Source organism: Pseudomonas sp. GM80 (assembly GCF_000282515.1).
GTDB lineage: Bacteria > Pseudomonadota > Gammaproteobacteria > Pseudomonadales > Pseudomonadaceae > Aquipseudomonas.
The window spans coordinates 1-57454 of record NZ_AKJD01000108.1 but is presented as its reverse complement, the minus strand read 5'-3'; the positions used below and the strand labels follow the sequence as shown (position 1 = coordinate 57454).

Below are 57454 nucleotides of genomic sequence, written 5' to 3'. Positions count from 1 at the left end.
GACCATGATCAGCTGGCGTCCTTCCATCTTAGGATGCTGTTCGACCGAACCGTACTCGAGCAGGTCAGCTTCAACCCGCTTGAGGAGTTCCATCCCCAGCTCCTGGTGGGCCATCTCACGGCCGCGGAATCGCAAGGATACCTTGGCCCTGTCCCCATCACTCAGGAAACGTACCAGGTTGCGCAGTTTTACCTGGTAATCCCCTTCCTCCGTCCCTGGACGAAACTTGATTTCTTTAACCTGAATCTGCTTCTGGTTTTTCTTGGCCGCGGCAACCTGCTTCTTCTTCTCGAAGATCGATTTGCCGTAGTCCATCAGTTTGCAAACAGGGGGTACTGCATCGGCGGAAATTTCCACCAAATCCAGTTTGGCCTCTTCAGCCTTAAGAAGCGCGTCTTCAATTGACACAATCCCAAGCTGTTCACCTTCAGCCCCAATTAACCGAACCTCGCGTGCCGAGATATTCTCGTTGATCGGGGCTTTCGGTGCAGCTCGTTTATCTTGTCTCATTTCACGCTTAATAATAATTACTCCGAATCTGGGCGACCACGCCGGGAAACCGCTTGCGCGAGAAACTCAGCGAACTGGGCGACGGGCATCGAGCCCAGGTCAGCACCTTCACGAGTACGCACAGCGACAGTCTGCATCTCGACTTCCTTATCTCCGATTACCAAGAGATAGGGAACCTTGAGCAAAGTATGCTCGCGGATTTTAAAGCCGATCTTTTCATTTCTCAAGTCGGACTTGGCACGAAATCCGCTTTCGTTGAGAGTTTTTTCAACTTCTGCAACAAAATCTGCCTGTTTATCAGTGATATTCATGATCACCGCCTGGGTCGGCGCGAGCCACGCAGGGAATGCACCTTCATAGTGCTCGATCAAAATACCGACGAAACGCTCGAAGGAACCGAGGATCGCGCGGTGCAACATCACTGGGTGTTTGCGGCTGTTGTCTTCGGAGACGTATTCAGCGCCCAAACGGACAGGCAGGTTAAAATCGAGCTGCAAGGTACCACATTGCCAGACGCGACCGAGGCAATCTTTTAGCGAGAACTCGATCTTCGGACCGTAGAACGCACCCTCACCCGGCTGCAGATCGTACGGCAGGCCCGCAGAATCAAGGGCTGCAGCCAGTGCAGCTTCAGCGCGATCCCACAACTCGTCAGAACCGACGCGTTTTTCCGGACGAGTGGACAGTTTCATTTCGACGTCGGTGAAGCCGAAGTCGCGATAAACATCCATGGTCAGCTTGATGAATGCAGCGGATTCGGCCTGCATCTGCTCTTCGGTGCAGAAAATGTGGGCGTCGTCCTGAGTGAATGCTCGTACACGCATGATGCCGTGCAGCGCACCCGACGGCTCGTTACGGTGGCAGGCACCGAATTCGGCCAGACGCATCGGCAACTCGCGGTAGCTTTTCAGGCCCTGGTTGAACACCTGCACGTGGCATGGGCAGTTCATCGGCTTGATGGCGTAGTCGCGGTTTTCCGACTGCGTGGTGAACATGTTGTCGGCGTAGTTGGCCCAGTGCCCGGATTTCTCCCACAGGCTGCGGTCAACGACTTGAGGGGTCTTGATCTCAAGGTAGCCGTTGTCGCGCTGGATCTTGCGCATGTACTGCTCGAGCACCTGGTACAGCGTCCAGCCGTTCGGGTGCCAGAACACCATGCCCGGGGATTCTTCCTGGGTGTGGAACAGGCCCAGACGCTTGCCGATCTTGCGGTGATCGCGCTTTTCAGCTTCTTCGATGCGCTGGATGTAAGCCGCCAGTTGCTTCTTGTCTGCCCAAGCGGTGCCGTAAACGCGCTGCAATTGCTCGTTCTTGGCGTCGCCGCGCCAGTAGGCACCGGACAGCTTGGTCAGCTTGAAGGATTTCAGGAAACGCGTGTTCGGCACGTGCGGACCGCGGCACATGTCGACGTATTCTTCGTGATAGTACAGACCCATGGCCTGTTCGTTCGGCATGTCTTCGACCAGGCGCAGTTTGTAGTCTTCGCCACGGGCCTTGAACACTTCGATCACTTCGGCGCGCGGAGTGACTTTCTTGATCACGTCGTAATCTTTCTCGATCAGCTGCTGCATGCGCTGTTCGATCGCAGCCATGTCGTCCGGAGTGAAAGGACGTTCGAAGGCGATGTCGTAATAGAAGCCTTCGTCGATGACCGGACCGATGACCATTTTAGCGGTCGGGTACAGCTGCTTGACCGCATGACCCACCAGGTGAGCGCAAGAGTGGCGAATGATCTCCAGCCCCTCTTCATCCTTTGGCGTGATGATTTGCAGGGTCGCGTCGCTGCTGATGATGTCGCTGGCGTCGACCAGTTGACCATTGACCTTGCCGGCCAGAGTGGCTTTGGCCAAGCCAGCACCAATGGATGCGGCGACCTCGGCTACGGAAACCGGGTGATCGAATGAACGTTGACTGCCGTCGGGAAGAGTAATAGTTGGCATGGCGCCTCCTCTCCTAGTGGTGACCCCTACCAAAGGTCACGTGGGTTGGGATGAGCCAGTACAAGATCCGATCCAGGCCATTCAATGACGAACGCCTGCCTTACAGCGGCAGGAGCCTTGCGGCCAACCGGAAAACCGAACCAGAGTGACTGGGATTCAAATCGAAGTATTCGCACGCTGACCGCGTCCGGGGCTGAAGGCCATCCGGCGCCTGAGAACGCTTGAGCCCGGCATGCTAGCACAGATGAGCGGTCACTTATGCCTCTGTTTGATCAGAAGGCAAATCGTCCGTTTTTATGCCAGAGTGCTGAACTTGATCGGCCTTCAAGCCCTCAGATAACAAGACATTGACCCACAAGGAGCATCCTCGCATGCGTCTGAATACCCTGTTCGCCGTAGTCGCCCCAATTGTTCTGCTGCTGCCGCTGAGCGCCCACGCCGATTGGCCGAAGGGTGAACGCGAGAAGTACATGGCGCAGTGCACCCAGGCGGCGACCCCACAGATTGGCGCTGCGGCGGCCAAATCTCATTGCGCCTGTGGCGCTGACGCCATCAAATCCTATCCAGCGAGCGACATTCAGGCACTGATGGACAATAAGGCCACCCCTGAACTGCAGCAGAAAGCGCTGGGCCAAATCGCCAAATGCAAGGCCAACACCCCGGCGAAAAAGTGATCAAAAAAGCGTTCTGAACCGGCTCAGCGCCCCTGAAAAGGGCTGAATTTGCGTCTTTTCAGACGATTTATGCAGGTTTTACAGGTTTTTTTATCGTCTTTACGTTCCGCTGAAAGCCTTGTAAACCGGGGCTTTCAGCCGATAAAGGCAGTAAAGAAAACACGACTGATTGGCAAACAGCACGTCCGGGGGGCTACCAAAGCGAACATTTCGACTATGATACTCCGGTGTGCCCAGTTGGCCTGAGCAGCACAGTACTACTGAAAATATATGTTTCTTGGAGATACACCATGTCTAATCGCCAAACCGGCACCGTTAAATGGTTCAACGATGAAAAAGGCTTCGGCTTCATCACTCCTCAAGGTGGCGGTGACGACCTGTTCGTACACTTCAAAGCTATCGAATCCGACGGTTTCAAAAGCCTGAAAGAAGGCCAGACCGTCTCCTTCGTGGCTGAGAAAGGCCAAAAGGGTATGCAAGCTGCACAGGTTCGCCCAGAGTAATTTCTCGGCGCACTAAAAAAACCCCGTCCATGTGACGGGGTTTTTTATGCCTGCAACAAAAGCGCCCTGCAGTCAGCCGCAGTTGACGCGATTGATCACCAGGTTGTTATCGGTGTTCAGGTTCAGGCGATCAGAACGGTATTCCAGCGTGATCATATCGGTCGGCTTGAGGAACCGTGCATTCTGCGCACCCGCCTTGGCCCGCGCCTGCTCCAGCAGCTCTGGCGAAGCTTTCTTGCCGATGGCGAATTGCGCCGCCGATGCTTCACAACGGCTGTGACCGGCTTCGGTCGCCACCGGATCCTTTGCCGACTCGCTGGAGGTCGTACTGCAACCGGCCAACATGGCAACGGCCATAAGTGCACCCAGTGTCGCGAACTTCAAAGGCATGAAGCCTCCTTGTTTTCAAAAGTTAAGCTGAGATCGTGCGACCGCCATTCCGGCGTTTGGTTTCACGGCAAATGCCATCACCTTGCCCCACTATCGGAAAAACGCCGAGTGTGCCTGAGCGACAACCGGCTCTTCATCAATCAATCGTGACTGAATATTAACGGTGCTCAGTAGACGTCGATGTAGTCGTACGGCGGATTCGGCCAATTGTCCTTTAGCGCATTGAAAATCTGCATCACCCACACCTCATCGCTGGCCGCGACATTGCCCACATAACCGGAGCCCTTGGCCCAGGTTTCGAGTCGGAACAGCAGGCCGTCGATATCCTGACCACCGGTCACGCCTGAGGAAATGTAAGCAATACCGCCCTTCGTCACACGCAATTGAGTGTGTTCGTCGTCACTGGCCGAGGCGAGCAGTTGGCGCACGGCATCAAGCGTGAGGCCGTCAGGGGTATTCAAATCGATCTGCACAGCACGATCCTTGGAAAGCCGTAAAAGACCAAGTGTCGCATAGCACTCCGCTCATGCCTAAGTCGCAGTGCCAAATGCCCGACAAAATGGTTAACTCGACGCACAGACTTCGCGACTTCTCGAGCGTACCTCATGACCACCATCAGCATCGATGCCGACATTAAAGCCAAGTGGGCAGACGGACACAGCTCCTATAGTCCGGGGACTACGGAAGAACTGGCACTGATCGGGATCGATCTATTGGTCAAAGAGCTGGGCACGGAAGCGGCCCAGCAATTCATCAAGCAGATTTTCGAGCGTTACCCGACTGAAAAAGTCGAACACGTGGAAAAGGCATGAAGGTTTGCAGGATCGAACGTTCGGGGTGTCTGTGCGGGCCTCTTCGCGAGCAAGCTCGGCTCTTACAGGGTCGCGTTAATTTGTAGGAGCCGAGCTTGCTCGCGAAGGCGGCCTTCCTGGCGACGCACCTTCTGCGAGTGCGAATGCTTTATTTCAAACGCTTCAGACGCTCGGTGAGCAAGTCAAAGAAGCCCTGAGCATCGCCATTTTCCACCCAGAACGCATTCTTCGGCGCCTTCAGGCCGTCATACCAGTCAACAATGGTCTGACCGAAAGTCGGCCCTTCACGGCTATCAACCACGACATTCACCGAACGACCGGTGAACAGCTCAGGCTTGAGCAGGTAGGCGACAACGGTAGCGTCATGCACCGGACCACCCGGAATACCGTAGTGCTCCATATCGCCCTTGATGTACTCGTTGAGGATGTCGCCGACAATTTTGCTCGCATTGTTGTTCAGCGCGGCGATCTGCTTCAGGCGCGCGTCACTGGTGAGAATCTTGTGGGTCACGTCCAGCGGCAGATAAGTCAGCTTCACGCCACTCTTGAGCACCACTTCGGCCGCTTGCGGGTCAGCAAACAGGTTGAATTCGGCAACCGGGGTGATATTGCCACCATTGAAGTGCGCGCCACCCATGACCACCACTTCCTTGATGCCCTGAACAATTTCCGGCTCTTGGATCAGCGCCAGCGCCAGGTTGGTCTGCGGACCGAGCATGGCGATAGTGATGCTGTGCGGCTTGGCTGTTTTCAGGGTATCGATCAAGTAATTGACCGCATTGCCTTCAGCCAGGCCTTTTTTCGGCTCATGCACGGCGACACCCGACAGGCCTTCCTTGCCATGGATGTTTTCGGCGTAGATCGGCGTGCGCATCAACGGCTTCGGCGCTCCGGCGTAAACCGGTACGTCTTCGCGCCCTGCCCACTCGCGGGCCAGGCGGGCGTTACGCGACGTCTTGTCCAGACGGACGTTGCCGGCCACGGTAGTCAACGCGCGAATATTCAGCTCGTCCGGCGAGGCCAGGGCGAACAGCAAGGCGACGACATCGTCAGCGCCTGGATCGGTGTCGATGATCAGATCGATTTTTTCCGCCGCGTGAGCGCCGGTTGCAGAGATAACGGACAAGAGCAGCAGACTCCGGAGCAGTTGGTGCAGTTTCAGAGCATAGCGTTGCATGGCGCATTCCTTGTGCTGGTGAAATCAAAAATTAAAAGGTAACCCCGGCGACCAGCACGATGTTGCAGTACGGCTGGCATTCGCCCGTACGAACAATCGCCCGCGCCTGTCGGCTAAGCACCTTGAATTGCTCGTGACTGAGCAGATCGCGACGCCCCAAGGCGCCCTCTTCATTCAACGCGTCCAGCGTATTCAGCGCCGTCGGTTGCTTGTCGAAGATCTCTTTGGCCAGCGCATGACTTTCCACCTGCATCTCGCTGAGCACGACGTTCAAGGTGCTGACGAAATCCGGCACGCCGTGGGTCAGCGCCAGATCAATCAGCTCGACACCTGGCGGCACCGGCAGCCCGGCGTCACCGATGACCACCATGTCGCCATGGCCCAGGGAGGCAATCAGCCGCGACAACGCGACGTTGAGCAGAGGAGTTTTTTTCATGCGGGTTTAAAGGCCTGTACGTCAGATAGGGTTGGAATGGACGGCTGCGCGCCGGCGCGAGTGACCGACAGTGCCGCAGCGATCTGCCCGTAGCGAATCGCCTCGGCTTCGGATTTGCCAGCGGCCAATGCAGCGGCGAAACCACCGACGAAGGTGTCCCCCGCCGCTGTGGTGTCGACGGCCTGCACTTTCGGCGCCGGGAAATGCTCGAAACCCTGACCGTTGGCAAACAAAGAGCCTTGAGCACCGAGGGTAATGATGACCTTGCCCGCACCCATGGCGATCAGGTGACTGGCCGCTTTTTCAGCGGATTTCAGCGAGTCCACCGGCAACCCGCTCAACGCGCTCGCCTCGCTTTCGTTGGGGATCAGATAATCGATCGCTGTGAACCAGTCAGCGGGCAGAGGACGGCTGGCCGGCGCCGGGTTGAGGATCACGGTTTTGCCAAGCGCACGCGCCCGTTTCAGCGCATGACCCACGGTCGCGTCGGGAATTTCCAGCTGGCAGATGACGACGTCCGCCGCTTGCAACACGGCATCAAAACGGTCGATCACTGCCGGTGTCATCGCGCCATTGGCCCCAGCGACAATGACAATCGCGTTCTGGCTGTTGTCATCGACCACGATCAGCGCCACGCCACTGGAATCCTCGACAACGCTCACCGCCTGGCAATCAATCCGCTCGGCCAGCAAGGCGTCGCGCAATTGCACGCCGTAGTCGTCGTTGCCGACGCAACCGACCATCGCCACTTGCGCCCCCAGTCGCGCAGCGGCGACGGCCTGATTGGCACCCTTGCCGCCGGACACCGTGGCAAAGGAATGACCGATCAGCGTTTCACCGCCTACAGGGAGGCGTGGCGCCCGGGTCACCAGATCCATGTTCAGGCTGCCTATTACCACTACATTTGCTGGCATACATCATTACTCGTCAATTCGGTTTCAGCGGTATTCGGTGAACACGCCGGACAGCGGCGCGGTCGATTCGCGCAGGACAATACTCGGGGTCACGATGCGTTGATCGGTGCCCAGATTCGGGGTGGCAATCCTTCGCAACAATACTTCAGCCGCCATCTCACCCAGTTGCAGGATCGACTGGCCGACGGTGGTCAGCGCCGGGTATACGTAGCGGCTCATCTGGATATCGTCGAAGCCGATTACCGACAACTCGCTCGGCACACGCACGTTGCGCTCCGCCGCTGCGCGCAGCACGCCGATACCGATCATGTCGTTACCGGCAAAGATCGCGCTGGGCGGGTTGTTTTCGAGCAGGATCGCTGCCGCGTTGTAACCGCCGGTGCTGGTGAAATCACTTTCCAGCATCCGCGCCTGGCGCACTTCGATACCGGCCTCTTTCAGCGCCCGGCAATAACCGGCCTGACGCATCTGCGCCACGCTGGTACTCGCCGGGCCGCCGATGGTGGCGATGTCACGGTGACCCAATTCCAGCAGATGGCGAGTCGCCAGGTAGGCGCCGTACTCGTGGTCGATGCGCACCAGATCGGCGTCGACGCCGTCCAGACCTCGATCGACGATGACCATGGGCGTTTTCACACCCGCCAGCCCTTGCGCCAGACCACTGTCACCGCCGGCGGAGGCAACAATCAAACCGTCGATGCGTTTTTCCAGCAGCACACGCAAATAGCTACGCTGTTTTTCCGGGTTGTCGTCGGAGTTGCAGAGGATCACGCAGTAGCCGTTACGCTCACAGTAATCCTCGATACCCCGCGCCAACTCGGCGAAGTACGGGTTCAGACTGTTGGGCACCAGCAGGCCGATGGTCGCGGTGGTCTTGGCTTTGAGTGAGCGCGCCACCGCACTCGGCACATAGTCGAGACTCTTGATCGCCGCCTCGACTTTCAGCCGCACTTGCTGGCTGACCGGCCGGGTGTTGTTCACCACGTGGGACACGGTCGTGTAGGAAATCCCCGCGAGCGCCGCCACATCCTTGATCGTTGCCATATCGGTTTCCTAGCCCCGTCGACTGGCGCGTTGACTGCGATAAGTATCGAGCACCACGGCGATGACGATCACCGCACCGGTGATGATACGTTTGGTCGGTTCAGTCGCACCGATTTGCGCCAGACCGGCCGCCAGTACGGAAATGATCAACACGCCAAAGAAGGTGCTGATCACCGAACCGCGCCCGCCCATCAGGCTGGTGCCGCCGATGACCACGGCCGCGATCACTTGCAGTTCCAGACCTGAGCCGGCATTCGGATCAGCTGCTTCCAGACGGGAAATCTGAAACAGCGCCGCGATACCGGCCAGCAACCCCATCAGGCTGAACACCAAAATCTTGTACGGCTTCGGATTGATCCCGGCGAGTCGCACTGCTTCTTCGTTGGTGCCGATGCCGATCAGGTAGCGACCGAACACGGTGCGGGTCAGAACCGCCTGAGCAATGATGATGACCAAAAAGGCAATGATGAACGACGGCGAGATACCAAACGCGATGGGGTTCGACAGCCAGGCAAACGAGTCGCCGATGTAGGCAGTGCGCGACCCGGTCATCTGATAGGCCAGGCCCCGAGCCATTTCCAGCACGCCGAGAGAGACGATAAACGATGGAATCCGCCACGCGACAGTGATCGACCCAGTGACTGTGCCGGCCAGTGCCGCCACCGCCATGCCGAGCAACGCCGAGGGCAACACGCCCCAGCCCCAGCCGAGAATCGCCACACTGACCGTAGATGCCGCCAGCGCCAATACCGAACCGACCGAAAGGTCGATGCCGCCGATGATCAATACGAACGTCATGCCGACCGCCAGCACCATCAAATCGGGGATCTGGTTGGCCAAGGTGCTGAAGGTGTTATAGGACAGAAAGTGGCTGCTCAAGACCGAGAACAGCGCAATCATCGCCAGCAAGGCCCCGGCCAGGCCGAGATAAGTGCCCAGGCCGTAGAAATTGCCACTACGTTTGCCGGCAGGAGATGCAGTTTTCATGGGAGATCCCTAGGCGCCGCTTCGTTGAGCAACGCATCACGTTTTTGGTAGCCGGCGAACGCGGCGGCAAGCAAATCATCCTGGGTCCAGCTGTCACGCTCGAACGTGTCGATCAGACGCCCGGCCGACAACACGCCGATGCGGTCGCAGATCAGCATCAGTTCGCGCAGGTCACTGGACACCACCACCAGCGCTTTGCCCTGGCGCGTCAGTTCGCCGAGCAGGGCATAAATGTCGAACTTGGCGCCGACGTCGATGCCACGGGTCGGCTCGTCGAACAGCAGCACGGAGCAATCACGCTCCAGCCAACGGCCGATCACGACCTTCTGCTGGTTGCCACCGGACAACTCTGAAACAAGCTGTGTCGGGCTCGAACTGCGGATGCGCATGGCGTCGATCTGACGCTTGGCCAAGGCGATTTCATCGCCGTTATTGACGACACCACCGCTGGAAATTTCCGGCATGTTGCCCAGCGCAATGTTCGCGCTGATCGACTGACTGAGCAGCAAACCTTCGCCCTTGCGGTCTTCAGTGATCAGCGCGATGCCATTGCGCACCGCATCGACCGGCGAGCGCACACTGACCACTTTCGCTGGCGAACCGAGGGCGATGGTGCCGCTGTCGGCGGTGTCTGCACCGAAGATCAAGCGCAACAACTCTGTGCGCCCTGCCCCGATCAGTCCGGAAATCCCGAAAATCTCGCCGGCACGCACTTCGAAGGAAACATCGCGAACCTTGTCGGAGCGAGTCAGGCCTTTGACCGTCAACGCTGGGGCGCCAATATTGCGCGCGCCCATATCAATGTGCTCGCCCAGTTCGCGGCCCACCATCAAGGTGACCAATTGCTCACTGTTGTAGTTGGCCATCGGCTCGACGCAGACCAGATGACCGTCACGCAGCACGGCAATGCGCTGCGCCACGCGGGCCAGCTCTTCGAGACGGTGGGAAATGTAGATGATCGAAACGCCGCGCGCCTGCAAGCGGGTGATTTGCTCAAAGAGCATTTCGACTTCGCGCGCGGTGAGCATCGCGGTCGGCTCATCGAGAATCAGCACATGGCAATCGCCGATCAGGTTGCGGGCGATTTCAACCATCTGCTGATGGCCGATACCCAATTCACCGACCAGTGTGTCCGGATCGATTGCGTCGAGGCCGACTTGCGCCATGGCTTCGATGGCAGCTTTGCGCAATTGCTTGCGGCTGATCCAGCCACCGTTACTCGGCAGGTTATCGAGAAACAGGTTCTCCGCCACCGACAGGGTCGGCAACAGATTGAGTTCTTGCATGACCATGCGCACGCCGAGGTCTTCGGCCTGGGTACGGCTGCCCGGGCGATAATCCTTGCCCTGAAACTGCATCTGGCCGGTGGTCGGGGTGACCAGTCCGCCAATGATTTTCGACAAGGTGCTTTTACCGGCGCCATTCTCGCCGGTCAGCGCCAGTACTTCACCGCGCATCAGCGTCAACTCGATGCCGGTCAGCACCGGTTGCGCATAGGTCTTACCGATACCGCTGACCGAGAGGACAGCGTTCGGGGCGGAAACTGACATAAAAACTCTCCATGCGCTCGCCCGGACGGACGAGCGCCGTTGTGCCGCCAGAAGACTTACTGGGTGACCAGCTCGACCGGTGTTTCGATCACGCCGTTGGCGCCGCTGTCGACTTTCTCGCCCTTGATGATTTTCAGCGCGGTTTCGATGCCGAACACCGCTTGCTTGGCAGCGAACTGGTCAGCAGTGGCCAGCACACGGCCGTCCTTCAACATCGGCTTGATCGCATTGATGTTGTCGTAACCGACGACCTTCACCTGACCAGCCTTGCCGGCGGCTCGTACGGCGGAAACGGCACCGACGGCCATGCTGTCGTTACCGGCCAGCAGCGCTTTGACGTCCGGGTATTCGCTGAGGATCGACGCAGCAACCTTGTTGCCCTTGTCGATTTCCCAGTCACCGGACTGCAGAGAAACGATCTTGATCTGCGCGGCGTCCATCGCATCTTTGAAGCCCGCGGTACGCTGCTGCGCGTTGGTCGTCGTCGAAACGCCTTCAATGATGCCGACTTCGTCACCGGCCTTGAGCTGCTTGGCCAGGTATTCGCCGACCAGACGCGCGCCTTTGCGGTTGTCCGGGCCTACGAAAGGCACGCTGATGTTTTTGCTTTTGACGATGGCCGGATCGAGCTGGTTGTCGATGTTGATCACAGTAATGCCGGCGTCGACGGCTTTCTTGATCACCGGCACCATGGCCTTGGAATCAGAAGGCGCGATCACCAGAGCATTGACCTTGGCCAGAATCATCTGCTCGACGATACGGGTCTGGCCAGCGGTGTCGGTTTCATCCTTGATGCCGTTGGAGATCAGGTCGAAATCGGCGGAGTGTTCTTTCTGGTAGGCCTTGGCGCCATCTTCCATGGTCAGGAAGAATTCGTTGGCCAGGGATTTCATGACCAGCGCGACTTTAGGTTTTTCAGCAGATTCGGCGAACGCCGAGGAGACAGGTAGTGCGGCGGCTGTGGCAGCCAGCATAGCGACAGCAAGAAGGCGTCCAGCGAATGGCAGCTTCATGGGTTCACTCCGATCTTATGATTATTGTGAGCAACGCTTGCGCTGGCGTAAGCTACTTTGGCTTGTTCAACGGAATACTCCATCGAGAAAGCCGCGCAAACGTTTGCGTAGACCAGACTATGCGAATCCCGCCGACATTTGTCAACATTCAGAAATAGTAATTGTTGCAGGGCGAATCGCTCGATTCGCCCCACTGTCACGCCGTGGTGCTGATCAGGCCGCCGCTGCTGGAATCTTTTGCCAGCTCCTTGATCAGGTTGCCGGAAACTTCCGAGAGTGCACCGTTGGTATCAGCAATCTGCCCCTGAATCGACATGACTGCAGTCGCCTTGGCTTCTGGCGTCGGGTAACTTGCAGCTTGTGCCGCCGCCAGTTGTTGCTGCTGTTCCTGCAATTGTTTTTGCAGTTCCTGCATGCGTTTGAGCAGCATTTTTACCGCAATGCTTTGATCGCCGCCGCTCTGGGCCTTGCTGTCTTCCTGCGCGGCACCGCCGGTTCTGACCTGCTTGGAATCGCCCTCTTCCTTACCCAACAACTGCGTGGAAGTCTCGGCAGTCGCATCGCTGAGCGCATTAACGGTGGCCGTGGACTTGCCGCCAATGGTGATAGCGCTGGCATTTGGAAAACCAACCGACAGTGACATGTTAACTCCTCAATAAATCCAGATTCCTTGAACACGCATCGGCCTGCACGGCGGTTTCTTTAGCCAAGAGCGGGAAACAACCGCCCCGATCACCGCTTGTACTTTTCGGTCAGCCGAACAACTACCCCGCCGGTGTTCGGAAACCCGGATGAGCGCTTCGTACCAACGATTCGACCATCTACAAAATATTGATGTAAATCATAAGGTTAAACATTTTTCTCCAGCATAGTACGTCTGGTACAGATCCTGCTCCCTCCTCTGCACCCCGGACATCCAGATCGGTTCGGGGTGTATCTAGATGAACCTGCATCAGCACCGTCTCACTACTAGAGAGAAAAATAATGAAATCTGCTTTCAACACCTTGGTTCCGGGCGCTTTGGCCCTCCTCCTGCTCCTGCCTACCGCCCTTCAGGCAAAAGAAGTCGAAACCCAGACCAAACTCGCCAATGTCGTAGTACTTGCCACCGGCGGCACCATCGCCGGCGCAGGCGCCAGCGCGGCCAACAGTGCGACCTATCAAGCGGCCAAGGTCGGCGTCGAGCAACTGATCGCCGGCATTCCCGAGCTGAGCAAACTGGCAAATGTGCGTGGCGAACAAGTCATGCAGATCGCTTCCGAAAGCATCACCAACGACAATCTGCTGCAACTGGGGCGTCGCGTCGCCGAACTGGCTGACAGCAAAGACGTCGACGGCATCGTCATCACCCACGGCACCGACACCCTCGAAGAAACCGCGTACTTCCTCAACCTGGTGGAAAAAACCGACAAGCCGATCATCGTTGTCGGCTCGATGCGCCCGGGCACCGCCATGTCCGCCGACGGCATGCTCAACCTGTACAACGCCGTGGCCGTCGCCAGCAGCAAAGAAGCGCATGGCAAAGGCGTACTGGTGACCATGAACGACGAGATCCAGTCGGGTCGCGATGTCAGCAAAATGATCAACATCAAGACCGAAGCGTTCAAAAGCGCCTGGGGCCCACTGGGCATGGTGGTTGAAGGCAAATCCTACTGGTTCCGCTTGCCTGCCAAGCGCCACACCATGGATTCGGAATTCGACATCAAGAACATCAAGAGCCTGCCTGACGTAGAGATCGCCTATTCCTACGGCAACGTCAGCGACACTGCCTACAAAGCACTGGCGCAATCCGGCGCCAAGGCAATCATCCATGCCGGTACTGGCAACGGCTCGGTGTCCTCGCGCGTAGTGCCAACCCTGCAAGCCCTGCGCAAGGACGGCGTGCAAATCATTCGCTCGTCCCACGTCAATGCCGGCGGTTTCGTTCTACGTAACGCCGAACAGCCTGACGACAAGTATGACTGGGTTGTCGCGCACGACTTGAACCCACAGAAAGCCCGCATCCTGGCCATGGTCGCACTGACCAAAACCAATGACAGCAAAGAGCTGCAGCGGATGTTCTGGGAATACTGATTGACCTTCGCCCGATCTTTTCCTGATCGGGCACTCTTCACGCCACTCGTTTACCGGGCGAGTGGTGTGTCGCCCACATCCCTCCTGCATTTTTCCTACAAAAAACACGACGCGCCTTACACCAAATTCGGAAAACCGCTGTCAGAGGATTTTCTTGAATTTTAAGCAGTTGCGAAAATGCTTACAGTTAAATACTGTATGCACGTACAGCTTAATAAGGATAACCTCGTGGCCACCTCCCCTGATGCTCCTGACGCTTTCGAACGCATGGGTCTGCGCGTTCAAAAAATCATCAACTCCCCTACCGCACAAAAAGCCAAAGCGGCGCTGATCTTCCGTCTGCCGGACGAGCCGATGGATGAGTGGGAGCGCCTGCTCGAGGAAATCGACGAGAACGACAACGTTACCCTTGCCTACCGCGACGACGGTGGCGTGCAGATTTTTTGGGTTGTGCCGAAGGAAGATTGATTCAATGAGTGTCCGCTGTTTTGCTTTGCTGTTGTTATCGTTCATCGCTTTTGGCGCCCAAGCTGGGGCGCCACGCACTTTTTCTGAAGCCAAGAAGGTTGCGTGGAAGCTCTACGCACCGCAGTCCACCGAGTTTTATTGCGGGTGCAAATACACTGGCAACAAGGTCGATCTGAAGGCGTGTGGTTACGTCCCGCGCAAGAATGCCAAGCGCGCGTCGCGCATCGAGTGGGAACACATTGTACCGGCCTGGCAATTTGGCCATCAGCGCCAATGCTGGCAAGAAGGTGGGCGCAAGAACTGCACGCGTTACGACCCGACCTATCAAAAAGCCGAAGCCGATCTGCATAACCTGGTGCCAAGCATTGGCGAGGTCAATGGCGACCGCAGCAACTTCAGCTACGGCTGGCTGCCGGTGCAATCCGGGCAGTACGGTTCGTGCCTGACCCAGGTCGATTTCAAGGCGAAGAAGGTCATGCCTCGCCCGTCGATTCGCGGCATGATTGCCCGCACCTATTTCTACATGAGCAAGCAATATGGCTTGCGCCTGTCGAAACAGGATCGGCAATTGTATGAAGCCTGGGACAAGACTTACCCGGTGCAAGACTGGGAGCGCCAGCGCAATCAGAGCGTAGCGTGCGTGATGGGACGCGGTAACGAATTTGTCGGCCCGGTGAACCTGAAAACCTGCGGCTGAACAGACGCGTAAAAACAAAAGGCCCCGAGTGTGATGCTCGGGGCCTTTTCGTTTGTGACTAGCTGCCGACCTTGTTGTAACGCCAATAGCCCATCAGGTTGAGCGACTCGCGCGGGATGCCGCATTCCTTGATCAGGTACCGGCGCAAACTCATCACCGCTGCCGACTCACCAGCGATCCAGCCGTAAAATCCTTCAGGGGCGGTATCGGCAATTTCCCAGAGAATGTCTTTGTCGATATCGACATCGGCCAACTCGATTGCACGCCCCGCTGGCGATAAATGGACGGGCAAGGTCGCCTCACGCACGGCTTCCACCATCAGTGTTCCGGCGGCCGTTTCATTTGCCTGATCGCGAATCAACCATTGCACCGACAACCCCGGCCAGTCCGGCACGGCAAGCATGTCCTGGGCGCTGTCCACCTCGAAAAAGGCCTGCACCTGCGGCGGCTCGGCAAGCGCCGCCAACTCATCAAGAATGCCCATGGCCGCCGGCAGCGCCGTGGCGTCAGCAACCAACAGTGATTGTTTGAGGATTTGCGGGGGCTTCCATTCGAATCCGCCGGCTTCCTGCGCTGAAAAATGATTGTCAGGGGCAAGAATCTGCATCGAATCGCCTGGCTGCGCACGCAATGCCCAACGTGAGGCCGGACCGGTTTCACCGTGCAGGACAAAATCGATATCCACTTCGCCCTGTTCGGCGCGCAGATGGCGGATGGTGTAGGTGCGCATCGCGGGACGCCGATCGGCGAGCATGGACTTGAATCGAGCGTACCAGCCCTCTTCCTGGGCGAGACTTGATTGCGAACCGTCAGCGGCCGGAAAAAACAGCTTCACCCGCTGATCCGGCGCCCAAGTGGCCATTTCGTTGACGGGGGAACCGGCGAGCGTGATCCGCATCATGTGCGGGCTCAATTGGGTTTTACGGTGCAGAACAACGTCGAACAATTTGTACGGATTGGCGGAGGCCATGGGGAGCTCCTTGTGGAAATCATCAGCGACTCCAATAGGAACGAATCGCGTTTGATTGCCTTTAGGCAGCTCCGCCGAACGGACCGCTTACGGGGTGAGCGGATGCTCGACCAGCACCGATTCAACGTTCTGCTTTTTCGCCTTCACCAAGGCTGCGTCCACTTGCACCTTTCGTGCTTCAGCCTCGGCCTGGGAATTGAACGGGCCAATCAGAATGCGCGTCTTGCCGCTGCTGTCCTTGATGACTGTGGGCACGAAGGCATGCTCGATCAGCCAGCCGCTCAAGTCGCTGACCGCTTGAGGCGTTTCACCGCGCACCTCAAGATCCCACTGCGGAGCAGAGGCCACCGCAGGCGCTGCTGTCACTGCCGTTTTCGGCTTCGGCACGTCTACACTCTTGCCTTCACCACAACCGGCCAAAACCAGTGCCGCGACTACCCAGACCAATTTGCGCACAACGCTTTCCTCGAAATTCTCAAAGCGGCGATCTTAACATTCAAAAATACTTCGCGAGCCCCGCAAATGGGCACAAAACAACGAGATTGATGATTGCAGCCTCTGTATAGTTACGCCCTGGGAATTAATGCCGCATCTGCGCGTCAGAAAGAGGCACCCAAACCGTGAGACTTCGCACTAATCTATACGTACCACCGACCTCTGCACTGTCTGAATCAGGTGCCCTACAAAGCAATCAAGGAGAAGACCATGCTGATACTCACCCGCAAAGTCGGTGAAAGCATAAATATTGGTGATGACATTACGATCACCATCCTCGGCGTAAGCGGCCAACAAGTCCGCATCGGCATCAACGCTCCAAAAAACGTTGCCGTGCACCGTGAAGAAATTTATCAGCGCATTCAGGCTGGCCTGACCGCACCGGACAAGCCACAAACGCCCTGAGCCACATTGCAGTCAGTAGCCAGTTCTTTTACCTGCGCGTAATGACTGGCTAAAGATTCACGCGCCGTATTGCCACCCGCTTCCCAATCCCCTTGGGCACGGCGCCTGACACATGAGCCCCTTCACCCCCCCTCCTGTTGCCGGCGATACTACCCGCCATTATTGAGTCTGGCTGTCGGACATTTCCGATAGGACTCAGCGAATTTGCCCTCCTAGCCAAATGTCATGCCGCGCGCCATCCCAGTCGCTGCAATCACGATCAGCACCAACAACAGCGCTTCAACATGACTGATTCGCGCAAACAACTTTGCCCGAGAGGTATCGAACGCCGTGCCCCGCGCTGAGGCAATGCGCCATTTGATCAACGTGATCATCGGTGCGAGCTCGACCAATAGAACCAGCACGAACAGCGTCATCTTCAGGTGGAACAGCGGCTGGTGGAGGTAATAGTCAGTGCCCTTTTCATAACCGCCGAAGGCACGCATTCCACCGGTGATCAGCAAAATCACGGCAGAAATACCCCATAGGTTATCGGCGATCAGTACACGACCGGCATCCGCCGTCCCAGCCGCCAGGCGACTGAATGCGCTACCTCGAGTGAGCACCGCCCAGAACCCCAGGGCAAACGCCAGTAGATGAATAGCAGCAAGCGACCAGTGAACCAGCATCGACACACTCCTGCGCAAAGAGTTGAAAATCGGCCAGTCAGTAGTAGTTGAAAAAGAATGGTTTTGCCCGTGCGCAATTGTCAGGACGACGGTAGAAATGCCAAATCGCAGGCAAAAAAAATCCCAAGCAGCTGATGGAAGCTTGGGATTTAAAAATGCATAAACCGTGGTGGTGAACGCGGGGCGAATGTTACTGAATCAATCGACGTGTAACAACTTATTTTTGATAACCGGTCGGTTAATAATCATCGTAAGTCATTCAATATCCACACTTTTTAAAAGGACGCTGGCGACAGACGGTCAAAAAACAACCGATCTGACAGTGTAAGAGTTGTTGACCACCGCTTCCGCGCAGGAGGATTATTCCCGCGCAAATTTACACGGACGGTAAACATTGAAAACTTCTTCGCCTATGGACAGGACGCCCTCGCCCTTCATTCGTCGTGGAGGCCTGCACAATCCACGCAAGCCGCGCCAGAACCCCACAAGCATTGATGGTCGCGAAAAATGAAACACCAAACCCTGCTCATCAGCTTCTTGTGCTGCATCAGCCTCTTCGCCAACGCGACCGATGTGCCTATCAAAGAAGGCATGTCGTTTGTCAGCGCGAGAAAAGCACTGCTGCAAAGTGGCTGGAAACCTAACAAAACCTATTCTGGCGAATACGGTGTCGAAAACATCCTAATGAGAAAAGGCTTTGTTGAAGTTGAATCCTGCTCCATGGGCGTTCAGTACTGCATCTTCAACTACACCAAAAACAACACCTGCCTGGGGGTAGGCACCGTCGGGGAAGAGATCAAGGACATGAGAATTTATTCGTGGAACTTTGAATGCCCTGACGTAGAACAGGAAAACCTTGAAAAGTGAGATGCCTCCCCGGCGCTTGCATCCTGCTTTGTTTCTCCAGCGCGCTTACCTGCGCAACCGACATCCCGATTGAAACAGGCATGCCGTTTCTATCCGCGCGAAAAGCATTGATCAAACACGGCTGGCAGCCAAGCGCGTCAAAAGAGCTGCAACCCGTTGGCACTGCCGTAGAACTGGAAAGAATCGGCATTGTAGAAATCGAGCGATGCACCCAAGGCGTGCAATATTGCGAATTCCATTACCAAAAAAACAGCGAATGCCTGGGCATCTCGACGACGGGCGAAGAGGTTCAAGAACTGGTCGTTGAGGCCTGGGACTTCAAGTGTCCGTAGACCCGCCCTGCACACCCGCGCTCACGGGACACAGGCTGGTGGCGAGCATTTTCACAGTGTGGCCTGTCCATCCTTTGAGGCGAAATCGATCACCTGCTCCGGGGACAGCACCTGCGAATAACTGACATCGTCAAAGTATTCGTCTGGCCAGAAAATCAAATCCGATATCCGCTCATTCGGAATATTGATTTCCAGCATGCTCAGCCAGAACTCGACGTCATGATCGGCGCCATCGCCCTCCATGACCCTGCGAGCCAGTTCGATCAACTCTTGCCTGGTGATGTCCGCCACGCGCTGCTCGTAAGGCGTGGCCAGGATCTTGCGAACCCACGTATCGTGATCCTGACCACCATAAATGCCCTGGAAGTCGATGAACTCAAGTTCGGTCATGGCCTCACGATTGAATTGCGCCAATTGACTCAGCGTCTGCTCGGGGTGCCCGCAATCAATCTCTTGCGCCAGCTTGGTCAGCCGGGCAACCAGGGATTCATCCAGCACAGGCGGCATTAACTCGCTGCGAAGCTCCATTTCATCTCTCCATTTACTTGCTGTGCCTTGACGCTCTGCAGAGTTGAAAATGCTCTAACAGAAACATCAGGTGGGATGTTTTGCAAAAGTTTTGCAAATCGCAGACAACAAAAAAGGGCCCACCTTTCGGTGAGCCCTTCTAGACCGCCCAGCAGAGCGGATTTTGTTTGGTAGGCGCGATTGGACTCGAACCAACGACCCCCACCATGTCAAGGTGGTGCTCTAACCAACTGAGCTACGTGCCTGCTGTGAGGCGGCATTCTACGGAATTCCGGAGGGGTGTCAACACCTTTTTTTCACCTAACCCTATGAATATGCAAAATATTTAATTTCGGCCCGGCGGCATTGGATTTCCGGTGGCTGGCGGAGGTTTTTCAACTCGGGTAGGATCGCCGCACTCGTAAAATATATTAAACACAGAGGCTGCAGGATGGCGAACACTCCTTACCCCGAGTCTTATTATGCGGCGTCGGCCAATGCCGTACCGCCCCGCCCTGCCTTGCAGGGTGATGTGGAGACGGACGTCTGCGTGATCGGCGCCGGGTACACCGGGCTGTCCTCTGCCCTGTTCCTGCTGGAGAACGGTTTTCGCGTGACCGTGCTGGAAGCGGCCAAGGTCGGCTTCGGCGCCTCCGGGCGTAATGGCGGGCAGATCGTCAATAGCTATAGCCGTGACATCGACGTGATCGAACGCAGCGTCGGCCCCAAGCAGGCGCAATTGCTCGGGCAGATGGCGTTTGAAGGCGGCCGGATCATTCGCGAGCGCGTGGCGAAATACAACATACAGTGCGACTTGAAGGACGGCGGCGTGTTCGCTGCACTGACAGGCAAGCAGATGGGGCATCTGGAATCGCAGAAGCGTCTCTGGGAGCGCTTCGGCCAAACGCAACTGGAACTGCTCGATCAGCGCCGCATTCGCGAAGTGGTCGCGTGTGATCAATATATCGGCGGCATGCTCGACATGAGCGGTGGCCATATTCATCCGCTGAACTTGGCGCTCGGTGAAGCAGCTGCGGTTGAGTCGCTCGGCGGCACTATTTATGAACAATCGCCTGCCGTGCGCATCGAGCGCGGAGCCAACCCGGTGGTGCACACGCCCCAAGGCCGAGTGCGCGCGAAATTCATTATCGTCGCCGGCAACGCCTACCTCGGCAATCTGGTGCCGGAACTGGCGGCCAAATCGATGCCCTGTGGCACGCAGGTGATCACCACCGAGCCGCTGGGTGACGATCTCGCGAAAACGCTGCTGCCCCAGGACTATTGCGTTGAAGACTGTAATTACCTGCTCGATTACTACCGTTTGACCGGCGACAAACGCCTGATCTTCGGCGGCGGCGTGGTGTATGGCGCGCGCGATCCGGCGAATATCGAGGCGATCATCCGCCCGAAAATGCTCAAGGCGTTTCCGCAGCTCAAGGATGTGAAGATTGATTACGCCTGGACGGGCAATTTCCTGCTGACCCTGTCGCGTTTGCCGCAAGTGGGGCGTTTGGGCGACAACATTTATTACTCGCAGGGCTGCAGCGGCCATGGCGTGACGTATACGCATTTGGCGGGCAAGGTGCTGGCGGAGGCGTTGCGCGGGCAGGCTGAGCGTTTTGATGCTTTTGCGGATTTGCCGCATTACCCGTTCCCGGGTGGGCAGATGTTGCGCACGCCATTTGCGGCGTTGGGGGCTTGGTATTACGGGTTGCGGGATAAGTACGGCTTTTAAATTCGAGCTATGGAAACCCTGTGGTGAGGGGATTTATCCCCGATGGGTCGCGCAGCGGCCCCAAAAAATGGGACTGCTACGCAGTCCATCGGGGATAAATCCCCTCGCCACAAATGCGTCTATGACTTAATCAGAGCTGGTCGCGGGCGATGCCGCTACGAATCCGCAGAATGTCGGCGAGCACCGCCAAGGCAATCTCCGCCGGCGTCTTGCTGCCGAGGTTAAGACCAATCGGCGCGTGAATCCGCGCCAACTCAGCCTCCCCCAGCCCACCGATTCGACGCAACCGCTCAAAGCGCTTCTGTGACGTCTGCAGCGAACCCATCACGCCAATGTAGAACGCTTCGGTGCGCACCGCTTCCATCATCGCCAGATCATCGATGCGTGGATCATGGGTCAACGCGACAACTGCCGTATCACGGTGACAGCCGCCATCGGCGATAAACACCGAAGGCAATTGCCGGCGAATCTCCACACCATCCAGCACCACACCTTCGAGCACTTCGTCGCGCGGATCGCAAAGAATCACTTCAAACCCGAGGCCAACGGCGAACTCGGCACACGCCTGCGCCACGCTGGAATAGCCGGCGAGCAACAAGCGCTGCGCCGCGCCGACACGAATCCGCACCCGATCGATCTCGCGCTCGATCCGCGCACCCTGCTCGCGATCAGCGAACAGGCTACGCGCACCACCGGCCAGATCGACCTCGCGAATCAAGCGACGCTGCCCCAGCAACGCCGACTCCAGTTCACGCAGATGCGCCTGCACCTCGCAGTCGGCGTCAAATTTCTCAACCAGCACATCGAGAATGCCGCCACAGGGCAGGCTGACCCGCGAACGCGGATCGTCGCCCTCGCCGTAGCGCACGACGCTGACCGCATCGAGAAACGCACCTTCGGCGACACGCTCAAGGAAGTCTTCCTCGACGCAACCACCCGACAGCGACCCGATCCACTGCCCGCCATCGTTCACCGCCAGCAGCGAACCTGGCGCACGCGGTGCCGAGCCGTAAGTGGTCAGCACGGTGCAGAGCCAGATGCGCTGCCCCGCCACCGACCACTCCAGCGCCCGGCGCACCACTTGTAGATCGAGATGCTGCATGTCAGTGGGCCTTGTGCTCGATGGACGGTGCGTCGGCTTGCAGCTTCTGCACCTCGCTGACTGCCAGCTCGGCGGACTGCCCTCCCCACCCTTGACGCAGGTAGTTGAGCAGATCGGTCAGCTGTTCTGGACTGAGCTTGTCGGCAAAACCCGGCATCGGCTGCATGTGTTCGAACCCGGAGAACTTCTGCTCGCCGATACCGTCTTCGATCACGCGCAACAGGTTGCGTGGGTCTTCCAGGCGCAACGTGGTGTTGCCGCGCATGGCCACCGCGATGTGCGGTTTGCCTTCGCCACCGACCGCATGGCAACCGGCGCAGACGTTCAGGTATTCCTGCTGGCCGCGCTTGGCACTGGCGCTGAGTTTGTCCACGGGCACTTCAACCAGCGTTTTCGCTGCCAGCGGTTTGTCGCCGAGCAGGAACGTCGCCATCGCCGCCAGATCCGGATCGCTGAGGCCTTGCGTGCTGTTGTGGAACACCGGGAACATCTCGTTGAACATCGTCCCCTGCGCACTCATGCCGTGCTTGAGGAACGTGCCCAGATCCTGCTCGTTCCAGCCGCGAGCGGCCAGATCGGTGGCCAACAAGCTCGGCGCCAGGTAACCATTGAGGATGCCGCCGGTCAGGCGCTTGTCCAACTGCATCGCGCCCGGCAGGCCGCGTGGCGTATGGCATTCGCCGCAGTGGCCGAGGACTTCGACCATGTACTGGCCGCGTTTCCAGGCGTCACTTTTGCCTTCGGCCGGCTCCAGCTTCAACGCTTTACCGTACATCATGTTCCAGCCGATCAGGCCTGGGCGCACGTTGAACGGAAAGCTCAGGCTGGTGACCGGGGCTGCACGCTCGATCGGCTCGATGGTTTTCAGGTACGCATGGATCGCGTCCGAATCTGCACGCGGCATCAGGTGGTACGAGGTGTACGGCATCGCCGGATAGAGGTTCGCACCGTCACGACGCTTGCCTTCGGTCAGCGCAGCGAAGAACTCGTCATCGTTGTACAAACCGATGCCGTGCTCTTTGCTCGGCGTGATGTTAGTGCCGTAGATCGTGCCGAACGGCGAGACGATCGGCAGGCCGCCCGCAAACGGCGCGCCACCCGGAGCGGTGTGGCAAGCCATGCAGTCAGCGGCGCGGGCGAGGTACTCGCCGCGCTTGACCTGATCATCAGCGTGGGCAAACAACACCGGCGCAGCGAGGCCGACCGCCAGGGTCAGGCGGGTCAGAAAAAGCTTCATGCTTAACCCTCCTTGACCAGGCCGAGATCGGTGAGCACGTTGCGGGTGGCGTTGTAGTAACGCACGTACCCGGTGCAACGGCAGACGTGATGACCGAGGCTGTCCTCGATGACTTTTTCCAACTGGCTTTTGACGATCGGCTGACGCTGCAGCTTCTCGACCAGCACGGTCGCAGCATTGACGAAACCCGGGGCGCAGTAGCTGCACTGGAAAGCGAACTCGTCGACGAAGCGTTGCTGGATCGGGTTCAGCTCGGTGACCTGGCCGCTCTCGTCACGCTTGGCGTGAGATTCGATGGTGCGGACTTTCTTGCCTTCGAAATAATGCGCGCCGGTGATGCAGGTGCGCACTTCTTCGCTGGTGCCGTCCGCGTTGTCGACGATCACCACGCAAGCGTGGCAGATGCCCTGGCCGCAGCCCAGACGCGAACCGGTGAGGTTTTTGTATTCGTGCAGGTAGTCGATCATCGGCAGGTCATCAGGGATGTCCACCGGGCCGACGGATTGACCATTGAGGGTCAGTTGAAGCGGACGGTTAGCCATTGAGGGCCTCCTTGATGCGCGCTGGAGTGATAGGCAGATCGCGAACACGTTTGCCGATGGCATGCGCCACGGCGTTACCGATGGCACCGACAATCGGGATCATCACCACTTCGGCGATGCCTTTGGACGGATCGCTTGGCGACAGTGCCGGGAGAATCTCCGACGTCTGTTTCCACACGGCAACATGACGCGCCATCGGCAGACGGTAACGGTTGAAGTTCCAGTCACCCTCCCCTGGCCCGCCTTCGTACAGCGGCATCTCTTCCATCAAGGCGTGACCGATGCCCATGGCGATACCGCCTTCCATCTGGCCCTTGACCAGCTCCTCGACCAGCACACGGCCGCACTCGACCCACGAATGGTGGTTGAGCACTTCGACTTCGGCCGAGCCCTTGTTGACCTTCAGCTCGACCAGCGTGGCGACCGGGCTGTAGTAGGTCACGGCGGCGTTGTTCAGTTGAGTCGCCGGGTAACTGATGTTCTGGCGATCCAACAGGTGGAAACCGGCCGTGCTCATCAGCGCTTGCTTGGCTTTCGGCGCACCGTCGCCGTACTTCACCGCCAGACCGTCAAGCGGCAGACGCTCGCGCACGCCGTCGATGCTGTACTCAGCCTCGGCCCAACTCCAGCGGTTGAAACCGTGGACGGTGGCCGCGGTGACCAGACCACGCTCGTGAGCGCGTTTGGCCAGCTCTTCGAAGCTCAATGGCTGCATGCCGTTGGCCGTCAGTTTGCCGTCGACCCAATGCGCATCTTCGCGACGTACCACGTAAGGGTTGGCCTGGCCGCCGAACGGCCCCTGACGCCAGATCTCCAGCGCCGCTGGCCATAAACCGTGGTTGAACAGCACGCGCGCCGCTTCACGGGTGGCGTGGCTGAAGTAGTACGCCGAGTTGGTCGCCGACGAGGCCGAGGCCAATTTGCCAACCCAACGCGGGTTGCGCAGGAAGTTGTCCTGCTCGGCCTGAGTCATGATGTAAGGGTTGCCGCTGGTGATCAGCTGCATTTCCTTCCATTCGGTTTCGCCAGTCTTCACTTCGTGCGCCGGGCTGCCGAGGAAATCGGCCACCACCAAGGCTTGCGAGGTGGACATACCGGTGCCGATTTCGATACCGATGTGGCGCAGGCTGATGCGACCGTCGGCGGTGAATTCGATGCTGGCCATCGGCGCTTCGGAACCGGTGCCGAAGTCTTTCTGGCAAATGGCAAAACCGACGCCGTACCAGTTATCCGGGTCTGCGGCTTCGCGCTGTTTCTTGATTGCGTCGCGGTTTTTCCAGACTTCGTGCACCGAGGCTTTATCGAGAATCTCGTGCAGGCGCAAAGCACCGGCCGGGATCGCGCCCTGGGTGTTTTTCATGCCGGAACGCAGGGCGTTCTTGCGACGCAGATCGATCGCATCGACACCGAGGCGATTGGCGATTTCGTCGACCATCATTTCGGTCGACGCCATGCTTTGCAGGGTGCCGTAACCGCGCATCGAACCGGCTTCAACGCCACGCGAGTGATAGGCGGTGACTTGCAGGTCGTTCTGCGGCATGTAGTAGATCGATTGCGCAGCGGTGGCGCCAACCGCAGCCACCGACGGGCTGTAGTTGATCCGGCCACCGCCGTCGACGCTCATTTCCGCGCGGAAAATCTTGAAGCTGTAGTCGTTCTTGTCCACGGCCAATTGGTAGCGGATGTCGAACGGGTGACGCTTGATGCCGCTCTGGAACTGCTCGTAGCGGTCGTTGGCCAGGCGCACCGGCACACCGGCGCCGTACAGCGCAGCAAGGGCTGCGTAGTAGACGAAGATGTTGTGGTCTTTGGAACCGTAACCCACGGTGTAACCCGGGTGCATGCTGAGGTTGTCGAGGCCGAAGCGCGACGGCGCAATCATTTTCGCGGTCTCGGTCGCAGCTTCCAGTGGGCACTGGGTGGCCACCACAAAATGCAGGGTCTTGGTTTTCGGGTCGTACCAGCCGTTGCCGTTGTCCGGCTCCATGGCGGCCGGTTCGATCGACGGGGTCTTGTAGCGTTCGTCGAACACCAGCCAGTTGTCAGGCGGGGTGTCGATCTCTTTCTTCATGCGGTCGGCGTAGAACAGGCCGCGCTCGGTCAGGTTGCCGTGCAGGTTGGGCTGGGAATTCCACACCGGACGACGGTTTTTCAGCATCGGAAAGAGGATCGAGTCCTTCAGGCTGGCAAATTCGTCTTCGTCGGCCGAGGTCGGGCCGCCAACGCGCACATAGCGGAAGCTGCCGTAGGGGTCGCCTTCGTAGAACGGCACTTGTGCACCGTAACGAATCGCTTTGTCATTGAATTTGAGCTTGTTCTTGGCCTGACGGAAACGCTCGAAATCGTTCCAGATCAGAATGGCCACCGGGTGACCGATGAACATCGGCACTTTGCCTTCCGGCAGCAACGGATCCGGCGCGTGCTCTTCAGGGAAGACAATGCCGTCCTTGTCCAGATCCGCGGCGGTGACGATGCGGTCAGGCTGCAAATCGGCCCCCAGCCACGACAGGTCATAGCCGTCGTAGATGCGGTCAGCCTTGATGGTTTTCAGCAGCATGGCGTGGCCTTGCTGTTCCGGCCAGCCCGGCATGTCCTTGGAACGGATGTCGCGAGCAAAGACCTTGCTGCCGCAGACCTTGGACAGTGCGTCGTTACGCTGACGCGCCTTGCCGTTGTTGCCGAGCCATTTCTCGGACGGCACGGTAACGCTGTTTTCCATCAAGGCAGCCAGCGCCTGACTGCTGAGCGGCGTGAGCGTGACGCTCACACCCGCCACCAGCCCGCCCTGGAGGAACGAGCGCCGGGATATATCACGGTTGGACATGGATCATCCTCTGGGCGGTTATACGTCCGCCCTTCTGGTTATCTACTGGGGAATCTCGAGTCTTGCAGAAGCCCTTCTTGGCTAAACGAAGGGCGTGTTGACAGTGCAAAGCTGACCGAAAGGTTAACTTTAAAGGTTTCTGCGCTCGCAGCAAACAACCAGATACAAATTTCTGACTAAAGAATCAAAAAAGACAATGCGACGTGGCACCGCATGATGGTTACAGGCATTCCATGTAGGAGCTGTCGAGTAAAACGAGGCTGCGATCTTTTGATCTTGCTTCTGCGATCAAGATCAAAAGATCGCAGCGTGCCGCAGCTCCTACAGGGAGCCGGGTTGCGTGATGGGAGCGGAGGTCAAATTTCAGACACAAAAAACCCCGGTCTTTCGACCAGGGTCTTTGCTATCGATTCCGAATCAACCAGTGGTTGCTTTCGGTGCTTCAAGGCGTTCAGTGGTCCTTGAAGCAGATATGGCGCAGCGGACGGGACTCGAACCCGCGACCCCCGGCGTGACAGGCCGGTATTCTAACCGACTGAACTACCGCTGCGTATCGCTTTGAGCTTGCGCTCAAGTAACTCGTTTTGATTGAAAGCTTCGGTGCTTTTCAATCGCAAACCAGACAAGTCTGATTTGTACAATATGGCGCAGCGGACGGGACTCGAACCCGCGACCCCCGGCGTGACAGGCCGGTATTCTAACCGACTGAACTACCGCTGCGCGTCGGTGCAGGCACTTTCAGCCTACGTTCTTGCTTACGCAAGTATCTCGGGGAGTGGTGGGTGATGACGGGATCGAACCGCCGACATTCTGCTTGTAAGGCAGACGCTCTCCCAGCTGAGCTAATCACCCGTTTGCATCTCCGAGGCCGCGAAATTTACGCAGGTAGCGAACCTAAGTCAATAGCAGGATTGAAGTTTTTCTAAAAAAGACGAAATTGCTTCATTCCTCAAGATGCCATCAACTGTCAGACCGCTATCGCGAGCAGGCTCCCTCCTATAGGGGATCGCCGCTTCGGTCGCTATTCGCTGTAAATCATCTTCTTGGTCATGCCGCCATCGACGACGAATTCCTGCCCGGTGACAAACCCGGCATTCCTCGACAGCAACCAGGCGACCATCGCCGCCACATCTTCAACCGTCCCTACCCTGCCCGCCGGATGCTGAGCATGATCGGCATCGGCCAAAGGCTCGGCTCGACGCGCAGAAGGATCGCGCGCATCGATCCAGCCCGGGCTGACGGCGTTGACGCGAATCTCCGGCCCCAAGCTGATCGCCAGCGCATGCGTCAGCGCCAGCAGTCCGCCCTTGCTCGCCGCATACGCCTCTGAGTCGGCCTCCGACTGCCGCGCACGGGTCGAGGCCAGATTGACGATCGAACCGTTGTGCGCGCGCAGATACGGCGCACAGTGCTTGGCCAGCAACATCGGCCCACTGAGGTTCACCGCCAGCACGCGATTCCAGTACGCCAGATCGAGGCTTTCCAGGGTGATGTTGTGCGGATCAGCCACCGCCGCGTTGCACACCAGCGCATCGAGACGACCAAACTGCCCCAACACCTCGGCAACGCCCAGCGCTACCTGGCCCTCATCGGCAACGTCCATGGCGATGAACCAGGCGTTTTCGCCCAGCACCTTCGCCACTTTCGAACCACGCGCGCGATCCAGATCGGTCAGCACCACCTGCCAGCCTTCGCTGATCAGCCACGCCGCAATCCCCAGACCGATACCGCGCGCGGCACCCGTGACCAGTGCAACGCGGCCATGGGTACCTGCTGTTGGCGTCGACAACTCGATCACAGCGCTGCCAGACCGCGCGCCAGATCGGCTTGCAGATCCGCCACATCTTCCAGACCGACCGCGATACGGATCAGGCTGTCGCGAATACCCGCCGCCTCACGTTCCTGCGGCGCGAGACGGCCGTGGGAGGTGGTGCTCGGATGGGTGATCGTGGTCTTGCTATCGCCCAGATTAGCCGTGATCGAAATCAGGCGAGTGGCATCGATAAAGCGCCAGGCGCCCTCTTTACCGCCCTTGACCTCAAAGCTTACAACCGCACCGAAGCCTTTCTGCTGACGCTGGGCCAGCTCATGTTGCGGATGGCTCTTGAGCCCGGCGTAATGGACTTTCTCGATACCGTCCTGCTGCTCCAGCCATTCGGCCAGTTGCTGGGCGTTGGCGCAGTGCGCCTTCATCCGCAGATTGAGGGTTTCCAAGCCTTTGAGGAAGATCCACGCATTGAACGGGCTCAGCGTCGGGCCGGCAGTGCGCAGGAAGCCAACGATTTCTTTCATCTGCTCGCTGCGACCGGCGACCACGCCACCCATGCAACGGCCCTGGCCGTCGATGAACTTGGTTGCCGAGTGCACGACGATGTCCGCACCCATTTTCAGCGGCTGCTGCAAGGCAGGTGTGCAGAAGCAGTTGTCGACCACCAGCATCGCGCCTTTGGCATGAGCGATTTCCGCCAGCGCGGCGATGTCGACCAGTTCAGCCAGAGGGTTAGACGGCGACTCAACAAAGAGCAATTTGGTGTTCGGCTTGATCGCCGCATCCCAGGCCGACAGGCCGGCCAGCGGTACATAATCGACTTCCACACCGAAACGTTTGAAGTACTTCTCGAACAGACTGATGGTCGAGCCGAACACGCTGCGCGAGACCAGCACGTGATCGCCGGCACTGCACAGACTCATCACCACCGCCATGATCGCCGCCATGCCGGTTGCGGTCGCAACGGCCTGCTCGGCGCTTTCCAGCGCGGCAATGCGCTCTTCGAACGCGCGTACAGTCGGGTTGGTGTAGCGAGAGTAAACGTTGCCCGGCACTTCGCCGGCAAACCGCGCAGCGGCGTCGGCAGCGGTGCGGAATACGTAGCTGGAAGTGAAGAACATCGGATCACCGTGCTCACCTTCCGGCGTACGGTGCTGACCGGCACGTACGGCCAGGGTATCGAACGCTACGCCTTCAAGGTCGCTGTCCAGCCGACCGGCATCCCATTCCTGACTCATGCTGTCACTCCTTGCGCTGTTCTCGAAAATAGAAAGTCAGATACAAAACCGGCCCCTCAGGGCCGGTAGAAACTCAGTTGTTGTACAGATCGATGATCGCACTGACCGCCTGGGTCTTGATCTTCGAGGAGTCGTTACGCGCCTGTTCGATCTTGTTCAGGTACGCCTCGTCGACGTCGCCGGTGACGTACTTGCCGTCGAACACTGCGCAATCAAAGTTCTCGATCTTGATCTTGCCGCCACCAACCGCTTCGATCAAGTCAGGCAGGTCCTGATAGATCAGCCAGTCAGCGCCGATCAGATCCGCGACGTCCTGAGTCGAACGGTTGTGCGCGATCAGTTCGTGAGCGCTTGGCATGTCGATGCCGTAGACGTTCGGGAAGCGTACTGCCGGAGCAGCCGAGCAGAAGTAGACGTTTTTCGCGCCGGCCTCGCGGGCCATCTGGATGATCTGCTTGCAAGTGGTGCCACGCACGATCGAGTCGTCGACCAGCATCACGTTCTTGCCGCGGAATTCCAGCTCGATAGCATTGAGCTTCTGGCGCACCGATTTCTTGCGAGCCGCCTGGCCCGGCATGATGAAGGTACGGCCGATGTAACGGTTCTTGACGAAACCTTCGCGGAATTTCACGCCCAGGTGGTTGGCCAGTTCCAGTGCCGCGGTACGGCTGGTGTCCGGAATCGGGATAACCACATCGATGTCGTGCTCTGGACGCTCGCGCAGGATCTTCTCGGCGAGCTTCTCACCCATGCGCAGGCGGGCCTTGTAGACCGACACGCCGTCGATGATCGAATCCGGACGCGCCAGGTAGACGTGTTCGAAGATGCACGGGGTCAGGGACGGGTTGGTCGCGCACTGACGGGTGTGCAGCTTGCCGTCTTCAGTGATGTAGACCGCTTCGCCCGGGGCCAGGTCGCGAATCAGGGTGAAACCGAGCACGTCCAGCGAAACGCTTTCCGAGGCGATCATGTACTCGACGCCTTCGTCGGTGTGACGCTGGCCGAACACGATCGGGCGGATGCCGTGCGGGTCACGGAAACCGACGATGCCGTAACCGGTCACCATGGCGACTACCGCGTAACCGCCAACGCAACGGTTGTGCACGTCGGTCACCGCGGCAAACACGTCTTCTTCGGTCGGTTGCAGCTTGCCGCGCTGGGCCAGTTCGTGAGCGAACACGTTCAGCAGCACTTCCGAGTCGGAACTGGTGTTGACGTGACGCAGGTCGGATTCGTAGATCTCTTTGGCCAACTGCTCAACGTTGGTCAGGTTACCGTTGTGCGCCAAGGTGATGCCGTAAGGCGAGTTGACGTAAAACGGTTGGGCTTCGGCCGAAGTCGAGCTGCCCGCGGTCGGGTAACGGACGTGGCCGATGCCCATGTGGCCAACCAGGCGCTGCATGTGACGCTGTTGAAACACGTCACGCACCAGACCATTGTCCTTGCGCAGGAACAACCGGCCATCATGGCTGGTGACGATACCGGCAGCGTCCTGGCCGCGGTGCTGGAGCACGGTTAGCGCGTCATACAGCGCCTGATTGACGTTCGACTTACCGACGATACCGACGATGCCACACATGCGACGCAACCCCTACTTAATGGATCTGAACTGAACAACACTCACTGAGGCGTTTTCGCCGACGGCAAGAGTTGCTCCTTGAACGGAAGATCAGCGGGTACGCTGATTCCGCTGGCAAGCCACTGACTGCTCCACCCGAGGATCAGGTTTTTGGACCAGTCGGCGACCAATAGAAACTTGGGAACGAGCTGGGATTCTTTCCACCACCCGTCCTGCTGTACCGGCCCCAGGCTCAACAGCCCGACCGCCACGACCACCAGCAACACGCCACGCGCTGCGCCGAAGGCCATGCCGAGGAATCGATCGGTCCCGGACAACCCGGTGACGCGAACCAACTCGCCGATAAGATAATTGATCATTGCGCCCACGATCAGTGTGGCGACAAACATGATGGCACAGCCCGCGATCACGCGAGCCGATGGGGTTTCGATGTATCCGGCGAGGTACTCGGACAATGAGCCACCGAACATCCAGGCGACGGCTCCTGCGATGATCCAGGTCACCAGCGATAATGCTTCCTTGACGAAGCCGCGGCTCAAACTGATCAAAGCGGAGATGGCGATGATTGCAACGATCGCCCAGTCAACCCAGGTAAATGGCACAGTGCAGCCTACAGACGGATAAGGCGGCGCATTTTAGCAGAGCGCATGCCTCTCGGTAAGCTGCGATTGTCAGTGCATTTCAATCGAAGCGATAGTTTTTAGCCGCGCTCAGGCTGGAAACGCACGACAAACCCTTTGAGGTTCTGTTGACGACCCAACAGATCACGCAGACGATCGGCTTCGGCGCGCTCGATCAGCGGCCCGACAAATACCCGATTCTTGCCATCGGCGGAACGGATATAGGCGTTGTAACCCTGGCTGCGCAGGGTTTTCTGCAGGCTTTCGGCACTGGCGCGGCTCGACAGACTGGCTAGCTGCACTGACCAGCTTACCGACAGGCCGTTGGCATCGACGCGACTTTGCGTGGTGTCAGGCTTGGACGAGGAAGCTGTGATTGGCTGAGCAGGCGCCGGAATCGGCTTGGCCACCGCAGGCGGCGTAGCGGGCTTGGCGATCAAAATAGGCGCAGTCGGTGCTGGCGTCGGCGCAACAGGTGCAGCAGGCGCCGTGTCTTGCGCGACTTCTTCATCCGTCGGCACCGGCTCTTGCGGCAGGGTTTGCGGCTCAGGCACGGCCACGGTCTCCATTTGCACCTGTGGCACCACGGGCGCTTGCGGAGCGGCCGGCGCATCGACAGTCACCTGACGCTGCTCATCCTCACGGGTAAACAACATCGGCAGGAAAATTACCGCCAGCGCCACCAGCACCAACGCGCCAACCATGCGCTGCTTGTACGCTTTATCCAGCAAAGCCATTTGCCGCTTCCTCCGTGGAGCGCCGGGCCAGCCATTGAAGGGCCTCGGCGACACAATAAAATGATCCGAACAACAGAATCTCGTCGTCGCTGGTCGCTACGGCGCACTGCCCTTCCAGCGCAGCCGCGACACTGTCGTAAGACGTGACCGAGGCGCCAAGGTTCTGCAATGCCGTCTGCAATTCAGCCACCGGGCGCGCACGCGGCGAATCCAGCGGCGCCACCGCCCAGTGCTCGACACTAGCATTCAATTCGCCGACAACACCATCCAGATCCTTGTCGGCCAGCAGACCAAACACCGCCAGGCGTTTGCCCACCGGCGGCCGCGAGGCCAGACGACGGGCCAGATACTCGGCAGCATGCGGATTGTGACCAACATCCAGCAACAAATTCAGGCGCTTGCCGTTCCACTCGAACGAGCGGCAATCGAGACGACCGACCACGCGAGTCGCCTGCAAAGCAGCGACGATCTGCTGCGGATTCCACGGCAAACCAAGCAACAAGTAAGCCTGCAACGCCAGCGCGGCGTTTTCCATCGGCAGATCCAGCAGGGGCAGGTCAAACAGCTCAACTGCCTGTCCTTGCGCATCGGTACCGCGCCATTGCCAGTGCTGATCAGTGATGCCGAGATCGAAATCACGACCCCGCAGGAAAAATGGACAGACCAGCTCACGCGCCTTGTCGAGCAACGGTTGCGGCGGATTCAGATCGCCACACAGGGCAGGCTTGCCCTGACGGAAGATCCCGGCCTTCTCGAAGGCCACGGACTCACGGGTGTCGCCCAGATAATCGGCGTGATCGACACCAATACTGGTGACCAGCGCGATGTCGGCATCGACCACGTTAACGGTATCCAGACGCCCGCCCAGACCGACTTCGAGCACCACAGCGTCAAGTTTTGCCTGTTGAAACAGCCAGAACGCCGCCAGGGTGCCCATTTCGAAGTAAGTCAGGGAAGTGTCGCCGCGCCCGGCCTCGACCGCAGCAAAGGCTTCGCACAACTGCGCGTCAGTGGCTTCGACGCCATTGAGCTGCACCCGCTCGTTGTAACGCAGCAGGTGCGGAGAATTGTAGACACCAACGCTCAGGCCCTGCGCCCGCAGCAAGGAAGCCACGAAAGCGCAGGTCGAACCCTTGCCGTTGGTGCCGGTGACCGTAATCACCCGAGGCGCCGGCTGGCCCAGCCCCATACGGGACGCTACCTGTTGCGAACGCTCCAGGCCCATGTCGATGGCCGACGGATGCAACTGCTCAAGGTAGGCGAGCCATTCGCCAAGGGTGCGCTCGGTCATAGGCCAGCAGGGACCGGTGGAACCACGATCGGCTCGATTGGCGCAGCAACGAATTTCGGCGTCGGCTTGCCAGTCATTTGTGCCAGCAGGTTACCCAGACGCGGGCGCAGTTCCTGACGGTGGATGATCATGTCGATCGCGCCGTGTTCCAGCAGGAATTCGCTGCGCTGGAAGCCTTCCGGCAGTTTTTCACGCACGGTTTGCTCGATAACGCGCGGACCGGCGAAGCCGATCAGGGCCTTTGGCTCACCGACGATCACGTCGCCAAGCATTGCCAGACTGGCGGAAACACCGCCGTAAACCGGGTCTGTCAGCACGGAAATGAACGGAATACCTTCTTCACGCAGACGTGCCAGTACCGCCGAGGTCTTGGCCATCTGCATCAGCGAGATCAGCGCTTCCTGCATGCGCGCACCGCCGGAAGCGGCGAAGCAGATCATCGGGCAGCGGTTTTCCAGCGCGTAGTTGGCGGCACGTACAAAGCGCTCACCAACAATGGCACCCATCGAGCCGCCCATGAAGCTGAATTCAAAGGCCGAAACCACCACCGGCATGCCCAGCAGGGTGCCGCTGACGGAGATCAGTGCGTCTTTTTCGCCGGTCTGCTTTTGCGCAGCGACCAAACGATCCTTGTACTTTTTGCCATCGCGGAATTTCAGACGGTCAACCGGCTCCAGATCGGCGCCCAGTTCGTTGCGACCTTCGGCATCGAGGAAGATGTCGATGCGCGCACGTGCGCCGATGCGCATGTGGTGGTTGCACTTGGGGCAAACGTCCAGGGTCTTTTCCAGCTCTGGACGATACAACACCGCCTCGCAAGACGGGCATTTGTGCCACAGACCTTCAGGGACCGAGCTCTTCTTGACCTCGGAACGCATGATCGAAGGGATCAGTTTGTCTACTAACCAGTTGCTCATGCTTTCTTTCTCCAGTACCGGCGGCCCGAACGCTCTGGTTCGCAGCCCCGCGTATGCCCTTCAGCTAAATTCATGTGTGTGGCGATGGTCGATGAATGGCCACGGTCAGCGCGAAACATGACCTGCGTGCCCTTCACAAACCCTCAGCCGCGCCTGCTTTGTGCAAGTGCATTGATGGACGGCGGCAGACTGCCAGCCGTCACATCAATATCGGCACCGCCGCTCTGTAGGAGCTTGTAGGAGCTGACGAGTGCAACGAGGCTGCGATCCTTTGATCTTGTTTTTTACGATCAAAAGATCGCAGCCTCGTTGCACTCGTCAGCTCCTACAGGCTCCTGCAGGTTCCTGCAGGTTCCTATTTGTCTTTTACTGCTTTGATAAATGCGCGGATCTTTGCGTGATCCTTGATGCCTTTGCTCGCTTCCACCCCGCCACTGACGTCTACGGCATAGGGTTTTACCCGGGCCACGGCGTCCGCAACGTTTTCCGGGGTCAGGCCCCCGGCCAGAATCAACGGTTTGCTCAAAGCTTGCGGAATCAATGACCAGTCGAACGCCTCACCGGTTCCGCCGGGCACGCCTTCGACATAAGTGTCGAGCAGCACGCCACTGGCGCTCGGGTAGGCATCAACGGCGGCCGCAATGTCATCACCGGCCTTGACCCGCAGCGCCTTGATGTACGGACGATGCCAGCCTTCGCAATCTTCAGCGACTTCATCACCATGAAACTGCAGCAAATCCAGCGGCACGGCATCGAGGATTTCCCCCAACTCGCAGCGGCTGGCGTTGACGAACAGGCCCACGGTGGTCACAAACGGCGGCAACGCCTGGATGATCGCTCGTACCTGCTGCACGCTGACCGCACGCGGGCTCTTGGCGTAGAACACGAATCCGATCGCATCCGCCCCGGCCTCGACGGCGGCCAGCGCATCTTCTATGCAGGTAATCCCGCAGATCTTGCTGCGAACGGCAGACATGTCGAGAAAAACTCCAAGGTAAAATCCGGGAAAGTCCCGGATGGTAACAAAAGCGCTCGTGGGCGTCAGCCGTCAAGTTCCGAGAAGCCCGTGAGGAAATGCGGGCCGATAAAACGCTCGGGCAACGGGAACTCGTCGTGGTACTCGACCTGCACCAGATACAAACCGTATGGATGCGCGGTCACTCCACCGGAACGGCGCTCACGACTTTCCAGGACTTCTTTCATCCATTCCACCGGGCGCTCGCCAGCACCGATGGTCATCAGCACGCCGGCGATGTTGCGCACCATGTGATGCAGGAAAGCATTGGCGCGGATGTCGAGCACGATCATCTTGCCGTGACGGGTCACGCGCAGATGATGCATCTTCTTGATCGGCGATTTGGCCTGGCACTGGCCGGCGCGGAACGCACTGAAATCGTGGGTGCCGATCAGGTATTGCGCAGCCTCGGCCATGCGCTCGACGTCCAGCGGACGGTGGTTCCAGGTGATTTCTTCGTTGAGATGCGCCGGACGGATCTGATCGTTGTAGATCACATAGCGATAACGCCGCGCGATAGCTTTGAAGCGCGCATGAAAATGCGCCGGCATCACCCGCGCCCAACTGACGCTGATGTCATGGGGCAGATTGATGTTGGCGCCCATGACCCACGCTTTCAGCGAACGATCGACCGTGGTATCGAAATGCACCACTTGTCCGCAGGCATGCACGCCGGCGTCGGTGCGCCCGGCGCACTGCAAGGAGACCGGCGAATTGGCGACTTTCGACAGGGCTTTTTCGAGCTCTTCCTGCACCGTTTTCACACCGGTCAGCTGACGCTGCCAGCCGCTGTAGCGCGAGCCTTTGTACTCAACGCCCAGCGCTACGCGGTAAAAGCCCTCGGGGGCCATTTCGGCGACCGGGTTATCTATGTTTGCCAAGGTGGGACAGCCTGCTGTTTTTGCAAAGGCGGGCATTATAAGGCTGTGGTTCAGGGATGCCAGAGAGTTCTCTGTCGCCTGGTCGGGCCTCATCGCTGGCAAGCCAGCTCCCACAGGTTTTGTGTGCGCCTCAGAAACTGTGGGAGCTGGCTTGCCAGCGATGACAATGGCCCAAACGCCAAAGAATCCGACACAAACAAAAACGGCAGCCTCAATGGGTTGCCGTTTTTGTTTACCGCTGGACTGATTACAAGCTCGAGAGCATGTCTTTGGCCTCGCCACGCTGCTTCTCGTCACCCTCGGTCAACACTTCGTTGAGGATGTCACGCGCACCGTCGTTATCGCCCATGTCGATATAGGCCTGGGCCAGATCGAGCTTGGTCGCCGCTTCGTCGGTGCCGGCAAGGAAGTCGAAATCATCTTCGCCCAGATCACCACCCACCGCCGCATCGGCTTCGGTAAAGGTCGGTTCGGCGATGCTTTGCGACAGGCGATCCAGTTCGGCGTTGACGTCGTCCAGCTCAGCCGAGAAGGCATCCGGTTCGGCGGCTGGGTTGCTGTCCATTTCATCGGCCAGCGACAGGTCGAAATCGGCCGGCAACTCGAGATCATCCTGCGGCACGTCAGCCACGACCGGCGGTTCGACCGGCGACAGATCTTTCACGCCCTCGTCCAGATCCAGCAGGAAGTCATCGTCCGCCAGATCCACGGCAGGGGCCGGAGCAGGTTCGGCGCCGAGGTCCAGATCCAGGTCAAAGTCCGACAAGTCGTCCAGATTCTCTTTGATTTCGGTCTGCTGTTGCAGCACCGATTCAAAGCTCAGATCGTCGTCCGCCGGGAATTCGTCCAGCTCGACCGGGGCATCCAGTTCAACCGGCGCTTCTGGCTCGACGACCGGCGCAGGCTCTACCGGCGTGATGTTGTCGAGATCGTCCAGGCTCAGGTCAAACGCGCTGTCCAGGTCATCTTCAACCGGTGCCGGCGCAGGTGCTTCTGGCTCATCCAGCAGCAGATCCTTGACGTATTGCGCGTCCAGCTCGGCAGCCACGGCGGCAGCGGCCAGGCCACCGGCAGCAGCAACGGCAACAGCCATCGCCGGGAAGCGGCTCTTCAGCTCTTCGACCTTGGCGAAGTTGTCGCCATTGGCCACGAGTTGACGCTCTTGGCCGACGAACGCATCGCGGTCGCCCTGCTGACCGTAGACTTCCATCAGCTTAAGACGCAGATCACTGCGCTGCGGCTCGAGGCTGACGCCCTCCTCCAGCAGCGCGGCCGCCTGGTTCAGGCGACCGGCATTGATGTGCGACTGCGCCTTGTCGAGTACGTCATCGGAGCGCTCGGCGGCCGGCGCCACCAGCGGCGCGGCAATCGGCTCAGCCATCACGATCGGCGCGACTACCGCAGCAGCAGGGGCTGGCGCCGGGGTGTTGAGCTTGACGCTCGCCGCCGGAGTTTCCAGACCTTCGAAGCTGCTTTCCGGCAAATCCTGTTCGGCGGAGAACTCTTGCTCTTCAGACAAGGCACGGGCCATGCGCAGGTGCTTTTCGGCTTCCTGCTGGGCTTTGCGGCGACGTGCCAGCAGCAACAGCAAGAGCAGCAGCACAACTGCGCCGCCACCGACCAGGCCCAGCAGGATCGGGTTGGTCAGCAGTTCATTGAAGGTTTTCTCGTCATCGACTGCCGGTTTCGGCTCGACCACTGGCGTAACCGGTGTTTCAGCGGGCGTTTCGGCCGGTGGCGCAATCGCCGATTCCGGTGTCGGCGCCGCGTCCGCCGGAGTGGCCGGCGGTGTAGCGGCCAGTTCAGCGGTGATTGCAGGCACTGCCGGAGCGGCAGGGTTGGCGGCCGGCGCTGTACCCGCCCCTTCTGCCTGCAGTTTCGCCAGTTGATTGTTCTTCAGCTCGATCAGCTTCTGCAGCTTGTCCAGCTGACTTTGCAGATCGGACATGCGGCTTTTCAGTTCCTCGTTGTCACGACGGGTCGTGTCGAGGTTTTCCTGAGTGACCGCCAATTTGTTGCTCAGCGCCTTGGCATCACCGGCCGGGCCTTTGCCGCGACCTTTAGCGCTTTCGGCAGAGACCAGGCTCAGATTGTCCTGAGCGTTCTGGGCAGCGCCGGTGTTTGCACGACCCCGGTTGGTCGCATCAAGTTGCTGCTGACCAGTGCCTGGCTTGGCCACATAACGACGGCCTGTGCGCCAGGCTTCGTTCTGCGCGGCGACTTCAGCAATTGCCTTGGACTGCGGCAGCGCGGTGCTTTGTACCGAATCCGGTAGACGCAGTACCTGACCGGTTTTCAAGCGGTTGATGTTGCCACCAATGAACGCATCCGGGTTCAGCGCCTGAATCGCCAGCATGGTCTGCTGCACCGAACCGCCGGTGCGCGCCTTCGCGGCGATTTCCCACAGGGTATCGCGTGGCGTGGTGGTGTATTGCGTCGGGTGCGTGGCGCCAGTGGTTGGCGCTGTGATGGTCTGCGACGGCGCCGGTTGGGCGGCGGCGTCAGCGGTCTGCGGCGAGAACTTCGACGGATCGAGCAGCACGCTGTAATCGCGCAGCAGACGGCCGTTCGGCCACATCACCTGCACGAGGAATTTAACCATCGGCTCCGACAGCGGCTTGCTCGACGTGACGCGCAGCACGCTTTTGCCGCTGGCGTTGAGCACCGGGGTGAAGGTCAGGTCGTTGAGGAAGGCCTGGCGATCAACGCCGGCCTTGGCAAAATCTTCGGGTGAAGCCAGGCTCGGCACCACTTCGGCAGCGGTGAGATCCTTGACGTCGAGCAGCTCGATTTCAGCCACCAGCGGCTGGTTCAGGGTCGACTTCAGGGTCAGCTCCCCGAGCCCGAGGGCATGCGCCATACCGGAGGACAGCGCCGAGGCGGCCGCTATTGCTAACACCAGTTTGCGAACTTGAACCATAGCCTCATCCTTTGTTTGAACGTTCCTCGGCCAGCGAGAAGATATTGAACACCGCTGCCGTAAGGCATTGCGCGCGACGACGACACATGCCGCGCGCGATCATTTCTTTGATGCCCCGGAAAGTCCCGGAGGGTGACACGTTATCAAGCAATCTGGGCAAGCATAGCGCTCACCTAGAATCAGTCGACAAATTGTTGCCAAGTATCTTTTACAGCAGGTCTTTTATCAACAATTCAGCCACCTGCACAGCGTTTAGGGCTGCGCCTTTGCGTACGTTATCTGACGTCAGCCACAGATTAAGTTCCGCCGGGTCGTCGACACCGCTGCGCACGCGCCCGACATAGACAACGTCCTGCCCCACCGCGTCACCGACCGCAGTCGGATAATCACCCGCCTCGACCAGTTCGATACCGGCTGCGTCTTCAAGCGCCGCGTTGACCTTTACCAGGTCGACAGGCTGCGTTGACTGCAAGGTCACGCTAAAGCTATCGCCAAAAAACACCGGGGCTTGAACGCAAGTTGCGGAAATCTTTAATAAAGGCAGCGCCAGCACCTGACGCAGCTCGCGCACCAGGCGTTTTTCCAGCAGCGTGTGGCCCTGCGCGTCAGGCGTGCCGACCTGGGCCAGCACGTTGAACGCCATCTGCCGATCGAAGAAGGTCGGCTCCAGTGGGCGCATGTTCAGCAGCTCGGCGGTCTGCCGCGCCAGCTCGGTGACGGCTTCACGACCTTGGGCGGAAACTGCCAGATTGGCGGTGACATGCACCGATTGCAGGTCGATCAGCTCGAGCAGCGGCGCCAGCACCACGGCCAGCGAAGTGGCCGACGGGCTTGGGCTACTGACCTGGAACGGCGCCTTCAAACCGTCGACCTTGCTGGCGTTGGCCTCAGGGACGATTTGTGGCGCCTGATCGGCCGGCAGCGCGCCGGACAGGTCGATCAGCGAGCAACCGGCGGCATGCGCGCGCGCGGCGTAGCTCAGGGTGATGGCCGGGCCGGCAGCGAAAAACACCAGTTTGACCTTGCTGAAATCGAACTCGTCGACTTCGCGAACGCGCACGTTTTTGTTACGGAACAGCAGCGAGCTGCCAGCGGATTCGCTGCTCGCCAACAGGTGCAGGGTGCCGATCGGGAAGTCGCGTTCTTCGAGAATCTGTACGAGGGTTTCGCCGACAGTACCGGTGGCGCCGATCACGGCAATATCTAGGGTCTGGGTCATGGTGCGAGCCTCTGGCGAAACGGGGGGAGCGGCACTTTACCGGGTGACTGGCGCACAGGCAATTTCTGCCGGGGATTTGCCGCGCCCCAACCGGCCTCATCGCTGGCAAGCCAGCTCCCACAGGTTTCCGTGTTGTGCATGAATCTTGTGTACAACACTGAACACTGTGGGAGCTGGCTTGCCAGCGATGAGGCCGGTACAAACACCCGAGAAACCCCAGGCATAAAAAAACCCGCACCTCTCACAAGGCACGGGCTCTTTCATTGCTGCAAACGATCAACGCTCAAGCAAAATCCGCAGCATACGACGCAGCGGTTCGGCCGCGCCCCACAGCAGTTGGTCGCCCACGGTGAACGCGCCGAGGAACTGCGAGCCCATGTTCAGCTTGCGCAGACGGCCGACCGGCACATTCAGGGTGCCGGTGACCTTTGTCGGGCTCAACTCCTGCATGCTGATATCGCGGTTGTTCGGTACCAGTTTGACCCAAGGGTTGTGCTGGCTGATCAGCCCTTCGATATCGGCGATCGGTACGTCTTTGTTCAGCTTGATGGTCAGCGCCTGGCTGTGGCAGCGCATGGCGCCGATGCGCACGCAGATGCCGTCGACCGGGATCGGGCTCTTGAAGCGACCGAGGATCTTGTTGGTCTCGGCCTGAGCCTTCCACTCTTCACGGCTCTGGCCGTTCGGCAGTTCCTTGTCGATCCACGGGATCAGGCTGCCGGCCAGCGGCACGCCGAAGTTCTCGGTCGGGTACGCTTCGCTGCGCATGGCGTCGGCCACGCGACGGTCGATGTCGAGGATCGCACTGGCAGGATCGGCCAGTTGATCGGCGACAGCGGCGTGGGTCGCGCCCATTTGCTTGATCAGTTCACGCATGTTCTGCGCGCCGGCACCGGAAGCCGCCTGATAGGTCATGGCGCTCATCCACTCGACCAGACCGGCTTCGAACAGACCGCCCAGGCCCATCAGCATAAGGCTGACAGTGCAGTTGCCGCCGATGTAGTTCTTGGTGCCTGCATCGAGCTGCTGATCGATGACCTTGCGGTTCACCGGATCAAGAATGATCACCGCGTCATCGTTCATGCGCAGGCTCGAGGCTGCGTCGATCCAGTAACCCTGCCAGCCGGCTTCGCGCAGCTTCGGGAACACTTCGCTGGTGTAGTCGCCGCCCTGGCAGGTCAGAATCACGTCGAGGGTCTTCAGCTCATCAATGCTGTAAGCGTCCTTGAGCGGAGCAATGTCCTTGCCCACGGACGGGCCTTGGCCACCGACGTTGGAAGTGGTGAAAAACACCGGCTCGATTAGATCGAAATCCTGCTCTTCCAGCATCCGCTGCATGAGCACGGAACCGACCATCCCGCGCCAACCGATCAGACCTACACGTTTCATCGCAACTACACCTTCTTGAAAAGTGGGCCGCTGCTTTGTATTGAATTTCGCAGCGGGCCCGAGAGATTACAGATTCCGCAGCGCGGCGACTACTGCGTCGCCCATTTCCTGCGTACCGACTTTGCTGCAACCGGCCGAATAGATGTCGCCAGTGCGCAGCCCTTGGTCGAGCACGACGCTGACGGCTTTTTCGATGGCATCAGCCGCATCCTGCAGATTGAAGCTGTAACGCAGCATCATCGAGACCGACAGAATGGTCGCCAACGGGTTGGCGATGCCTTTACCGGCGATGTCCGGAGCGGAACCGTGGCAAGGCTCGTACATGCCTTTGTTGTTGGTGTCGAGCGAGGCCGACGGCAGCATGCCGATGGAACCGGTAAGCATCGACGCCTGGTCGGACAAGATGTCGCCGAACATGTTGTCGGTGACGATCACGTCGAACTGCTTCGGTGCGCGCACCAGTTGCATGGCAGCGTTGTCGACGTACATGTGGCTCAGTTCGACTTCTGGATAATCCTTGGCCACTTCTTCAACGATTTCACGCCACAGTTGGCTGGACGCCAGCACGTTGGCCTTGTCCACCGAGCAGAGTTTCTTGCCACGCACCATGGCCATGTCGAAACCGACGCGGGCGATGCGGCGAATTTCGCTTTCGCTGTACGGCAGCGTGTCGTAGGACTGACGCTCGCCGTTTTCCAGAGTGCGGGTGCCGCGTGGTGCGCCGAAGTAGATGCCACCGGTCAGCTCACGGACGATGAGGATGTCCAGACCGGCAACGATTTCCGGCTTCAGGCTCGAAGCCTCGGCCAGTTGCGGGTACAGGATTGCCGGACGCAGGTTGCCGAACAGGCCGAGTTGCGCACGGATTTTCAACAGACCGCGCTCAGGGCGGATATCACGCTCGATGGTGTCCCATTTCGGGCCACCGACGGCGCCCAGCAACACGGCGTCAGCAGCGCGGGCACGGTCGAGGGTTTCGTCGGCCAGCGGCACGCCGTGCTTGTCGATGGCGGCGCCACCGATCAGGTCATGGCTCAGCTCAAAGCCCAGGCTGTATTTGTCGTTGGCCAGTTCCAGCACCTTGACCGCTTCGGCCATGATTTCCGGACCAATACCGTCACCTGGGAGAATCAGAATCTGCTTGCTCATGCTTTCCTCGTGTCTTCAGTCGGTGCGCCATCTGAGGCGCGCCCGGAAAAATTCTTAGCGCTCAGCCATCAGTACGATTACATCTGTACTGAACGAGCCGTCGGCATCAATCTCAAAATATTCACGCACCTCGTTGCCCATCGACTGCTGCAACTGGCGGATCGCGGCGCGCATCACTTCGGGTGTGCGCATGCGCTCAACCCAGGTGGTGTACTCCAGACGCAGGCGCTGACGCGTAGTGCTGCGCACATGCAAACCGGCCTCGCTGACCTGGCGCAGCCATTCAGCGCCTGAATAATCGCGCACATGGCTGGTGTCGCGCAGCACTTCGACGCTTTGCAGGTAAGTGTCGAACAACGGGCTGCCCGGTGACAACACATCCACGAATGCCGCCACACCGCCCGGCTTCAGCACCCGCCGCACTTCGCGCAGAGCCACGCCGAGATCGCTCCAGTGATGCGCGGAATAACGGCTGAACACGAAGTCGAACTCGCCATCGGCAAACGGCAGACGCTCGGCGGCACCGTTGACGGTGGCGATGTTGGTGAAAGCGCGATCAACGGCAGCGGCGGCGACCACGTCGAGCATTTGCTGCGACAGGTCGTAAGCGACCACTTCCTTGACCAGCGATGCCACGTGAAAACTGACGTGACCGGCGCCGCAACCCAAGTCCAAAACCCGCGCCTCGCCCTGCCCCGCCAGCACAGCTTGTAGCAGGGCGAATTCGGTGCCTTGCGCGTGAACGGCGCTGCTCAGGTAGGCGGCGGCCTGTTCACCGAATTGCTTTTGTACGACCTGAGTGTGTTGGGCGGTGCTGGTCATGGGATCTTTCCTTGAATCTTATGGTGCTTGTTCCGGCCTCATCGCTGGCAAGCCAGCTCCCACAGGTTTTGTGAACACCGCAAATCCCTGTGGGAGCTGGCTTGCCAGCGAAGGGGCCGGCCCTGACTACATCAATCTCGAATCAATCACGCGTCGCGGAACAACCACGGCTGGCTAACCCGGTGCTTGGCCTCAAACGTCGCAATCGCATCGCCGTCCTGCAGGGTCAAACCGATATCGTCCAGACCGTTCAACAAGCAATGCTTACGGAACGCATCGATCTCAAAGCTGTACACCTTGCCATCCGGACGCGTCACGGTCTGCGCCTGCAGATCAACCTGCAATTGATAACCCGGCTCAGCCTCGACCTGCTTGAACAACTCATCGACTTCAGCGTCGCTCAAGATGATCGGCAACAAGCCGTTCTTGAAGCTGTTGTTGAAAAAGATGTCGGCGTAGCTCGGCGCGATGATGCTGCGGAAACCGTATTCTTCCAGCGCCCACGGCGCGTGTTCACGGCTGGAGCCGCAACCGAAGTTCTCGCGGGCCAGCAACACGCTGGCGCCTTGATAACGCTCGGCGTTGAGGACGAAGTCCTTGTTCAGCGGACGCTTGGAGTTGTCCTGATACGGTTGCCCGACATCAAGGTAACGCCACTCGTCGAACAGGTTCGGACCGAAACCGGTGCGCTTGATCGACTTCAAAAATTGTTTCGGAATGATTTGGTCAGTGTCGACGTTGGCACGATCCAAAGGCGCGACAAGACCAGTGTGCTGAGTAAAAGCTTTCATGCTGCGCTCCTTAAATCAATTCGCGAACGTCGATGAAACGACCGTTCACCGCTGCCGCCGCCGCCATGGCCGGGCTGACGAGGTGGGTACGGCCACCGGCGCCCTGACGGCCTTCGAAGTTACGGTTGGAGGTCGAGGCACAATGCTCGCCGGACTCCAAACGGTCCGGGTTCATCGCCAGGCACATCGAGCAACCCGGCTCACGCCATTCGAAACCGGCTTCGAGGAAAATCTTGTCGAGACCTTCGGCCTCAGCCTGCGCCTTGACCAGACCCGAGCCCGGCACCACGATCGCCTGCTTGATGGTCGAAGCGACTTTACGGCCCTTGGCGATCACCGCCGCAGCGCGCAAGTCTTCGATCCGCGAGTTGGTGCAGGAACCGATAAACACGCGATCCAGTTGAATGTCGGTGATCGCCTGATTGGCGGTCAAACCCATGTACTTCAGGGCACGGACGATCGAGTCGCGTTTGACCAGATCCATCTCTTTGGCTGGATCCGGCACGTTCTGATCAACCGCCAAAACCATCTCAGGCGAAGTGCCCCAGCTAACTTGCGGCTTGATCTGCGTAGCGTCGAGCTCTACCACGGTGTCGAACTTGGCGTCGGCGTCGGACACCAGGTCTTTCCAGGCTTCGACGGCCATGTCCCATTCCGCGCCTTTCGGGGCGAATGGACGGCCCTTCACGTAGTCGACAGTCTTCTGATCCGCTGCCACCAAGCCCACGCGGGCGCCGGCTTCGATGGACATGTTGCAGATGGTCATGCGGCCTTCAACGGACAAGTCGCGGATCGCGCTGCCAGCGAATTCGATGGCATGGCCGTTACCGCCAGCGGTGCCGATCTTGCCGATCACCGCAAGGACGATGTCCTTGGCGGTCACGCCGAACGGCAACTGCCCTTCAACGCGCACCAGCATGTTCTTCATTTTCTTCGCAACCAGGCACTGCGTGGCGAGCACATGCTCGACCTCGGAGGTGCCGATACCGTGAGCCAACGCGCCGAACGCGCCGTGGGTCGAGGTGTGCGAGTCGCCGCAGACCACGGTCATGCCCGGCAAGGTTGCGCCCTGCTCCGGGCTGATCACATGGACGATGCCTTGGCGCACGTCGTTCATCTTGAACTCGACAATGCCATATTCATCGCAGTTGTCGTCGAGGGTCTGAACCTGCAAACGCGAGACCTGGTCGGCAATGGCTTCGATGCCGCCCTTGCGTTCCGGGGTGGTCGGTACGTTGTGATCCGGGGTCGCGATATTGGCATCGATGCGCCAAGGCTTGCGCCCGGCCAGACGCAGGCCTTCAAAGGCTTGCGGCGAGGTCACTTCGTGAATGATGTGACGATCGATATAGATCAGCGCCGAGCCATCGTCGCGCTGCTTGACCAAATGCGAATCCCAGAGCTTGTCGTAGAGCGTTTTGCCGGCCATCAGACGGTTCCTCATCAGCTTGTTTCTATGCCCTGGGCTTATCAATAACCCTTTGGCTTGTGAGGCCGATCCTATGGGGTTAGATTAAATAACTCAAATTCATATTTTTTATGCTTTGGATAACCAACTGGAATACGAACATGGATCTGGCCAACCTCAACGCTTTTATCGCGATTGCCGAGACCGGCAGCTTCTCCGGCGCCGGCGAACGCCTACACCTGACGCAGCCGGCGATCAGCAAACGCATCGCCGGGCTGGAGCAGCAATTGAAGGTGCGCCTGTTTGATCGGCTGGGCCGTGAAGTCGGCCTGACCGAGGCTGGCCGCGCCCTGCTGCCTCGGGCGTACCAGATTCTTAATGTGCTGGATGACACCCGCCGCGCGCTGACAAATTTGACCGGCGAAGTCAGCGGGCGCCTGACCCTGGCCACCAGTCACCACATCGGTTTGCACCGTTTGCCGCCGCTTTTACGGGAATTCACCCGCCGTTACCCACAAGTTGCGCTGGATATTCAGTTCCTCGATTCGGAAGTGGCCTACGAGGAAATTCTCCATGGCCGCGCCGAACTGGCGGTGATCACCCTCGCGCCGGAGCCTCATTCGCTGGTGAAAGCCACGCCAGTGTGGGACGACCCGCTGGATTTCGTGGTCGCCCCGGAGCATTCGCTGATCAATAACGGCGCGGTCAATCTGGCGGACATTGCCGGTCATCCGGCGGTTTTCCCCGGCGGCAACACTTTTACACACCATATCGTGCAGCGTTTATTCGAGGCTCAGGGCCTGACGCCGAACATCGCCATGAGCACCAACTATCTGGAAACCATCAAGATGATGGTCTCGATCGGTCTGGCCTGGAGCGTTCTGCCACGGACCATGCTCGATGAACAGGTGGCAAGCATCGCTTTGCCGGGCATACAGCTCAGTCGCCAGCTAGGCTATATCTTGCACACCGAACGGACGCTATCGAATGCGGCAAGAGCCTTTATGGCCTTGCTGGATGCACAAATCGATCTGCCAGGGACATAAGGCCAACTTGTGCTACTCCTATAGAGCCGCTGTCCCTGTGCCTAACGCCACCATCAGCTCAAGGCCTGTCCACAATGCCGAAATCTGTTGACCGCATTCCGCCGATGCCGCGTATCCAGGCGATTGACCCGCGTCATTCCGAGCAGAGCTGGGAGAGCGCACCGCAATTGCTCGCCGCGCTCAACGGCGCGCGGCTCGGCGCGTGGTACTGGGACATCGAGCGCGGGCAGATCAGTTGGTCACGGGGCACCCAGGCATTGTTCGGCTTCGATCCACGGCAACCGCTGCCGGCGGACCTTGAATACCTCGATCTGCTGCCCCCGGAAGATCGCGCCAAGACCGTTCGCGCCTTCCACGCGGTGATCGCCGGCGCACCGCTGGAACAAGCGATGCACCACCGCATCCGCTGGCCCGACGGCAGCCTGCACTGGCTGGAAATCAGCGGCAGCCTGCTGCCGGATAAACACGGCCGCCCCCGAATGATCGGGGTGATTCGCGAAATCACCCACCAGCGTCAACGCGAACAGGCGCTGAGCAGCTCGGAGAAACGTTTCGCCACCCTGTTTCACCTGTGTCCGAACATGGTCTTGCTGACGCGTCAGGAAGACGGCCTGATCAGCGAGGCCAATCAGTATTTCGAAAGCCTGTTCGGCTGGCCGGTGCAGAGCGCCATTGGCCGCACCACGCTGGAACTGGGCTTGTGGGTACACCCCGAGCAGCGCGCCGAACTGGTCAAAAAGACCAACACCAAGGGCGAACTGATCAGCATGGAGGTGCAGTTTCGCGCCAGCAACGGGCAGATTCACGACGGTATCCTCAGTGCGCAGAAGGTCGAACTCGAAGGCCAGCCGTATCTGCTCAGCACGTTCCTCGACACCACCGAACGCAAAGCCGCCGAACACGCTTTGAAGGACAGCCAGGAACGCCTCGACCTGGCGCTGGATTCGGCGCAGCTCGGCACGTGGGACTGGCACATTCCCAGCGGCATGCTTTACGGCTCGGCACGGGCGGCGCAACTGCACGGGCTGGAGCCGAAACCCTTTCATGAGTCGTTCGACGAGTTTTTCGAAGGTGTGCCGGGCGAGGAACGCGACAGCATGCGCGATGCCTATCGCAGCCTGCGCGAAGGCCCGGCGGGCAATTATCAACTGACCTACCGCGTGCAACTGCCGGACGGCAGCTCGCGTTATCTGGAAAGTCGCGCCCGCCTCTATCGCGATGACAATGGTGCGCCGCTGCGCATGGCCGGCACCCTGCTGGACATCACCGATCAGGTCGAACGCGAACAACGGCTGGTCGCGTCGGAGGAGAAATTCGCCACGCTGTTTCAGGTCAGTCCCGACCCGATTTGCGTGACCCGTCAGGACAGCGGCGAGTTCATCGAGATCAACTCCAGCTTCAGCCAGACCTTTGGCTGGAGCGCCGCCGACGTGATCGGCCACACCGCCGAAGAAATCGGCCTGTGGGACGCCTCGGCGAAAAGCCTGCAACGCATCGAGCGAGTGATCCGCGAACAAGGCCTGAGCAATGTTGCGATCATCGTCCAGCACAAGGACGGCCAGTCGCTGACGTGCGTGATTTCCAGCCGGCAGATCAGCGTCGGTGACCAGCCGTGCATCGTCACCACCCTGCGCGACATTACCCAGCAACAACGCTCGGAAGCGGCGCTGAAGGCCAGTGAAGAGAAATTCGCCAAGGCGTTCCACTCCAGCCCTGACGCAATCACCATCACCGAGCGCGACACCGGCCGCTATCTGGAGGTTAACGACGGTTTCTGCCGCCTCACCGGCTATCGCGCCGACGAAGTGGTGGGCAAAACCGTGTATCAGGTCGGCATCTGGGCCGAAGAGAAGCAACGCTCGGCGCTGCTGGCCGAGTTGCAGATCAAGGGCCGCGTGCACCATCAGGAAATGCTCGGGCGCAACAAGCGCGGCGAATTGCTGACCGTGGAAGTCTCAGTCGAGCCGATCACCCTCAATGAAACCGCGTGCCTGCTGCTGACCGCGCGGGACGTCAGCCTGCTGAAAAACGCCGAAGCGCAGATTCGTCATCTGGCGTACCACGACCCGCTGACCAACCTGCCGAATCGCGCCTTGCTGATGGATCGCCTGAGCCAACAGATCGCCCTGCTCAAACGGCATAACCTGCGCGGCGCCTTGCTGTTTCTCGACCTCGACCACTTCAAGCACATCAACGATTCGCTCGGCCATCCGGTGGGCGACACGGTGCTGAAGATCATCACCGCGCGCCTCGAAGCCAGCGTGCGCATGGAAGATACGGTCGCACGCCTCGGTGGCGACGAGTTTGTCGTGCTGCTCAGCGGCCTCGAAGGCTCGCGCAATGAAGTCAGCGCGCAAGTGCGCAACCTCGCCGACACCCTGCGTGAGTTGCTCTCCGAGCCGATGTTCCTCGACGGTCAGCGCCTGCAAGTGACGCCGAGCATCGGCGTGGCGCTGATTCCCGATCACGGTTCGACCCCGACCGACCTGCTCAAGCGCGCCGACATCGCTCTGTACCGGGCCAAGGATTCCGGGCGCAACACCACGCAGATGTACCACAACACCATGCAGAAAGCGGCCAGCGAGCGGCTGCGCATGGAGACCGACCTGCGCCTGGCGCTGTCACGCGGCGAATTCAATGTGCACTTCCAGCCGCAGATCGATGCCCGCGACAACCGCATCATCGGCGCCGAAGCGCTGGTGCGCTGGAATCACCCGGAGCTCGGCGCGCAATCGCCCACCGAATTCATCAAGGTGCTGGAGGACAGCGGGCTGATTCTCGAAGTCGGCACGTGGATCCTCGACGAAGCCTGCGACGCGTTCAAACAGCTGATCGCGCTGAAACTGGTCGACCCGCTCAACTTCAGCCTGTGCGTGAACATCAGCCCACGGCAGTTCCGCCAGAACGATTTTGTCGAACGCATCGAACACAGCATGAGCAGCCACGGCCTGCCCTGCTCGCTGCTGAAACTGGAAATCACCGAAGGCATCGTCATCCAGAACCTGGAGGACACCATCAGCAAAATGCGCCGCTTGAAAAAGCTCGGCGTAAGCTTCGCCATGGACGATTTCGGCACCGGTTATTCGTCGCTGACCTACCTCAAGCGCCTGCCGGTCGACACATTGAAAATCGACCAGTCGTTTATCCGCGACGCCACCACCGACCCGAATGACGCCGAAATCATCCGCGCCATCGTCGCCATGGCCCGCAGCCTGGAGCTGGAGGTGATCGCCGAAGGCGTGGAAACCCCCGAGCAATTGGCGTTCCTGCAAGGTTTAGGCTGCTACTTGTACCAAGGCTATCTGCACAGCCGGCCACTGCCACTGGAGGGTTTGAAAAAGCTGCTGCCCTGACACTCGCCGCTGCGAAGCTTGCAACAGAGCGGCAATTGCCAGCGTTTGCGCCAACCTGTAGGGTCGCTTTTTTTGCGCCGTTTCGGGATCTTTCATGCAGGATGCAACCCTCCCCCGCCCAGCCCTGCTGGGCATCGACCTTGGCACCACCAACAGCCTGATCGCCGTCTGGCGCGACGGTCGCGCCGAATTGATCCGCAACGCTCTCGGCGACGTGTTGACCCCCTCGGTGGTCAGCCTCGATGAAGACGACACGATCCTGGTCGGCAAAGCCGCCCGCGCCCGCCTGACCACCCACCCGGATCGCACCGCTGCGGCGTTCAAGCGTTTCATGGGCAGCGACAAACGGGTCGAGCTCGGCGCTCGCGCGTTCAGCCCGGAAGAGTTGTCGGCGCTGGTATTGGGCTCACTGAAGCAGGACGCCGAAGCGTTTCTTGGCCATCCGGTCACTGAGGCGGTGATTTCAGTGCCGGCCTATTTCAGCGACGAACAACGCAAGCGCACCCTGTTCGCCGCCGAGTTGGCGGGGCTGGCGGTCACACGGTTGATCAATGAACCGACAGCAGCGGCCATGGCTTACGGGCTGCACGAGCAGAAATTCGAGCGCACGCTGATTTTCGACCTGGGCGGCGGCACCTTCGACGTCACGGTGCTGGAATACGCGCTGCCGCTGATCGAGGTGCATGCGTCGACCGGCGACAACTTTCTCGGCGGCGAAGACTTTACCGCCGCGCTGCTCGAAGACTGCCTCAAGACCTGGCAACTGACGCCGTCAATGATCGACGCGCATAGCCTGGCCAGCCTCGGCGATGCGCTGGAGCAACTCAAGTGCAATCTCGGTGAAGGCGTCCAGCATTTGAGCTGGCGCCACGCCGACAATGTCTACGAGTGGTCGCTGGACGAAGCGGCCGCGCTGAAAATCTGGGAGCCGCTGCTGTCACGCTTGCGCGCACCGATCGAACAGGCCCTGCGCGATGCCCGACTGAAACCCCGCGACCTCGACAGCCTGGTGCTGGTCGGCGGTGCCACGCGCATGCTCGCGGTGCAGCAAATGGTCGCCACGCTGTTCGGGCGCCTGCCGTATCGTCACCTCGACCCGGACACGATTGTCGCCCTTGGCGCCGCGACACAAGCGGCCTGCAAGGCCCGCGACGGTGCGGTAGAAGAGCTGATCCTCACCGATGTCTGCCCTTATACGCTGGGTATCGAGACGATGCGCGGCAGAGGCGTCGAAGGCGCATTTTCGCCCATTATCGAGCGCAACACGATCATCCCGACGTCACGGGTGGAGCGCTACTGCACCACCTATCCCAAGCAGGAACAGATCCGTATCTCGGTGTATCAGGGTGAGCGCCCATGGGTGCGCGACAACATTTTCATCGACGGTTTCGATGTCACGCTGACGCCTACCGAACACCGCCAGGAACTCGACGTGCGCTTCAGTTACGACATCAATGGCCTGCTTGAGGTCGACGTCACGCTGCTGGAGACCGGCAAGCGCCACAGCCACAGCATCGACCGCAGCCCGACCGGGCTGGATGACGAGGCTCGGCAAAACAGCCACGACCGGCTCGCCGCGCTCAAGGTTCACCCGCGTGATACCTTGCCCAACCGCACGCTGCTGGCACGCTTGGAACGCGCCTGGATGCAGAGCCTGGGCACCGAGCGCGAGCGCATTGCCGAATGGCTGCACAGCTTCACGGCCGTGCTCGGCGACCAACAACCGGCGGAGATTGCCAGCCAGCGCTCACAACTCAACAGCGCCCTGGATGAACTGCGCTTCTAGCCGATGAGTCGCCGCAGCGCCGCCTGCAAGCCGGCGGCCAACGGGTCTTCACGAAAGCTTTCCGGGGGCATGCCGTAGCGGTTGGGCAGTTTTTCCCCGGGAAAACCGAACAGCACCAGCGGCAGAAACGGCAAGGCTGGCGTCAACCCGGCCAGCACCAGAAAGGTCGCGACACCCCGGCCCATGTCATGCAGGCGCCGCAGCATGGCGCCGAGCAGGATCAACACCCCGAGCACCAGCACCACCAAGGCGGGCGGCGTTGATCCACTGAGCACGGCGACCAGTGGGGTCAGCAGCACCAGGCCAAGCACTTGCCCGACAAAGGCCTCGCGACTCAGCCGCGAACCCAGGCGCCAGAACGCCATGGCCGATGTCGGCCGCGCCTCGGCCTTGGCCATCATCAATCGCTCCGACCACGACAGCAGCGCACTGCAAGCAAACCGCACACCCAGGCCGTTCTGCTGATTGTCCTTGGCCCGCTGCAGGCGTATCAGGTGCTTCTGCCGTGGCACGCCCGCGTCGCCGTACCTGACCAGATCCTTGAGCACATCAAGCGCCAGGTAAAAATCGTCGCAGTCGTTGATGCCCTCGTCTTCGAGCGCCTGACGCGGCGGACGCACTGGTTCGCCCTTGATCAAGCTGTGCCGGAAACCGTCGAACCACTCCTGCGGGTTGACGACTTCGGTAATCCTGTCGAGCAAAAAGCGCCGCTGTTTGGCATCAAACAATGACGTGTGATACAGCACGCCCGTCAGCAGCATCCGCCCGAGCAGGTCGTCGCCAAAAGCACGCAGATCACGGCGCATGCACAGGAACAACCGGTCGTTGCTGAGCAAGCGCAGGCTGTCCAGCGCCTCCTGAACCCCGCACATCTGCTGGGCCAGCAGCGCCTGCACCGGCTCTTCGGTTTGCAGCAGGCCGAGCAAGCCGCTGCAATGACCCTGTTCACGCAGCAATCGCTGCAACAACGGCTGCAAGCGGCTGAGCGGATGGGCCGGGTTGAATGCCAGCGACTCCAGCATCCGCGCGTCGATCAATGGCAACCAACGCTCCGTCTGCCCCAGCAACATCAGCAAAAACAGCGTTTGCGCGTGCCATTGCCACAGCCCTTCGCCCGCCTCCGGTGCGGGCAACAGCACATCGAGTTGAGCCAGTTGCAGCAACTGCGTCAGTTCCGACAGGTCAGTGCCGGCGTATGAGCCGTTGAGTTTGAAGTCTTGGTCAATGCGCGCGAGCGCGGCGTGACTGTAGGGACGCAACCGGCGCAACCAGCCTCGGCACAGGCTGTGCGACTGATCGCTGGTCTGCGCCACAGGCAGTTGTGGCGATTCTGCGTTTTGATCGGTGTAGGCGGTCATCGCCCGCGCGATCGGCGAATTTTTCAGCCAGCGCAGATGTTGCTCAGCCTGATACTGGAAACCGCTCAGCACCAGCGCTTCAAGCGCGTCCGGCGGCAACGCCTCATCGAGCACTTGTTGCAACAACAGCACGTCACCGCGGTGCAACGCCCAGGCATGCCGGTAAAGTCGTTGCAGGCGCTGGTCGGCATGCTCGCCGAGCAACAGCGCCACCAGCGGCAATTCGTCATCGTGCAGGCGCCAATCGACAAAAGCCCCGGCCAGCCCCTGTAGTTGCAGAGGACCGACGTCCAGCCAGCGCAACAAGGTCTGTGGTTGCTGAGTCGGGCTGCCATACGCCTGACTGGCGTCGTCCAGATCAAGCGGCCAGGCACTGAAAGGCCGGGCACAATCGAAGGCTTGAATCAGCAACGGCAGCAGGTCCGGCGAACGCTCGGCACATAGCGCCAACAAATGGCCTTCGGCTTTCGGATGACGGTGTTCCTGCCACAAGCGGATCCAGCACGGCCACGCCTGATCATCCAGCCCCTGCAAACTGTACTGGCTGGCCAGCATGTACAGCCAGTCGAGGTCGTCAGGGTGCTGACGCTGTTGTTCGATGCAGGACTGCAGCAGCCCTTCCCCGCCGATGCCCGCCTGAGTGAACTGCGCGAGCAGACGTTTGATGTATGCCTCATCGTTCGGCAACGGCAAGCAGGTGTGTCGAAGGGCGAAATGGCGGAATTCGTTTAGCGGACGCTGGGTGAAGGTGACCTCCAGGCTGCGGGCGTACCACAACGCTTCAACCTGCGCGGGCTCCGGCCAATGGCTCATCAACGCCACATCGAACGGGTCCGGGGTTTTTATCCGCCGCAGAAACGCATCGACCCGCTCCGCCTGATCGTAGCCAAGATCAAGCAACTGTTGATCCCAGGCCATGCGCTCGGCCAGCAGGTTCGCGCATTGATGCGACAGCAAACCGGCATCGGTCATGCGGTGGTAGAAACCCCAACTGAGATCGTCGAGGTCATCGAGGGGCAATTGATCCAGCGTGCGGATAAACGCCTGCCAGGCGGCAATATTGAAGCGCCGTGCAGGATCGTCGAGCAGTTCACAGAAATCCACGAAGGCTTGGGGAGTCTCGGCGACCGGCGCGTCTGGCGCCTCGAACTCGGCGTAATCCTCTTCCTCGTCGTCCTCTTCCAGGTCGTCTTCACGAGCCAGACGCAGGGCTTTTTCGTACGCCATGCGTAACGCCTGAAAGCCTTCGGGGTCGGTCTCCGGGTGATGCGCCGGCAAGCGTGCGCGGTAGGCATCACGGATCAGGGTTTCGTCGGCAGTGGGCTCGATGCCCAGTTGGATCCAGCAACTCATGACCAGTCGAACTCCTTGAGCGATGCCGGACGCGGCGGCGGGTCGATGTCCATATGCCAAGGCAAGTCAGGCAGAAACTGCGGGATGTTCTGCTCAAGACCCCGGGTGATCAGCAGGTTATGCGCAGTCTGCCCTTGTCGATCCAGCTCGAACGCCAGCGCATCATCACTTTTGTTCTGGCAGCACCAGAACGCCCGGCCGATAAGGAAGCCGTGGTAGTACGCCATCCAGCTGTCGTAGTGAAACTGCGCCCTGACGGCCAGGCGCGAATGCAGCCATTGACTCTCGACCAGATCGATCCACTTGTTGCGCACACCGCAGCGCAAGAGGAAGCCCATGCGCCCGTAATCCCACGACAGAATCCCACCGGCCCCGCAGCTATCGAAGGTGCGGCTGGCAAACTCATGCAGGATGCGTTCACGCGGGGCGAGACGCTCGAGCAGCGTCGGCCATTCACTCGGCAGGCAACGCTGCCAGGCCAGATAACCGTCACTGAGGTGTTTGGCGTGGCCGTCGTCGGTCATCCCCCTGAGCATGCCGAACAGCTCCTGGCGGGTATCAATGCCCCAGCTGTGCTCCAGATTGATGTACGCGTCGTCGCAGAAAGCAGGGTCGTCATACCCGGCGCCAGGATTGAGCGCCGCCATCGGCGCCGACAGGGCCCACAGCCAGCGCTGCTGAATCTCGTCCATGAAAAATGCTCCACGCCGACCGAGTGAGAAATGGGAGGTCGGCAAAACTGCGGCGGATTGTAGAGAAAGCGCTGCCGTGCGGCAAAGCCGGTGTGCAGCGCCCATAAAAAAGCCCCGACGTATCGGGGCATTTTTTCGAGCGGAGTCAGGCGGCTTCGGCGACGGGCAAACCGAGCAAGCGCGAGACATGATCAGGCTCGGTCTCGCGACGCAGCACGGTGAACAGTTCGGTGGCTTGCGGGTAATTGCGGGTCAGCATCGCCAGCCATTGCTTCAAACGGCCCGGCGATTGACGCGCGGTCATCTGCGCCTTGGCTTGCAGCCAGAAATCCTGGATCAGCGGCATCAGCTCGGCCCAGGTCATCTCGACCACTTCTTCGCCTGCACGCGCGGCGGCGATCTGCCTGGCCAGATCCGGGCGCGACACCAGACCGCGGCCGAGCATGATGTCTTCCACGCCACTGATTTCGCGGCAACGACGCCAGTCTTCAACGCTCCAGATATCGCCGTTGGCGAACACCGGCACCTTGACCACGTCCTGCACGCGCGGGATCCACTCCCAGTGCGCCGGCGGTTTGTAGCCGTCCATTTTGGTTCGTGCGTGCACCACGATGTGTTCGGCGCCGCCTTCGGCCAACGCCGTGGCGCAGACCAGCGAGCCGTCCGGGCTGTCGAAGCCCAGGCGCATTTTCGCGGTGACTGGAATGTGCGCAGGCACCGCGCGGCGCACGTGCTCGACGATCTGGTTGAGCAACTCCGGCTCTTTCAGCAGTACCGCGCCGCCACGGGATTTGTTCACGGTCTTGGCCGGGCAGCCGAAGTTGAGGTCGATCACTTCGGAACCGAGTTCGCAGGCCAGTGCAGCGTTTTCCGCCAGGCACACCGGGTCGGAACCGAGCAATTGCACACGCAATGGCACGCCGGACGCCGTGCGGGCACCGTTGAGCAGCTCGGGGCCGAACTTGTGGAAGTAAGCCGGGGTGAGCAACTGATCGTTGACCCGAATGAATTCAGTCACGCACCAATCGATGCCGCCAACGCGGGTCAGCACGTCGCGGAGGATGTCGTCGACCAACCCCTCCATGGGCGCCAGAGCAATTTGCATGGGGAAAACACTACTTAGAGAAAAACGTGCCGCAGTTTACTGGATTGAGCGGCTTAAACCCACGACCACCTGTAGGAGCTGCCGAAGGCTGCGATCTTTTGATCTTGATCTTAAAAAAACAACATCAAAAGATCGCAGCCTGCGG

52 protein-coding genes and 4 tRNA genes (1 of these 56 cut by a window edge) are annotated in these 57454 nt (G+C 59.6%); 13 read left to right on the top strand and 43 right to left on the bottom strand.

Features of this window, described 5'->3' with window-relative positions:
- Both infC and thrS read right to left on the bottom strand, forming a co-directional pair.
- Positions 1–528: the 5' portion of a translation initiation factor IF-3 gene (gene infC, locus PMI37_RS17770; RefSeq protein ID WP_170947229.1), read on the bottom strand. It extends 24 nt beyond the left edge of the window; the window shows 528 of its 552 coding nt (coding positions 1–528); its start codon is at positions 526–528; its stop codon lies beyond the left edge, outside the window.
- Positions 528–2450: a threonine--tRNA ligase gene (gene thrS, locus PMI37_RS17765; protein ID WP_007913488.1), complete on the bottom strand. Its 1923-nt coding sequence runs from the start codon at positions 2448–2450 to the stop codon at positions 528–530. Before thrS ends, infC begins: the two co-directional genes overlap by 1 nt.
- Before the next feature lie 371 nt (positions 2451–2821).
- Here thrS and PMI37_RS17760 point away from each other — a divergent pair, with 371 nt between their 5' ends.
- Both PMI37_RS17760 and PMI37_RS17755 read left to right on the top strand, forming a co-directional pair.
- On the top strand, positions 2822–3124 hold the full coding sequence (locus PMI37_RS17760; RefSeq protein WP_008083281.1) for a hypothetical protein: 303 nt from the start codon (positions 2822–2824) through the stop codon (positions 3122–3124).
- Between the two features lie 290 nt (positions 3125–3414).
- Complete coding sequence (locus PMI37_RS17755; protein WP_003179963.1) at positions 3415–3627, top strand: cold-shock protein; 213 nt, start codon at positions 3415–3417, stop codon at positions 3625–3627.
- 72 nt (positions 3628–3699) lie between these two features.
- Here the strand turns inward: PMI37_RS17755 and PMI37_RS17750 are convergent, their stop codons facing one another.
- Both PMI37_RS17750 and PMI37_RS17745 read right to left on the bottom strand, forming a co-directional pair.
- A complete protein-coding gene (locus PMI37_RS17750) occupies positions 3700–4017 on the bottom strand; it encodes an I78 family peptidase inhibitor (protein WP_008083276.1) in 318 nt (105 codons plus the stop codon).
- 167 nt (positions 4018–4184) lie between these two features.
- The gene (locus PMI37_RS17745; protein ID WP_007913485.1) at positions 4185–4490 is read right to left on the bottom strand and encodes a hypothetical protein; all 306 of its coding nucleotides are present in this window, start codon (positions 4488–4490) and stop codon (positions 4185–4187) included.
- Positions 4491–4622: 132 nt separating this feature from the next.
- Between PMI37_RS17745 and PMI37_RS17740 the strand changes: the two genes are divergently transcribed.
- The gene (locus tag PMI37_RS17740) at positions 4623–4829 is read left to right on the top strand and encodes a hypothetical protein (protein ID WP_008083273.1); all 207 of its coding nucleotides are present in this window, start codon (positions 4623–4625) and stop codon (positions 4827–4829) included.
- A gap of 148 nt (positions 4830–4977) precedes the next feature.
- Here the strand turns inward: PMI37_RS17740 and PMI37_RS17735 are convergent, their stop codons facing one another.
- From PMI37_RS17735 to PMI37_RS17700, 8 genes are all read right to left on the bottom strand, one after another.
- A complete protein-coding gene (locus PMI37_RS17735; RefSeq protein WP_008083271.1) occupies positions 4978–6006 on the bottom strand; it encodes a nucleoside hydrolase in 1029 nt (342 codons plus the stop codon).
- Positions 6007–6037: 31 nt separating this feature from the next.
- Positions 6038–6442, bottom strand: coding sequence for a D-ribose pyranase (gene rbsD, locus PMI37_RS17730; RefSeq protein ID WP_008083269.1), 405 nt, complete (start codon positions 6440–6442; stop codon positions 6038–6040).
- The gene (gene rbsK, locus PMI37_RS17725) at positions 6439–7356 is read right to left on the bottom strand and encodes a ribokinase (protein WP_008083267.1); all 918 of its coding nucleotides are present in this window, start codon (positions 7354–7356) and stop codon (positions 6439–6441) included. Before rbsK ends, rbsD begins: the two co-directional genes overlap by 4 nt.
- A 24-nt stretch (positions 7357–7380) precedes the next feature.
- Complete coding sequence (locus PMI37_RS17720; RefSeq protein WP_008083265.1) at positions 7381–8400, bottom strand: LacI family DNA-binding transcriptional regulator; 1020 nt, start codon at positions 8398–8400, stop codon at positions 7381–7383.
- 9 nt (positions 8401–8409) lie between these two features.
- Entirely contained in the window at positions 8410–9387 is a 978-nt protein-coding gene (locus tag PMI37_RS17715; protein ID WP_008083263.1) for an ABC transporter permease, read from the bottom strand.
- On the bottom strand, positions 9384–10937 hold the full coding sequence (locus PMI37_RS17710) for a sugar ABC transporter ATP-binding protein (RefSeq protein WP_008083260.1): 1554 nt from the start codon (positions 10935–10937) through the stop codon (positions 9384–9386). The genes PMI37_RS17715 and PMI37_RS17710 overlap by 4 nt, the downstream gene beginning before the upstream one ends.
- A gap of 56 nt (positions 10938–10993) precedes the next feature.
- Complete coding sequence (locus PMI37_RS17705; protein ID WP_007913476.1) at positions 10994–11950, bottom strand: sugar ABC transporter substrate-binding protein; 957 nt, start codon at positions 11948–11950, stop codon at positions 10994–10996.
- A 196-nt stretch (positions 11951–12146) separates the two neighbouring features.
- Positions 12147–12593: a hypothetical protein gene (locus PMI37_RS17700; RefSeq protein WP_008083258.1), complete on the bottom strand. Its 447-nt coding sequence runs from the start codon at positions 12591–12593 to the stop codon at positions 12147–12149.
- A 341-nt stretch (positions 12594–12934) separates the two neighbouring features.
- Here PMI37_RS17700 and PMI37_RS17695 point away from each other — a divergent pair, with 341 nt between their 5' ends.
- The 3 genes from PMI37_RS17695 to PMI37_RS17685 all read left to right on the top strand — a co-directional run bounded on the left by PMI37_RS17695 (position 12935) and on the right by PMI37_RS17685 (position 15188).
- Complete coding sequence (locus PMI37_RS17695; RefSeq protein WP_008083255.1) at positions 12935–14023, top strand: asparaginase; 1089 nt, start codon at positions 12935–12937, stop codon at positions 14021–14023.
- A gap of 198 nt (positions 14024–14221) precedes the next feature.
- Positions 14222–14491 (top strand): DUF1654 domain-containing protein, encoded by a 270-nt coding sequence (locus PMI37_RS17690; protein WP_371924610.1) that lies wholly within the window; start codon positions 14222–14224, stop codon positions 14489–14491.
- A 4-nt stretch (positions 14492–14495) separates the two neighbouring features.
- A complete protein-coding gene (locus tag PMI37_RS17685; RefSeq protein ID WP_008083251.1) occupies positions 14496–15188 on the top strand; it encodes an endonuclease in 693 nt (230 codons plus the stop codon).
- 58 nt (positions 15189–15246) lie between these two features.
- Here the strand turns inward: PMI37_RS17685 and PMI37_RS17680 are convergent, their stop codons facing one another.
- Both PMI37_RS17680 and PMI37_RS17675 read right to left on the bottom strand, forming a co-directional pair.
- Positions 15247–16158 carry a siderophore-interacting protein gene (locus tag PMI37_RS17680; RefSeq protein WP_008083250.1) on the bottom strand — a complete coding sequence of 304 codons (912 nt, stop codon included), beginning with the start codon at positions 16156–16158 and terminating at the stop codon, positions 15247–15249.
- An 87-nt stretch (positions 16159–16245) separates the two neighbouring features.
- Entirely contained in the window at positions 16246–16614 is a 369-nt protein-coding gene (locus PMI37_RS17675) for a hypothetical protein (protein ID WP_008083248.1), read from the bottom strand.
- A gap of 249 nt (positions 16615–16863) precedes the next feature.
- Here PMI37_RS17675 and csrA point away from each other — a divergent pair, with 249 nt between their 5' ends.
- Positions 16864–17058 carry a carbon storage regulator CsrA gene (csrA, locus tag PMI37_RS17670; protein ID WP_003179932.1) on the top strand — a complete coding sequence of 65 codons (195 nt, stop codon included), beginning with the start codon at positions 16864–16866 and terminating at the stop codon, positions 17056–17058.
- Between the two features lie 212 nt (positions 17059–17270).
- On the opposite strand, the gene PMI37_RS17665 is transcribed toward csrA, so the two are convergent.
- The gene (locus tag PMI37_RS17665) at positions 17271–17726 is read right to left on the bottom strand and encodes a DUF2214 family protein (RefSeq protein ID WP_008083246.1); all 456 of its coding nucleotides are present in this window, start codon (positions 17724–17726) and stop codon (positions 17271–17273) included.
- A 507-nt stretch (positions 17727–18233) separates the two neighbouring features.
- On the opposite strand from PMI37_RS17665, the gene PMI37_RS17660 reads away from it, so the two are divergent.
- Together PMI37_RS17660 and PMI37_RS17655 are read left to right on the top strand one after the other, a co-directional pair.
- Positions 18234–18593, top strand: coding sequence for a hypothetical protein (locus PMI37_RS17660; protein WP_008083244.1), 360 nt, complete (start codon positions 18234–18236; stop codon positions 18591–18593).
- Between the two features lie 80 nt (positions 18594–18673).
- A complete protein-coding gene (locus tag PMI37_RS17655; protein WP_008083242.1) occupies positions 18674–18925 on the top strand; it encodes a hypothetical protein in 252 nt (83 codons plus the stop codon).
- Positions 18926–18976: 51 nt separating this feature from the next.
- Here the strand turns inward: PMI37_RS17655 and PMI37_RS17650 are convergent, their stop codons facing one another.
- Together PMI37_RS17650 and PMI37_RS17645 are read right to left on the bottom strand one after the other, a co-directional pair.
- The gene (locus PMI37_RS17650) at positions 18977–19453 is read right to left on the bottom strand and encodes a hypothetical protein (protein ID WP_008083240.1); all 477 of its coding nucleotides are present in this window, start codon (positions 19451–19453) and stop codon (positions 18977–18979) included.
- 168 nt (positions 19454–19621) lie between these two features.
- A tRNA-Val gene (locus PMI37_RS17645) sits at positions 19622–19698 on the bottom strand.
- A 185-nt stretch (positions 19699–19883) separates the two neighbouring features.
- Here PMI37_RS17645 and PMI37_RS17640 point away from each other — a divergent pair.
- Positions 19884–21167, top strand: coding sequence for an NAD(P)/FAD-dependent oxidoreductase (locus PMI37_RS17640; RefSeq protein WP_008083232.1), 1284 nt, complete (start codon positions 19884–19886; stop codon positions 21165–21167).
- A gap of 130 nt (positions 21168–21297) precedes the next feature.
- Here PMI37_RS17640 and PMI37_RS17635 read toward each other — a convergent pair whose 3' ends face one another.
- The 23 genes from PMI37_RS17635 to leuC all read right to left on the bottom strand — a co-directional run bounded on the left by PMI37_RS17635 (position 21298) and on the right by leuC (position 46637).
- Positions 21298–22269 carry an XdhC family protein gene (locus PMI37_RS17635; RefSeq protein ID WP_008083230.1) on the bottom strand — a complete coding sequence of 324 codons (972 nt, stop codon included), beginning with the start codon at positions 22267–22269 and terminating at the stop codon, positions 21298–21300.
- Between the two features lies 1 nt (position 22270).
- Positions 22271–23506 carry a c-type cytochrome gene (locus PMI37_RS17630; RefSeq protein ID WP_008083228.1) on the bottom strand — a complete coding sequence of 412 codons (1236 nt, stop codon included), beginning with the start codon at positions 23504–23506 and terminating at the stop codon, positions 22271–22273.
- A gap of 2 nt (positions 23507–23508) precedes the next feature.
- Positions 23509–24048, bottom strand: coding sequence for a (2Fe-2S)-binding protein (locus PMI37_RS17625; protein ID WP_008083226.1), 540 nt, complete (start codon positions 24046–24048; stop codon positions 23509–23511).
- Positions 24041–26872, bottom strand: a complete 2832-nt coding sequence (locus PMI37_RS17620) for a xanthine dehydrogenase family protein molybdopterin-binding subunit (RefSeq protein WP_008083224.1) — start codon at positions 26870–26872, stop codon at positions 24041–24043. Before PMI37_RS17620 ends, PMI37_RS17625 begins: the two co-directional genes overlap by 8 nt.
- Before the next feature lie 473 nt (positions 26873–27345).
- Positions 27346–27422, bottom strand: a tRNA-Asp gene (locus PMI37_RS17615).
- Between the two features lie 93 nt (positions 27423–27515).
- Positions 27516–27592, bottom strand: a tRNA-Asp gene (locus tag PMI37_RS17610).
- A 56-nt stretch (positions 27593–27648) separates the two neighbouring features.
- Positions 27649–27724 (bottom strand) — tRNA-Val (locus PMI37_RS17605).
- A gap of 169 nt (positions 27725–27893) precedes the next feature.
- Complete coding sequence (locus PMI37_RS17600) at positions 27894–28670, bottom strand: SDR family oxidoreductase (RefSeq protein ID WP_008083223.1); 777 nt, start codon at positions 28668–28670, stop codon at positions 27894–27896.
- On the bottom strand, positions 28667–29878 hold the full coding sequence (locus PMI37_RS17595) for an O-succinylhomoserine sulfhydrylase (protein WP_008083221.1): 1212 nt from the start codon (positions 29876–29878) through the stop codon (positions 28667–28669). Before PMI37_RS17595 ends, PMI37_RS17600 begins: the two co-directional genes overlap by 4 nt.
- A 73-nt stretch (positions 29879–29951) precedes the next feature.
- Positions 29952–31457, bottom strand: coding sequence for an amidophosphoribosyltransferase (gene purF, locus PMI37_RS17590; RefSeq protein ID WP_007913462.1), 1506 nt, complete (start codon positions 31455–31457; stop codon positions 29952–29954).
- Between the two features lie 41 nt (positions 31458–31498).
- Complete coding sequence (locus PMI37_RS17585; protein ID WP_008083218.1) at positions 31499–32059, bottom strand: CvpA family protein; 561 nt, start codon at positions 32057–32059, stop codon at positions 31499–31501.
- A 98-nt stretch (positions 32060–32157) separates the two neighbouring features.
- On the bottom strand, positions 32158–32814 hold the full coding sequence (locus PMI37_RS17580; protein ID WP_008083216.1) for an SPOR domain-containing protein: 657 nt from the start codon (positions 32812–32814) through the stop codon (positions 32158–32160).
- Positions 32798–34105 (bottom strand): bifunctional tetrahydrofolate synthase/dihydrofolate synthase, encoded by a 1308-nt coding sequence (folC, locus tag PMI37_RS17575; protein ID WP_008083215.1) that lies wholly within the window; start codon positions 34103–34105, stop codon positions 32798–32800. The genes PMI37_RS17580 and folC overlap by 17 nt, the downstream gene beginning before the upstream one ends.
- Positions 34102–35022 carry an acetyl-CoA carboxylase, carboxyltransferase subunit beta gene (accD, locus tag PMI37_RS17570; protein WP_008083214.1) on the bottom strand — a complete coding sequence of 307 codons (921 nt, stop codon included), beginning with the start codon at positions 35020–35022 and terminating at the stop codon, positions 34102–34104. The genes folC and accD overlap by 4 nt, the downstream gene beginning before the upstream one ends.
- A gap of 355 nt (positions 35023–35377) precedes the next feature.
- A complete protein-coding gene (locus PMI37_RS17565) occupies positions 35378–35998 on the bottom strand; it encodes a phosphoribosylanthranilate isomerase (protein WP_008083213.1) in 621 nt (206 codons plus the stop codon).
- A 65-nt stretch (positions 35999–36063) separates the two neighbouring features.
- On the bottom strand, positions 36064–36888 hold the full coding sequence (gene truA, locus PMI37_RS17560) for a tRNA pseudouridine(38-40) synthase TruA (protein WP_045123178.1): 825 nt from the start codon (positions 36886–36888) through the stop codon (positions 36064–36066).
- 277 nt (positions 36889–37165) lie between these two features.
- Complete coding sequence (locus PMI37_RS17555; RefSeq protein ID WP_008083211.1) at positions 37166–39838, bottom strand: FimV/HubP family polar landmark protein; 2673 nt, start codon at positions 39836–39838, stop codon at positions 37166–37168.
- Positions 39839–40046: 208 nt separating this feature from the next.
- Positions 40047–41057: an aspartate-semialdehyde dehydrogenase gene (locus PMI37_RS17550; RefSeq protein ID WP_008083210.1), complete on the bottom strand. Its 1011-nt coding sequence runs from the start codon at positions 41055–41057 to the stop codon at positions 40047–40049.
- A 276-nt stretch (positions 41058–41333) separates the two neighbouring features.
- The gene (gene asd / locus PMI37_RS17545) at positions 41334–42446 is read right to left on the bottom strand and encodes an aspartate-semialdehyde dehydrogenase (RefSeq protein ID WP_008083209.1); all 1113 of its coding nucleotides are present in this window, start codon (positions 42444–42446) and stop codon (positions 41334–41336) included.
- Positions 42447–42512: 66 nt separating this feature from the next.
- Complete coding sequence (leuB, locus tag PMI37_RS17540; RefSeq protein ID WP_008083207.1) at positions 42513–43595, bottom strand: 3-isopropylmalate dehydrogenase; 1083 nt, start codon at positions 43593–43595, stop codon at positions 42513–42515.
- Positions 43596–43649: 54 nt separating this feature from the next.
- Entirely contained in the window at positions 43650–44417 is a 768-nt protein-coding gene (locus PMI37_RS17535) for a class I SAM-dependent methyltransferase (protein WP_008083206.1), read from the bottom strand.
- Between the two features lie 146 nt (positions 44418–44563).
- Positions 44564–45208: a 3-isopropylmalate dehydratase small subunit gene (leuD, locus tag PMI37_RS17530; protein ID WP_007913445.1), complete on the bottom strand. Its 645-nt coding sequence runs from the start codon at positions 45206–45208 to the stop codon at positions 44564–44566.
- 10 nt (positions 45209–45218) lie between these two features.
- On the bottom strand, positions 45219–46637 hold the full coding sequence (gene leuC, locus PMI37_RS17525; protein ID WP_008083205.1) for a 3-isopropylmalate dehydratase large subunit: 1419 nt from the start codon (positions 46635–46637) through the stop codon (positions 45219–45221).
- Between the two features lie 140 nt (positions 46638–46777).
- Here leuC and PMI37_RS17520 point away from each other — a divergent pair, with 140 nt between their 5' ends.
- The 3 genes from PMI37_RS17520 to PMI37_RS17510 all read left to right on the top strand — a co-directional run bounded on the left by PMI37_RS17520 (position 46778) and on the right by PMI37_RS17510 (position 52801).
- Positions 46778–47662 (top strand): LysR family transcriptional regulator, encoded by an 885-nt coding sequence (locus PMI37_RS17520; RefSeq protein ID WP_008083204.1) that lies wholly within the window; start codon positions 46778–46780, stop codon positions 47660–47662.
- A gap of 74 nt (positions 47663–47736) precedes the next feature.
- Positions 47737–51015, top strand: coding sequence for a sensor domain-containing protein (locus PMI37_RS17515; protein ID WP_008083203.1), 3279 nt, complete (start codon positions 47737–47739; stop codon positions 51013–51015).
- A gap of 94 nt (positions 51016–51109) precedes the next feature.
- Complete coding sequence (locus tag PMI37_RS17510) at positions 51110–52801, top strand: molecular chaperone HscC (RefSeq protein ID WP_008083202.1); 1692 nt, start codon at positions 51110–51112, stop codon at positions 52799–52801.
- Here the strand turns inward: PMI37_RS17510 and PMI37_RS17505 are convergent.
- The 3 genes from PMI37_RS17505 to PMI37_RS17495 form a co-directional block, all read right to left on the bottom strand.
- On the bottom strand, positions 52798–55512 hold the full coding sequence (locus PMI37_RS17505; RefSeq protein WP_008083200.1) for a DUF805 domain-containing protein: 2715 nt from the start codon (positions 55510–55512) through the stop codon (positions 52798–52800). The two genes, PMI37_RS17510 and PMI37_RS17505, sit on opposite strands and share 4 nt — an antisense overlap.
- Positions 55509–56204, bottom strand: a complete 696-nt coding sequence (locus PMI37_RS17500; protein WP_008083199.1) for a DUF1266 domain-containing protein — start codon at positions 56202–56204, stop codon at positions 55509–55511. The genes PMI37_RS17505 and PMI37_RS17500 overlap by 4 nt, the downstream gene beginning before the upstream one ends.
- 145 nt (positions 56205–56349) lie before the next feature.
- Positions 56350–57309 (bottom strand): tRNA dihydrouridine synthase, encoded by a 960-nt coding sequence (locus tag PMI37_RS17495; RefSeq protein WP_008083198.1) that lies wholly within the window; start codon positions 57307–57309, stop codon positions 56350–56352.
- Between the last annotated feature and the right edge of the window lie 145 nt (positions 57310–57454).

Coding starts and splice junctions, on each gene's coding strand:
- thrS (WP_007913488.1), bottom strand. CDS start 2,450: ATGCCAACTATTACTCTTCCCGACGGCAGTCAACGTTCATTCGATCAC.
- PMI37_RS17760 (WP_008083281.1), top strand. CDS start 2,822: ATGCGTCTGAATACCCTGTTCGCCGTAGTCGCCCCAATTGTTCTGCTG.
- PMI37_RS17755 (WP_003179963.1), top strand. CDS start 3,415: ATGTCTAATCGCCAAACCGGCACCGTTAAATGGTTCAACGATGAAAAA.
- PMI37_RS17750 (WP_008083276.1), bottom strand. CDS start 4,017: ATGCCTTTGAAGTTCGCGACACTGGGTGCACTTATGGCCGTTGCCATG.
- PMI37_RS17740 (WP_008083273.1), top strand. CDS start 4,623: ATGACCACCATCAGCATCGATGCCGACATTAAAGCCAAGTGGGCAGAC.
- PMI37_RS17735 (WP_008083271.1), bottom strand. CDS start 6,006: ATGCAACGCTATGCTCTGAAACTGCACCAACTGCTCCGGAGTCTGCTG.
- rbsD (WP_008083269.1), bottom strand. CDS start 6,442: ATGAAAAAAACTCCTCTGCTCAACGTCGCGTTGTCGCGGCTGATTGCC.
- rbsK (WP_008083267.1), bottom strand. CDS start 7,356: ATGCCAGCAAATGTAGTGGTAATAGGCAGCCTGAACATGGATCTGGTG.
- PMI37_RS17720 (WP_008083265.1), bottom strand. CDS start 8,400: ATGGCAACGATCAAGGATGTGGCGGCGCTCGCGGGGATTTCCTACACG.
- PMI37_RS17715 (WP_008083263.1), bottom strand. CDS start 9,387: ATGAAAACTGCATCTCCTGCCGGCAAACGTAGTGGCAATTTCTACGGC.
- PMI37_RS17710 (WP_008083260.1), bottom strand. CDS start 10,937: ATGTCAGTTTCCGCCCCGAACGCTGTCCTCTCGGTCAGCGGTATCGGT.
- PMI37_RS17705 (WP_007913476.1), bottom strand. CDS start 11,950: ATGAAGCTGCCATTCGCTGGACGCCTTCTTGCTGTCGCTATGCTGGCT.
- PMI37_RS17700 (WP_008083258.1), bottom strand. CDS start 12,593: ATGTCACTGTCGGTTGGTTTTCCAAATGCCAGCGCTATCACCATTGGC.
- PMI37_RS17695 (WP_008083255.1), top strand. CDS start 12,935: ATGAAATCTGCTTTCAACACCTTGGTTCCGGGCGCTTTGGCCCTCCTC.
- PMI37_RS17690 (WP_371924610.1), top strand. CDS start 14,222: ATGCACGTACAGCTTAATAAGGATAACCTCGTGGCCACCTCCCCTGAT.
- PMI37_RS17685 (WP_008083251.1), top strand. CDS start 14,496: ATGAGTGTCCGCTGTTTTGCTTTGCTGTTGTTATCGTTCATCGCTTTT.
- PMI37_RS17680 (WP_008083250.1), bottom strand. CDS start 16,158: ATGGCCTCCGCCAATCCGTACAAATTGTTCGACGTTGTTCTGCACCGT.
- csrA (WP_003179932.1), top strand. CDS start 16,864: ATGCTGATACTCACCCGCAAAGTCGGTGAAAGCATAAATATTGGTGAT.
- PMI37_RS17665 (WP_008083246.1), bottom strand. CDS start 17,726: ATGCTGGTTCACTGGTCGCTTGCTGCTATTCATCTACTGGCGTTTGCC.
- PMI37_RS17660 (WP_008083244.1), top strand. CDS start 18,234: ATGAAACACCAAACCCTGCTCATCAGCTTCTTGTGCTGCATCAGCCTC.
- PMI37_RS17655 (WP_008083242.1), top strand. CDS start 18,674: ATGCCGTTTCTATCCGCGCGAAAAGCATTGATCAAACACGGCTGGCAG.
- PMI37_RS17650 (WP_008083240.1), bottom strand. CDS start 19,453: ATGGAGCTTCGCAGCGAGTTAATGCCGCCTGTGCTGGATGAATCCCTG.
- PMI37_RS17640 (WP_008083232.1), top strand. CDS start 19,884: ATGGCGAACACTCCTTACCCCGAGTCTTATTATGCGGCGTCGGCCAAT.
- PMI37_RS17635 (WP_008083230.1), bottom strand. CDS start 22,269: ATGCAGCATCTCGATCTACAAGTGGTGCGCCGGGCGCTGGAGTGGTCG.
- PMI37_RS17630 (WP_008083228.1), bottom strand. CDS start 23,506: ATGAAGCTTTTTCTGACCCGCCTGACCCTGGCGGTCGGCCTCGCTGCG.
- PMI37_RS17625 (WP_008083226.1), bottom strand. CDS start 24,048: ATGGCTAACCGTCCGCTTCAACTGACCCTCAATGGTCAATCCGTCGGC.
- PMI37_RS17620 (WP_008083224.1), bottom strand. CDS start 26,872: ATGTCCAACCGTGATATATCCCGGCGCTCGTTCCTCCAGGGCGGGCTG.
- PMI37_RS17595 (WP_008083221.1), bottom strand. CDS start 29,878: ATGAGTCAGGAATGGGATGCCGGTCGGCTGGACAGCGACCTTGAAGGC.
- purF (WP_007913462.1), bottom strand. CDS start 31,457: ATGTGTGGCATCGTCGGTATCGTCGGTAAGTCGAACGTCAATCAGGCG.
- PMI37_RS17580 (WP_008083216.1), bottom strand. CDS start 32,814: ATGGCTTTGCTGGATAAAGCGTACAAGCAGCGCATGGTTGGCGCGTTG.
- folC (WP_008083215.1), bottom strand. CDS start 34,105: ATGACCGAGCGCACCCTTGGCGAATGGCTCGCCTACCTTGAGCAGTTG.
- accD (WP_008083214.1), bottom strand. CDS start 35,022: ATGAGCAACTGGTTAGTAGACAAACTGATCCCTTCGATCATGCGTTCC.
- PMI37_RS17565 (WP_008083213.1), bottom strand. CDS start 35,998: ATGTCTGCCGTTCGCAGCAAGATCTGCGGGATTACCTGCATAGAAGAT.
- truA (WP_045123178.1), bottom strand. CDS start 36,888: ATGGCCCCCGAGGGCTTTTACCGCGTAGCGCTGGGCGTTGAGTACAAA.
- PMI37_RS17555 (WP_008083211.1), bottom strand. CDS start 39,838: ATGGTTCAAGTTCGCAAACTGGTGTTAGCAATAGCGGCCGCCTCGGCG.
- PMI37_RS17550 (WP_008083210.1), bottom strand. CDS start 41,057: ATGACCCAGACCCTAGATATTGCCGTGATCGGCGCCACCGGTACTGTC.
- asd (WP_008083209.1), bottom strand. CDS start 42,446: ATGAAACGTGTAGGTCTGATCGGTTGGCGCGGGATGGTCGGTTCCGTG.
- leuB (WP_008083207.1), bottom strand. CDS start 43,595: ATGAGCAAGCAGATTCTGATTCTCCCAGGTGACGGTATTGGTCCGGAA.
- PMI37_RS17535 (WP_008083206.1), bottom strand. CDS start 44,417: ATGACCAGCACCGCCCAACACACTCAGGTCGTACAAAAGCAATTCGGT.
- leuD (WP_007913445.1), bottom strand. CDS start 45,208: ATGAAAGCTTTTACTCAGCACACTGGTCTTGTCGCGCCTTTGGATCGT.
- leuC (WP_008083205.1), bottom strand. CDS start 46,637: ATGGCCGGCAAAACGCTCTACGACAAGCTCTGGGATTCGCATTTGGTC.
- PMI37_RS17520 (WP_008083204.1), top strand. CDS start 46,778: ATGGATCTGGCCAACCTCAACGCTTTTATCGCGATTGCCGAGACCGGC.
- PMI37_RS17515 (WP_008083203.1), top strand. CDS start 47,737: ATGCCGAAATCTGTTGACCGCATTCCGCCGATGCCGCGTATCCAGGCG.
- PMI37_RS17510 (WP_008083202.1), top strand. CDS start 51,110: ATGCAGGATGCAACCCTCCCCCGCCCAGCCCTGCTGGGCATCGACCTT.
- PMI37_RS17505 (WP_008083200.1), bottom strand. CDS start 55,512: ATGAGTTGCTGGATCCAACTGGGCATCGAGCCCACTGCCGACGAAACC.
- PMI37_RS17500 (WP_008083199.1), bottom strand. CDS start 56,204: ATGGACGAGATTCAGCAGCGCTGGCTGTGGGCCCTGTCGGCGCCGATG.
- PMI37_RS17495 (WP_008083198.1), bottom strand. CDS start 57,309: ATGCAAATTGCTCTGGCGCCCATGGAGGGGTTGGTCGACGACATCCTC.